Raw genomic sequence first — 57671 nt, forward strand, 5'->3', positions numbered from 1 at the left:
CGAGATCATTCACGGCGAGGTCACGCAGATTCCCGAAGGTCACGTGGTCATTGCCGCCGGCCCCTTGTGCTCGCCGGCGCTGAGCGAAGAGGTCATGAAGCTCGTCGGTGGCAACGCCCTTGCGTTCTTCGATGCCGCGGCGCCGATCGTCGATGCCTCCACGCTCGATATGGACGTGCTGTTCTCGCAGTCGCGCTACGAGGAGCAGGGGAGCGGCGACTATCTCAACGCTCCGCTCAACAAGGAGGAGTACGAGGTCTTTATCGAGGCGCTTACCACGGCCGACCGCGTGGTGCTCAAGGACTTTGAGGGCGGCGATCTGTTCCAGGCCTGCCAGCCTGCCGAGGAAGTTGCGCGCACCGGCAAGGACGCCATTCGCTTTGGCGCCATGAAGCCCGTCGGCCTCACCGATCCGCGAACCGGTCGTCGTCCCTGGGCGGCGATTCAGCTGCGTGCCGAGAATAAGGAGAAGACCGCCTATAACCTGGTGGGCTTCCAGACCAACTTGACCTTTGGCGAGCAGAAGCGCGTCTTCCATATGGTGCCGGGCCTGGAGAACGCTGAGTTCTTCCGCTACGGTGTCATGCACCGCAATACCTTTGTCGACGCCCCGCACGTGCTCGATGGCACCTTTGCCGTGCCCGGTACCGGCGTGCGCCTGGCCGGTCAGATCACCGGCACCGAGGGGTACATGGAAGCCGTGGCGACCGGTCTGCTCGCGGCGCTCAACACCTATGCCGAGGCTATCGGTGTCGCGGGCGTCGAGTTGCCGCGCGTGGGCGCCCTGGGTGCGCTCGTGGGCTATGCGACCGATCCTGCCACCGTGGGCTATCAACCTATGCATGTCAACTTTGGCCTGGTGCCGCCACTCGAGGATGGTAAGCGCCGCAGCAAGCGCGACCGCTACCAGGCCTATGCGGACCGTGCGCTCGAGGCCCTTGATGCCTATCTGGCCACTCGTCCTGATCTGTTTGGAGGCGACCGGTCATAGCCTTTGACCTGTACGACACCGTCGACTCGTTTATCGCCTATATCGCACGTGTCGAGGGGCTTTCTCCCAATACGGTGACGGCCTATGGCTCGAGGCTGGAGCGCTTTGCTGCCTGGTGCGAGCGCGAGGATATCGATGCTTTCGCTGCCGACGTGCGCACCATTCGTCGCTATCTTGCCGAGCTTTCGCGTGAGCAGGTGGCTCCCCGAACGCTTGCGGCGCATCTGTCGGCTATCCGATCGCTCTATCGATGGATGGCTGCCGAGGGGGTCGTGGAGGGCGATGCAGTCTCGGCGATCGCATCGCCCAAGCTGCCGCGTGACCTGCCGGGCGTCCTTACGACCAAGCAGGTCGAGGCGCTGCTCAAGACGCCTGATACCTCAACACCCGCGGGACTGCGCGATGCGGCGATGCTCGAGCTGCTCTATGCCTCGGGCGCCCGTATCTCTGAGCTCGCAGCACTCAATGTGGAGTCCATTGCGTGGTCCGAACGCACGCTGCGCCTGTGGGGCAAGGGGAGCAAAGAACGTATCGTCCCTCTGTATCGTCGTGCGCTCGAGGCGACGCGTCTCTATATTGAGGAGGGGAGGCCGGAGTTGCTCGCTCAGGCAAAGCGTCGTGACCCCGTTACCGGGCCGCATCCGCTGCTTATATCGGCGCGCGGTAATCGCATGAGTGCCGCCATGCTCAGGCGGCGGTTTCATACGCTGGCGACGCTCGCCGGCATGCCTGCCGACATCGCCCCGCATGCGATGCGCCATACCTTTGCGACCGACTTGCTCGAGGGCGGTGCGGACCTGCGCTCGGTTCAAGAGCTGCTGGGCCATGCGAGCCTGTCCACGACGCAGATCTACACGCATCTCACACCCGATCGGCTTAAGCGGGCTGTGGCTCAAGCCCATCCCCGCGGCGAATAGTGGCTGGGACGTCCCGCGCCGCGCTCAGGTGTGTGGTTTTGATTGCGGGTTGGCAGGAAGATGCATTCCTGCTATCATTCATCGGGTTGCTTCACGGCAACAGGTTTTTATCACGCACGCGCGGCTACTTCATACCGTGGTGCCCGGGCTTTGGTAGCACATGTCCGGGTTGGTTTTGGAGGATGACCCCGCGCGGAGGCAAACCACAGGAGGTTTAACATGGCTACCAAGATTAATATCCGCACCCTGCTCGAGGCCGGCTGCCACTTCGGTCACCAGACCCGTCGCTGGAACCCCAAGATGAAGCCGTTCATCTTCGGTGAGCGCAACGGCATCTACATCCTCGACCTCAAGCAGACCATCCTCGACGCCGATCAGGCCTACACCTTCGTCAAGAACGTCGCCAAGGGCGGCAATGTGCTGTTCGTCGGCACCAAGAAGCAGGCTCAGGAGGCCGTCAAGAACGCTGCTGAGCGCGCCAACATGCCTTACATCAACCAGCGTTGGCTCGGCGGTATGCTGACCAACTTCGTCACCATCCGCTCCCGCATCAACCGCATGGAGGAGCTCGAGGCCATGGTCGAGGACGGCCGCATGGCAGTGCTCCCCAAGAAGGAGCAGGCTGTGCTCGGCAAGGAGCTCACCAAGCTCCAGACCAACCTCGGTGGTGCCCGCGACATGAAGGGTCTGCCCCAGGCTCTCTTCGTCATCGACACCAAGCGCGAGGAGAACGCCATCAAGGAGGCTCAGCGCCTGAACATCCCCGTCGTCGCTCTGATCGACACCAACTCCGATCCCGACGAGGTCGAGTACGGCATCCCCTGCAACGATGACGCTATCTCTGCTGTCACCCTTATGTGCGAGCTCATGGCTGACGCCTGCCTCGCTGGCTCCGGCAAGGAGCAGGTCTCCGAGGCCGAGATGGCCGCTGAGCCCAAGGCCGAGTAAATCAGTCTTAGTTAATTCTTTTTCATCTCTTTGAAAGGAACCACAATGGCCCAGATTACCGCCGCTATGGTCAAGCAGCTCCGCGAGATGACCGACTCCCCGATGATGGAGTGCAAGAAGGCTCTCGTCGAGGCTGACGGCGACATGGACGCCGCTGTCGACGTTCTGCGTAAGAACGGTCTTGCCAAGGCTGCCAAGAAGGCTGGCCGTGAGACCAACGAGGGCGCTGTCGCCGCGTTCGTCTCCGAGGATGGCAAGACCGGTGCTCTGCTCGAGCTCTCCTGCGAGACCGACTTCGTTGGCTCCAACGCCAAGTTCACCGGCTTTGCTTCTAAGGTCGCTGAGGTTGTCGCTACCACCGAGCCTGCTGACGTCGACGCTCTGCTCGAGAAGCCGATGGGCGAGGAGACCGTTTCCTCCGAGCTCACCGAGATGATTCACATCATGGGCGAGAACATGAAGATCTCCCGCTTCGCTGCCCGCAAGGCCGAGAACGGCGCGCTCGCTTCTTACATCCACATGGGTGGTAAGATCGGCGTCCTCGTCGAGTTCGCCTTCGAGAAGGCCGAGACCGCTCAGGCTGAGTCCTTCAAGACCTTCGCTCACGACGTTGCCCTTCAGGTTGCCGCCGTCGCCCCGATCTGCGCTACCCGCGATCAGGTTCCGGCCGAGACCGTCGAGCACGAGAAGCAGATCTACATGGCCCAGGCTGCCGAGTCCGGCAAGCCCGAGGCTATCCAGGAGAAGATGGCTGTTGGCCGTCTGGAGAAGTTCTACAAGCAGTCCGTGCTCACCGAGCAGGAGTTCATCAAGGACAGCTCCCTCACCATCAAGAAGTACGCTGAGCAGGTCTCCAAGGAGCTCGGCGACACCATTACCGTCGTTGCCTTTGACCGTCTGGTCCGTGGCGAGTAAATAAGCTCTTGTAGCTGGTAATGAGCAGGCTGTGGGTTTTACTCACAGCCTGCTTTTTCATGGCTCTTATCAGAGCCTTTGATATCATATTGAGAGTCTAATTAAAGGAGGATCGCTTTGTCCGACATCCGATATAAACGAGTGCTTCTTAAGCTTTCCGGCGAAGCGCTGATGGGCGACGGCCAATATGGCATCGACCCCAAGGTTACCGATCATCTTGCCAAGCAGGTCAAGGAGCTGCTCGCCGTTGGCCATGAGGTCGGCGTCGTTGTCGGCGGCGGCAATATTTTCCGCGGCATGGCAGGCGCTGCCGGTGGCATGGAGCGTGCTCAGGCCGACTACATGGGCATGCTCGCGACCGTTATGAACGCGCTCGCCCTGCAGGATGCTTTCGAGCATAACGACGTTCCCTGCCGTGTGATGAGCGCTATCCAGATGAACGAGATCTGCGAGCCCTATATTCGCCGTCGCGCCATCAACCACCTTTCCAAGGGCAACGTCGTTATTTTTGCCGCCGGTTCGGGCAATCCGTACTTTACGACCGACACCGCCGCGGCTCTTCGTGCGTGCGAGATCGGCGCCGAGATTCTGATTAAAGCCACCAAGGTTGACGGCATCTACGACAAGGATCCCGTCAAGTGCGCCGATGCCGTCCGTTTTGACAAGATTACCTATCACGAGGTTCTCGTTCGCGGTCTGCAGGTTATGGATTCCACAGCTACGGCCCTGTGCCAGGATAACCGTATGCCTATTTTGGTCCTCAACATCGATGGCGAGGACACCGTCAAGCGCGCGCTCGCGGGTGAGCCCGTCGGCACGCTCGTCTATCAGGAGGATTAAGCATGGCAGAGAACATCACCGCCCATATGGACAAGTCGCTCGAGTCCCTCAAGCATAACTTCTCCAAGGTCCGTACCGGTCGTGCCAACGCCAACATTCTGTCCGACATCACCGTCGATTATTACGGTGTCCCCACGCCGGTCACGCAGGTTGCCGCCGTCAAGACCCCCGAGGCTCACATGCTGCTCATCGAGCCGTGGGATAAGGCGCTCATCAATGCTATCGTCAAGGCCATCGGCGCTTCCGATCTGGGTATTACCCCCAACTCCGATGGCACCGTCGTTCGTCTTCCGTTCCCGGCTCCCACTGAGGAGCGCCGTCGCGAGCTCGTCAAGGAGTGCCGCGAGTACGCCGAGCAGGCCAAGGTGTCTATCCGTAACATCCGTCGCGACTTCAACAACAAGCTCGAGCGCGATGAGGAGCTCACCGAGGACGACGTACGTCGCGAGCAGGCCAAGGTCCAGAAGCATACCGATGAGTATGTCGCCAAGGTCGAGGAGCTTCTGAAGGAAAAAGAAGCCGAGGTCATGGAGATCTAAGGTGCAATACGACGAGCATAAACTGGTCGAGTACTTTGCCGACGCCCCTGCGGGCGTCGGTTTTTCCGACCTTGACCTCAATAACATTCCGCACCATATCTCGTGCATCATGGACGGCAACGGTCGTTGGGCCACGTCGCGCGGTCTTGCACGCACCGAGGGCCACAAGGCGGGTATCGTCTCGCTGCGCGAGATCATTACCGCCTGCGTGCGCCTGGGTGTCGACGTGCTTTCGGCCTATGCATTTTCGACCGAAAACTGGAATCGACCGCAGCACGAAGTCAACGTTCTGATGCACCTGTTTGCCAAGACGTTTATCGACGAGCTGCCGCTTCTGAAGCGCGAAAATGTGCGCGTAGTCTTTTTGGGTGACATTTCCGCGCTGCCCAAGAAGACTCGCGACGTTTTTGAGCGCGGTCTTGCCGAGTGCGCCGATCACACCGGTATGACGCTGGCGCTTGCCGTCAACTACGGCGCGCGTGCCGAGATTACCCGCGCTGTCCGTCAGATCGCATCCGACGCTGCCGCCGGTAAGATCGATCCTGCCGCAATTGATGACGACATGGTGGCTTCCCACCTCTATACCGCCGGTCTTCCCGATCCCGAACTTGTGATTCGCACCTCTGGTGAGCTGCGCCTTTCGAACTATCTGCTGTGGCAGGTGGCTTATTCCGAATTCTACGTCACCGATACCTATTGGCCCGACTTTGATCGTTGGGGCCTTGTCGACGCCATTTTGGCCTATCAGGGCCGTGACCGTAGGTTTGGTGGACTGAGCAAGACCGAGGAGGCTTAATCGTGTCCGATCGTCCCAAGGCATCTGCTCCCAAGACGCCAGTTTCCGCGGCGCCTGCGCGCAAGGCTGCCACTGCGGGAGCGCCTGCAGCGAAGAGCGGCACCGGTTCGTGGCTGGCGGGCTTTATTACCCGTGCCGCCGCCGGTATCGTCTACGCCGTTGTCTTTATCCTGTGCCTGGTTTTGGGTATCGTGCCCACGGCCATCTTTGTTTCTGTCATGAGCGGTCTGTGCTGCTATGAGTTTTTCCGTATGACAAGGCTCGATGGCAAGATGGCTAACGAACGCATGGGTATCGCTGCCGCCGTACTCTTTCCGCTGTCGGCGTTGGGCGATTCGATGTTGCTGAATGCCCTGCTTTTTGCCTTGATGCTCGCTGTGGGCATTTGGTATGTCTGGTCGCCGCGTACCCGCATCTCTGATGTGGCCGTGACGCTCATGGGTCCCATCTACACTGGCTTTATGCTGTCGGCTATCGTGCTGCTGCGCGATGCCGTGCCCGGTTTTGCCGGCGCCCTGCTTTCAGTGGGCGTTTGCGCGTCCCTTTGGGTCTCCGATTCGTTTGCCTACATCGTGGGCAGCCGTATCGGCAAGCACAAGATGGTTCCCAAGATCTCCCCCAAAAAGAGCTGGGAGGGGTTTGCCGGCGGCATCTTGGGCTCGGTTTTGATTTGGCTCATCCTGTGGGCGACGCACTTCTACAAGCTCAGCCTGCCCTATGCGCTGCTATGCGGCGTGGTCGTGTCCATTCTGGGCGTTATCGGCGACCTTATCGAGTCGCGCATCAAGCGCGGTGTGGGCGTCAAGGATTCCGGCAACCTTATCCCGGGCCACGGCGGAATGCTCGATCGTAGCGATTCGCTTATCTTCGGTTGCATCACCGCACAGCTGTTGCTGATGATCGGAGGCGTGCTGTAATGTCCTTCCAGACGACGTATGGCCCCGATGGACGCCTTCGCGTTGCCATCCTGGGTTGTACGGGCTCTATCGGCACCCAGGCGCTCGATGTGTGCCGCCAGCATGCCGATCGCCTGCAGGTGACGGCGCTGTCCGTTAATTCCAGCACCTCGGAGCTCGTTGCCGCTGCCCGCGAGTTCTCGGTTCCGGCGGTTGCCGTTGCCGATGTCGCTCATGGCGATGACGCCGTGCTGCAGGAGTTGCCCGAGGGCACACAGCTCGGCGTTGGCGCGCAGGCGGTTTGCGAGCTCGCGCGTCGCGACGATGTCGACTGCGTGCTCGTCGCTATTGTGGGCGCCGCCGGTCTCGAGGCGAGCCATGCGGCCTTGACCTCGAATAAGCGCCTTGCCCTTGCCAACAAGGAGTCCCTCGTCGTCGGTGGCGACTTGCTTATGCCGTTGGCGCAACCGGGCCAGCTTATTCCGGTCGACTCTGAGCATTCCGCCATCTACCAGTGCTATCTGGGGGAGAACCCGCGCGAGGCCCACTGCATTTGGCTCACCTGCTCGGGTGGTCCGTTCTTTGGCCGCACGCGCGACGAGCTCGATCGCGTGACGCGTGCCGATGCCCTCGCGCATCCCACGTGGGCCATGGGTGCCAAGATCACCATTGACTCCGCCACCCTCATGAACAAGGGCCTGGAGCGCATTGAGGCCATGCATCTGTTTAACTGCGACCTCGATTTCATTAACGTGGTCGTGCAGCGTCAGTCCAAGATTCACTCTATGGTCGAGTTCGCCGACGGCTCCGTGATGGCGCATCTCGGTGCATCCGACATGCGTATTCCCATCCAGTTCGCGTTCTCGTATCCCGAGCGTTGGGATACTCCGGCGCCTCGTATCGATTTCCGCGAGCTGGGGCAGCTCACGTTTGATGCTGCCGACATGGATACCTTCCGCTGTCTGGCACTGGCCGAGCGTGCCGGCAAGACGGGTGGCACCATGCCGTGCGTGCTCAATGCCGCCAACGAGGTCGCCGTCGATGCCTTCCTGCACGATGGCTGCAGCTTTACCGATATCGATCGCATTGTGGAATCCTGCATGGACGCCCACGATATGCAGGTGGTCGATTCGTTTGAGCAGCTTCGCGACATCGATGCGTGGGCGCGTGAAAAGGCTGCGCAGGTGCTCGCCGCAACCCGTTCCTAACCCATAAGGATTGCTTTTTCGTTTTATGGATACTGTTCTGAGCGTTCTCTCATCGGTCTTTTGGGGCCTGCTGATGCTTTCCGTCCTCGTGTTTTTGCACGAGGGCGGCCACTTTTTGGCGGCGCGTGCCTGCGGCGTCCGTGTGACCGAGTTCTTTTTGGGTCTGCCGTGCCGCTTTGACATCCATTACACGTCGCGTCGCATTGGAACCAAGTTTGGCGTGACCCCGCTGCTGCTGGGTGGCTACGCTGCCATCTGCGGTATGGATCCGACCGATGTTTCGTGCGCCGACCGCGTGCTCGCGGCTATCTATCGTCATGGTCGCGTGACCGTGGCCGACCTTGCTGTCGAGCTCGAGCTTTCCGAGGAGGATGTGCTCGAGGCATGCGCCCTTTTGCTGGGCTGGGGCTCCATCGCGCCCTGGTATGAGGAAGGGGAGAAGCCCTCGCCGAGCTACTATCCCACCAAATATCAGACGTTGCCGCGAGACAAGGCAGGCTATACCACCTTTGATGGTCGCCGTTTCGATCGCGAACATGCGACTGCCGAGGGCGATGTGTGGGAGCTGCCGTGCGGCGAGGCCGAGTTCCTTGCGCAAGAGCGCTCGCACACCTATCTTGGCCAAGGCTTTCTCAAGCGCGCCTTTATGCTGCTCGCGGGCATTATCGTCAATATCTTGACGGGTTTTTTGCTCCTTATGAGCATCTATTCCATTGCGGGTGTCACCGTGCCGATGGATACCAACGTGATCGGTCAGGTTGACGAGGGGTCTATTGCCGCCAAGGCGGGTATCGAGGGCGGTGACGCGATCCTTTCGGTTGACGGTGTCTCATGTTCCACTTGGATGGATGTCTACGATGCCATCGGCAAGGCTGCCGGTAAGGACGATATCGCCATCGAGTACGAGCGTGACGGCAAGCAGCATTCGACCACGGTTGCGCTCAAAGAGGACGAGCGCCTAGGTGTGTATGCCTCTACGCAGGTGGTCCGTTTAGACCCCATCACGTCGGCTCGCCTGTCGTTCTCCTATGTCGTGCAGACAGCGGATGGCGTGATGCGCCTGCTCCAGCCGCAGCATACGATGGAGATTCTCGATCAGTCTTCTTCGATCGTGGGTATTAGCGTTATGTCCTCACAGGCCGCTGCTGCCGGCCCTGCCACGTTCCTTTCCTTTGCCGCCCTCATTTCGTTCTCGCTTGGCTTTATGAACCTGCTGCCCATCCCACCACTCGATGGCGGCAAGCTGGTCATCGAGATCATTCAAAAGATTGCGGGCCGCGAGCTGCCGCTCAAAGTGCAGACAATCGTCAGCTATGTCGGCATCGCGCTCTTTGCACTGCTGTTTGTCTATATGCTTCGTTCCGACATCCTTCGATTTATTCTGTAGGGGAGTGTTTGGATTGTCTTTATCCCATCCTTTGCCTCGCGAGTTGACGCGCCCCGTGCATGTGGGCGGCGTGCAGATCGGTGGTGGCGCTCCGGTCGTGGTTCAGTCTATGACCTGCACCGATACTGCTGATGCCCAGGCAACGCTTGCGCAAGTGTGCGCGTTGGCGCAGGCTGGCTGCGATATCGTGCGCGTGAGCGTGCCTACCGAGGCTGCGCTCGAGGGCTTTCGCACGATTTGTGCCGAGTCTCCGGTGCCAATCGTCGCCGATATCCATTTTAACCATAAGCTTGCCATTGGCGCTGTCGAGGCTGGTGCCTCTAAGCTGCGCATCAACCCCGGCAATATCGGCGATTGGGCTAAGGTCGATGCCGTCATCGATGCCGCGGGTGCCGCGGGCTGCGCGATTCGCATTGGCGTGAACGCGGGCTCGCTTGAGCAAGATATTGCCGAGCGCGACGACCTCACGCAGCCCGAAAAGCTCGTGATGTCGAGCGAACGCTTTGTGCGGCACTTTGAGGACCGTGGGTTTACCAACATCGTGCTATCCGCCAAGGCCCATAGCGTACAGACGACACTTGATACCTATCGCGCCCTGTCGCGCGAGATACCGCATGTTCCGCTCCACCTGGGCGTGACGGAGGCGGGGACCAAGCTTCAGGGCACCATCAAGAGCTCTGTAGGCTTGGGTATCTTGCTTTCCGAAGGCATCGGTGACACCATGCGTGTGTCGCTCACGGCCGATCCGGTTGAGGAGCCGCCGGTCGCCTGGGGAATTCTACAGTCGCTGGGCCTGCGTCGCCGTGGTCCCGAGATTGTCTCGTGCCCCACGTGCGCCCGCTGCCAGGTTAACCTGATTCCCATCGCCGAGGAGGTCACCGAGCGGCTTAAGAACTATTCCGCGCCGCTTTCGATCGCCGTGATGGGATGTGCGGTCAACGGCCCCGGAGAGGCATCTGACGCCGACCTGGGTGTTGCCTGCGGACGTGGTCAGGGTCTGCTCTTTTCGCATGGCCAGATCATTGGTAAAGTAGCTGAGGATCAAATTGTCGACGCGCTTATGGCCGAGGTCGACAAACTTATTGAGGAGAAATAAATGACCCGAGCAATGTATATGTCTAAGCTCTATGCGCCGACGCTCAAAGAGGATCCGGCGGATGCCGAGCTAGCGAGCCACCGTCTGCTGCTTCGCGCTGGCATGATCCGCAAGGAGGCCGCCGGCCTGTATTCCTATCTGCCGCTCGCTTGGCGCTCGATCCGCAAGATCGAGAACATCGTGCGCGACGAGATGGATGCCGCCGGTGCTCAGGAGCTCATGATGCCCATCATGGTCGATGCCGAGCTGTGGCGTGAGTCCGGCCGTATCGATGCCTATGGCAAGGAGCTTGTGCGCTTTGATGACCGCCACGGCCGCGAGTTTGTGCTCGGACCCACGCACGAGGAGACCGTGACTGCCCTGGTGCGCAATGAGTTGCGTTCCTACAAGCAGCTGCCAGTGAACCTCTATCACATCCAGGATAAGTTCCGCGACGAGTTCCGTCCCCGTTTTGGCCTGATGCGCGGTCGCGAGTTCATCATGAAGGACGCCTACAGCTTCTCTGCTACGCAGGAGAGCCTGCAGGGGGAGTACGACAAGATGAAGCAGGCCTATGCCAACATTTGCGAGCGCTGCTACATCAAGGCTCTGCCCGTTGTCGCCGACTCCGGCGAGATCGGTGGCGATACCTCCGTCGAGTACATGGCTTTGGCCGACGCTGGCGAGGCTTCGCTCGTCTACTGCGACGATTGCGGCTTCGCTGCCGACGATGAGGCCGCAAGCACCAAGGTCGTTGTGACCGAGGGTCCTGGCGACGGTACGCTTACCAAGGTCGAGACTCCGGGCATGGGCACCATCGAGGCCGTTGCAAAGTTCTTCGGCTTCCCCGAGAACGGCACGCGCAAGTCTCTGGCACTCCTCGACGCCGAGGGCAAGCCCGTCGTGGCCATTGTTCCGGGCGACCACGAGCTCAACGATTGCAAGGCCGAGCATGTCTTTGGCAAGGGCTATCGCATGATGACTGATGAGGAGCTCCAGACCTACGGTCTGCATAAGGGCTTTATCGGACCGGTTAACCTGCCCGAGGGCATTCGCCTGGTGTGCGACGAGAGCCTGCGCGAGTCCAAGCAGTGGGCCTGCGGTGCCAACGAGGTCGATTATCACTTTACCGGTGCCTGCCCCGAGCGCGACTTTACCGTCGACGAGTGGGCCGACCTGGTAACCGTCGTTGCCGGCGATCCCTGCCCGCACTGCGGCAAGCCGCTCTCTGCTGCTCGCGGCATCGAGGTCTCGCAGGTCTTCCAGCTGGGTACCAAGTATTCCGAGGCCATGGGCGCCACCTTTATGGACGAGGACGGCAAGGAGAAGCCGCTTATCATGGGTTGCTACGGCGTTGGTGTGTCCCGCTCGCTTGCTGCCGTCGTGGAGCAGCACAACGACGAACACGGCATCGTCTGGCCGGTCTCCGTTGCCCCGTACGAGGTCGCGGTGATTCCGCTCGATCCCAAGAAGGAGGAGTGCGCTAACGTTTGCGACCAAATCGTCGAGGGCCTGTGCGCCGAGGGTATCGAGGTTGTCGTCGATGACCGTGACGAGCGTCCTGGCTTTAAGTTTGCCGATAACGACCTCATGGGCTTCCCGTATCAGGTCGTGCTTGGCAAGCGTGGCCTCAAGAATGGTACTGTGGAGCTCAAGGACCGTGCCACGGGCGAGCGTGAGGACGTGGCGATCGACGAGGTCGTCGCCAAGATTGCCGAGCTTGTTAAGGCGGCCCGCCGTTAATCGACGTTTCTGCTATTAGATGTAATTGCGGGGCTGCTCCGTATCTCTCTTAGGATGAGATGCGGAGCAGTCTATTTTGTTGGAATAAACTCGATGGGTAAAGAAAACCCCACAGCCTATATGAGCTGCGGGGTTTTCTTGTGCCTCCGATGCGAAATAAATCGCTCAGATATTACTGATAATCGACGACGTCGATCCAGTTCTTCAGGAACTCATCGTTCACGTTGCGCTTACGAGCGAGCTCGGAAGCGGCGACGATGCTCGTCCACTGACGCACGACCTGCATGGGCATATCGGCGCGGTCGCAGTAGAGCTCCAAGTAGGCCTCAGCCTGGTCCTTGCTGTTGAGGGCGAAGAGCAGGTAGGTGGTGGCAACGTCGGCAGCAGGGGAGCCCTGGGTGGCGTGTGCCCAGTCGCACACATAGAGCTGGCCGTCGTCGCCGACGATGACGTTGGAGGGGTTGAAGTCGCCGTGGCAGACCTTGAACTCCTTGGTCATGCCGTCCAGACGCTCCTGAAGGTTGTAGCGCGTGGTGGCATTGAGCTGATCAAGGCTGTCGATCATGCGGGCGAACTTGTCGCGCTGACGGTTGAGCAGCGGGGAGGTATAGCCGTGGATCTCGATCTGGAGGTCGACGAACATCTCGAGATACTCACCAAAGCGCTGGGGCTCAGCAGTCATCTTCTCGGCAAGGGTGGTGCCCGGAACCTTCTCGGTCACGAGCGCCCAGCCGTTGGCGTTCTCGAGCTGGGAAACCTCGAGAGCCTTGGGGCTGCGGATGCCGCACTCATTGATGCGGGCAAGATTCAAAGCCTCGTTGAACACGTCGGAGACAGGCTTGGTCTCGTTAAAGACCTTGACGATCTTGTCGCCCAGGTCGTAAACGACCTTGTTGCCACGGCGGACGAGCTCGGTCTTGGAATCGGGTAGCAGCATGGTTGCATCCTTTCAACGATGCGATAGAAGCGACGGCGGGGATGTGTGAAACACCCGTGCACCCCCGCCGTTAAAAACCGTGCTAAAACTAGCAGACGGCGTAGTCCTGAGGCTCGCGGCCGTAGTAGGCGTCCAGGTAGAGCTCCTTGATCTCGCTCATGAGCGGGTAGCGCGGGTTTGCGCCGGTGCACTGGTCGTTGAATGCCTGCTCGGTCATCTCGTCGAGGGTGTCGAGGAAGTACTGCTCGTCAACACCGTAGTCGGCGATGGTCTTCTTGACGCCGATGAAGTCCTTGAGCTCCTCGAGCTTCGTGATGAAGTTCTCGAAGACCTCCTTGTCGTCCTTGCCCTCGATGCCGCAGTACTTGGCCATCTCGGCGTAGTTGTGCAGCGCGTTGGGGTAAGGATACTGGGAGAAGGTACCCATCTTGACGGGAGCCTCGGCGGCGTTGTAGCGCATAACGCGGGTCAGGATGACGGCGTTGGCGAGGCCGTGGGGCAGGTGATGGAAGGCGCCGAGCTTGTGAGCCATGGAGTGGTTGAGGCCCAGGAAGGCGTTGGCGAAGGCCATGCCGGCCATGCAAGAGGCGTTGTGCATCTCCTCGCGGGCATGCGGGTCCTTGGCGCCGTTCGTGAAGCTGGAGGGCAGGTTCTCGAAGACGAGCTTAGCAGCGCGCTCGGAGAGGCCCTTGGTGTAGTCGGAAGCCATGATGGAGACGTAGGACTCGATGGCGTGGGTCATGACGTCGATGCCGGAGGCAGCGGTCAGGCCGCGCGGGGCGGTCATGCAGTTGTCGGCGTCGACGATAGCCATGTTGGGGAGCAGCGCGTAGTCGGCGAGCGGCCACTTGATGCCGGTCTCCTTGTCGGTGATGATGGCGAACGGCGTGCACTCGGAGCCGGTACCCGAAGAGGTCGGGACGGCGACGAAGTAGGCCTTCTTGCCCATCTCGGGGAAAGTGAAGATACGCTTGCGGATGTCCATGAAGTCCATGGCCATGTCCTCAAACTTGCACTCGGGGTGCTCGTACATCATCCACATGATCTTGCCGGCGTCCATAGCGGAGCCACCGCCGACGGCGATGATGACGTCCGGCTCAAAGAGAGCCATCTGCTTGGCGCCGCGACGTGCGCACTGCAGCGACGGATCGGGCTCGACGTCGTAGAAGCAGTCGTGGGCGATGCCCATCTCGTCGAGCTTGGCCTCGATGGCGCGGGTGTTGCCATTCTTGAAGAGGAACTGGTCGGTGACGATGAAGGCGCGCTTCTTGCCCATGACGGTACCGAGCTCGTCGAGGGCGACGGGCGTGGAACCCTTCTTGAAGTAGACCTTCTCGGGAGCGCGGAACCACAGCATGTTCTCACGGCGCTCGGCCACAGTCTTAACGTTGATCAAGTGCTTCACCCCAACGTTCTCGGAGACGGAGTTGCCGCCCCAGGAGCCGCAGCCCAGGGTCAGAGACGGCTTCATGCCAAAGTTGTACAGGTCACCGATGCCGCCGTGCGAGGACGGGGTGTTGATGACGATACGGCAGGCCTTCATGACGTGCTCGAACAGGCTGATCTTCTCGGCCTGGGCGGGGTGCACGTACAGAGAGGCGGTGTGGCCCGGGCCACCGGCGAGCACCAGGTGCTCGGCCTTGTCGACGGCCTCCTGGAAGTCCTTGGCGTGATACATGGCCAGGACCGGGGAGAGCTTCTCGTGGGAGAACTCCTCCTTGGCGGGGTCGGTGGAGGTGACCTCGGCGATCAGGATCTTGGTCTTGGCGGGAACCTCGATGCCGGCGAGCTCAGCGATCTTGGCAGCAGCCATGCCGGGGATGCGGTGATCGAGGGCGCCATTCTTGAACATGGCGGCACGCAGTGCCTCCATCTCGGCACCCTGCTTGACGAAGTAGCAGCCGCGCTTCTGGAACTCGGCCTTAACCTGGTCATAGATGGTGTCGATGACGGTCACAGACTGCTCGGAAGCGCAGATCATGCCGTTGTCGAAGGTCTTGGAGTGGATGATGGAGTTGACGGCGAGCAGCACGTCGGCGGTGTCGTCGATGACGACCGGGGTGTTACCGGCGCCAACGCCCAGGGCAGGCTTGCCCGAGGAGTAGGCGGCCTTGACCATGCCCGGGCCACCGGTGGCGAGGATGATGTCGACGTCGCGCATGACCATGTTGGTCAGCTCGATGGAGGGGACATCGACCCAGCCGATGATGCCCTCGGGGGCGCCGGCCTTGACGGCGGCGTCAAGTACGAGCTTGGCGGCGGCGATGGTGCACTTGGCGGCAGCCGGGTGCGGGGAGATGATGATGGCGTTGCGGGTCTTCAGACTGATCAGCGTCTTGAAGATCGCGGTGGAGGTGGGGTTGGTCGTCGGGATGACGGCGCCCACGATGCCGATGGGCTCAGCGATCTTGGTGATGCCGTAGGCCTCGTCGCGCTCCAGAACGCCACAGGTCTTGGTGTTCTTGTAAGCGTTGTAGATGTACTCTGCGGCGTAGTGGTTCTTGATGACCTTGTCCTCAAGAACGCCGCGGCCGGTCTCCTCGATGGCCATCTTCGCCAACGGGATACGAGCCTTGTTGGCGGCCATGGCGGCCTCATAGAAGATCTTGTCGACCTGCTCCTGCGTGTACGTAGCAAAAAGCGCCTGGGCCTCTCGCATCTGAGCGAGCTTAGCCTCAAGCGCCTCTACGTTGTCCACAATTGCGGGAGTAGTGTTTTCCGGTGACTTTTTCACCATTTGTGTCTCCTTGCGATCGGAGATTTACCCTACGTCTTGCATGATAGCAAGAAATAATTCGGTAAACGGTAAGATTCCCGTAAAAGGCACACTAAAACGCTTCAATAAAATGAAGCGTTTTAACTAAAACTATCTGATAGTGCATCGCCCCGCTCATTGGGGACAGACTTACATGAGTGGTTTCACTCATTTGGGACAGACATCGATTTGCGATTTTGTCGTTTTGGGCCTGTTTTTGTTGCTGATTGGATATAAATAGGTCAAAGGCTCAGCATTTCGCGTTCCTTCTCTCCTTTTAGGTGTTGCCTGTACGGCTTTGAAAGGAGAGACCATGCCCCGATGCGCCCGCGAAATTTCGCTCACCGGCTATTACCACGTCTTTGACCGCGGTAACTCCAAACAGATCATTTTTGAAGATGATTCCGACCGCTATCGTTTCCTATCGGACATATCGGACAGGTTTGCGTGCCATGACGTGGCGGTGTTGGCCTGGTGTCTTATGGACAACCACTTCCATTTGATGGTTGATGACCCATATGACAACCTTTCAAAGGCAATGCAGTGCGCGCTGACGGCGTATGCCAAGTATTTCAATGGGAAAACGGGAAGAACGGGCCATCTGTTTGACAATCGCTATTCGCGGGTCGCGGTTGAGTCGGACACGCAGGCAGTGCAGCTGCTCGACTATATTCATCTCAATCCCGTGAAGGGTGCGCTTGACTCGCTCGAGGCGTACCGCTGGTCAAGCTATAAGGCGTATCAGCTGGGCTATGATCCCTTTGACATCTGTGATGCGGCCCCTATGCTTGATGTTGTCGGAGGCTCCCGTCGCTATTGCGAGCATCTCAAGAAAGTTGCCGGGCGCATCTGGTCAGTGGAGGTTCTTCCGCGCCGGCGGATCCCCGATGAGGAGGCCCTTTTCGTTGCACGCGAAGTCCTGACGAGCATAGATCCTGCGTTGCTCAAGGCCCTGCCACGCCCCGAACGCGATGCCTGCCTGCTGAGGCTCAGGCGGGCACATCTCACGGTCAAGCAAATTGCCCGTATCACCGGTATCGGCGCCACAAGCGTGACCAAGGCTACTGCAGGCTGGAAGGATGCAGCGTGAGATAGGGGCCGGAGCCGATCGGGACGCCGCATGCGTGCGTCATGTCTGTCCCCAATGCGTGAAAACACTCATGTAAGTCTGTCCCCAATGAGTGCATTTTCACTCTGGTTTTGCATTCCTGGATAGATAGAAAAGAAACCGCCTTCTCAAAAGAAAGCGGTTTCTTATAGTTCTATATGAACGCGAGGTCTTTGACCCGGAGAGTCCGAGGTACTTGTTGGTAAGACCTTATTTAGGAGCGCGCAACCTTGCCAGACTTGAGGCAGGTGGAGCAAACGTTCATCTTGCGACGGTGACCATCGACGACGACGTAGACGCGCTGGATGTTGGGGCGGAACTTACGGTTGGTGACGCGGTGAGAGTGGCTGATGGAGCGACCGGCAACGGGGTGCTTACCGCAAACTTCGCAAACTTTGGACATAACTGACCCTCCTTGGGCGACAAACGAACATGTCGCGTTAACAAACAAGCTTGAACTATAGCACAGAAGTCGCTCCCTGTGCGCAATCTACACAGAGATATTCCTCTTTTGGCGATAGTGCCCACGCTACGGCCCTGGACGTAGATCCGATTTGCGTGCAGCAGAGGGGATTATGCCAGCTCGTGCGTGTGTTTTCAAGCTCGTCCCACAAATATATATAGGTTTATGGAGCATTGGGCTCCGTTTACGGATTGTTCTGTATTTATGCTCGCAATTAAGCTCGAGGTTGGCTACACTATCCCTTGACCATTAAAGGGGTACGAGATACCCACATGGAATTACATAGCTGCCAAAGAGCAGCCCTTCCTGTGGGTGTCTGGTCCGCTTTAAGCGGTCGGGCATCTATTTTTTTGACTGTGTCAGCAGTCAAGACATGTGAGGAAGGAGATCGATGGGCACGACTTCCCCCAAGGCGGTCATCATGGACGAGACCGCCGTCAATCGAGCGATGACCCGCATCGCGCACGAGATTCTCGAGCGCAACGAGGGCTGTGAAGACCTCGCTCTGGTCGGCATCGTCACGCGCGGCGACCTTCTGGCAAAGAAGCTCGCCGAGGAGATCAAGGAGATCGAGGGCGTCGACGTTCCGCTCGGCAGCCTGGACATCAGCTTCTACCGCGATGACTATGCGACCAATTTCGCTCCCGCGATCCACGCTACCAACATTCCCTTCAGCGTCGACGGCAAGCGCGTCGTGCTGGTGGACGACATCCTGTATACGGGCCGTACTATCCGCGCCGCTCTGGATGCCGTCATGGACCTGGGCCGTCCGAGCCGCATCGAGCTGGCAGTTCTCGTTGACCGCGGTCACCGTGAGCTCCCCATCTCGCCGGACTTTGTCGGCAAGAACGTTCCCTCGTCGCATGAGGAGAACGTGCACCTATATATGAAGGAAGTCGACGGCCACACCGCCGTCGAGATTAACGACGTCGCGCCGGGTTCCCACGTGGGCTCCGCGCCGCTGGGAGGTGAGTAGTACCGTGGCGTTCAACCATAAGCACCTGATCGACATTACCGAGTACTCCGAAGAGGACATCAAGCTCATCCTCGAGACCGCCAAGGCGTTCTCTGAGGTCAACGAGCGTGCGATCAAGAAGGTCCCCACGCTCAAGGGCAAGACCATCGTCAACATGTTCAACGAGCCCTCGACGCGCACCCGCAGCTCCTTCGAGCTCGCCGAGAAGCGCCTTTCGGCCGACAGCCTCAACTTTGGCGGCTCCTCGACCTCCACGGTCAAGGGCGAGAGCCTCGTCGACACCGTCGAGACCCTCAACGCCTACAAGATTGATTGCATCGTCGTTCGCGATAAGCACGCCGGTGCTCCCTACATCGTCACGCAGAACTCGCCCGCGAGCGTCATCTGCGCCGGCGACGGCAAGCACAACCACCCCACGCAGGCCCTGCTCGACCTGTACACCATCTGGGAGCACAAGGGTGACTTCCACGGTCTGAAGGTCGCCGTCGTCGGCGATATCGCGCACTCCCGCGTGTGCGGCTCGCTGATCCCCGCACTTAAGATCATGGGCTGCGAGACCTACGCCGTCGCCCCCGGCACGCTGCTGCCGCCGGCGCCCGAGGTCCTGGGCTGCGACCACGTGACGAGCGACCTCGATTCCGTCCTGCCCGAGCTGGACGTCGTCTACATGTTGCGCGTGCAGCAGGAGCGCCTCGAGGGCGCACCGTTCCCCACGATTCGTGAGTACCACAAGCTCTTCGGTCTGACCAAGGACCGCGAGAAGCTCATGAAGCCCGATGCGATTATCTGCCACCCGGGCCCCATCAACCGCGGCGTTGAGTTCGACTCCTATATGGCCGACCACCCGCAACGCTCCGTCATCCTGGAGCAGGTCTACGCCGGTATCTGCGTGCGTATGGCTATCCTGTATCTGCTGCTTGGAGGTGCCGATAATGGCCTTGCTTCTTAAGAATGCCCACGTCGTCGATCCGTCCGTCGAGCTTGACGGTGTCGTCGACGTCCTGATCGACGGTGACAAGATCGCCGAGGTCGGCGAGAACCTCGCCGCCGAGGGAGCCGAGGTCCGCGACCTTTCCGGCAAGTATCTCGTCCCCGGCCTGGTGGATATGCACGTGCATCTGCGCGAGCCTGGCTACGAGGTCAAAGAGGACATCGAGAGCGGCACCCGCGCTGCTGCCAAGGGCGGCTTCACCGGCGTGTGCGCCATGCCCAACACCGACCCCGTTACCGATAACGGAACCGTCGTTGAGTTCGTCAAGTCCCGCGCTGCCGAGGTCGGCCACTGCCGCGTCTATCCTTCTGGTGCTATGACTCGCGGCCTTAAGGGCGAGGCTATGTCCGAGATGGGCGATATGGTCGCCCACGGCGCCGTCGCCTTCACCGATGACGGTCGCGGCGTGCAGGGTGCGGGCATGCTCCGTCGCTGCATGGACTACGGCAAGATGTTCGGCAAGGTCTTTATGAGCCACTGCCAGGACGAGGATCTGGTCGGCCACGGCCAGATCAACGAGGGCAAGGTCTCGACCCGTCTGGCCCTCGAGGGTTGGCCGGCCGCCGGCGAGGAGCTTCAGATTGCCCGCGACATCGAGATTGCCAAGCTGACCGGTGCCAAGCTGCACATCCAGCACATCTCCACCGCTCATGGCCTGGAGCTCGTGCGTGCCGGTAAGGCTGCCGGTGTCCAGGTGACCTGCGAGGCCACCCCGCACCACATGTTCCTGACCGAGAACGACCTGGACGAGACCTACAACACCTCGCTCAAGGTCAATCCGCCGCTGCGCACCGACGAGGATGCCGAGGCCATCCGTCAGGGTGTCATCGACGGTACCGTCGACGCTATCGTTACCGACCACGCTCCCCACACCCCGTGGGAGAAGGCCCGCGAGTTCGAGCTCGCGCCCTTTGGAATGATTGGCCTCGAGACTTCGCTGTCGCTCGTGCTCACTGAGCTGGTCAACACGGGCAAGATGAGCGTGAGCCGCATGGTCGAGCTCATGGCCATCAAGCCGCGTGAGATTCTGGGCCTCGATCAGGTTCAGGTCAAGGCGGGCTCTGTCGCCGACCTGACCGTGTTCGACCCCTCCGCAACCTGGACGGTTGGCGAGGACGGTTACGAGTCGCGCGCCGAGAACTCCGGTTTTGCCGGCCGCACGCTCACCGGTCGTGCCACCGATGTATTTGTCGGTGGCAAGCAGACGCTCGCCGACGGCTGCATCTGCTAGCATAGCCTTATCGCTTTTGTGCGCGGCGCCCTTGCGGTGCCGCGCTTTCTGTTCGTTTAGACCATGCAACCGCATGGGGGATTGGAGCGTCTATGCCCACACCTTCCACTGCACGCATGCACGACTTCGAGGTCGTCTCGAACCGGGAGATCGCCGACGGCATCTTCTCGCTCGTCATCTCGGCCCCCAAGCTTGCAAGTGCGCTCAAGCCCGGTCAGTTTGTGAACATCGCCGTCCCCGGCGATGCGTCTTCTCTGCTTCGTGTGCCCTTGAGTTTCTACCGCGCCGACGCCGAGGCCGGCACCGTCGAGCTGTGGTACGCCGTCGTGGGCGACGATACCCGCCGTTTGTCCCAGATGGGCCCTGGCTCCACCTCTAACCTGTTGGGCCCCGGTGGCCGTGGCTGGATGGTACCCGAGGGCACCAGGAAGGCACTGCTCGTCGCCGGTGGCATCGGCGTTCCGCCTGTGCTGTGTCTTGCCGGCATGCTTGCCGAGCAGGGTGTTGATGTGGACGTGTGCCTGGGCTTCGGCACCGCTTCCAAAGTCGTGGGTGTCGATGAGTTCCGCGCGCTGGGCGCCACGGTTAACGTGTGCACCGACGACGGTTCGCTCGGCACGCACGGTTTTTGCACCGATCCGGCAGCCGAGCTGCTTGGAGAGGGCGGCTACGACTACGTCGCCAGCTGCGGCCCCGCCGTCATGATGAAGAAGGTCGCCGCCGCTGCCGCCGAGGCCGGTGTGTACTGCGAGGTGTCGCTCGAGCGCATGATGAGCTGTGGCTTTGGCGCCTGCAACACCTGCAATGTCGAGACGGTCGACGGTATGAAGGGTGCTTGTATGTGCGGCCCCGTGTTCGATGCTTCCAAGGTGGTGGTCTTCTAGTGGGTACCGTGAACATGGCCGTCGATTTCGGCGGCGTCAAGATGCAGAACCCCATTAACACCGCAGCCGGTACCTTTGGCTACGGTTGGCAGTTCCAGAACTTCTTTGATGTTTCCCAGCTGGGCGCCATTACCACCAAGGGCTGTGCCGCCGAGCCTTGGCCGGGCAACCCTGCGCCCCGCATGGCCGAGATTCCTGGCGGTATGATCAACTCCGTGGGCCTGCAGAACCCCGGTGTCGCCGCCTTTGCCCGTGAGTCCGGCCCGTGGCTCGAGCAGCTGTCCAAGGACGGTTGCCAGGTCATTTGCCAGGTTGCCGGGCATTCCGTTGATGAGTTTGTGCGCGCGCTCGAGATGTATGTCGAGCTATGCCCCTGGGCTGCCGGCTACGAGATCAACGTGAGCTGCCCCAACATCGCCGCCGGCGGTGCCGCCATGGGCTCTACGCCCGAGGGCGCCTCTTCCGTCATGGCCGCCTGCCGTAAGGTGACCGATAAGCCGCTGTTCGTCAAGATGGCTCCGGTTAACGTCGCCGAGATTGCCAAGGCTCTCGAGGCCGCGGGAGCCGACGGCCTTTCGGTCATTAACTCCATCCAAGGCATGGCCATCGATGTTCATACCCGCAAGTCCCGCGTGGCCAAGCCCAAGGGCGGCCTTTCTGGCCCGCTTTGCCACCACATCGCCGTGCGCATGGTCTGGGAGGTTGCCCAGGCCGTCGATATCCCCATCAACGGTGTCGGCGGTGTCATGACTGGCGAGGATGCGGCTGAGTTTATCCTGGCCGGCGCCACCTGCGTGTCGGTCGGCATGGCCAACTTCGTCGATCCGTGTGCTTCGCTTAAGATCGCGCATGAGCTCGAGGCCTGGGCCGAGTCCCAGGGCGTAAAGGACATCAACGAGCTGGTGGGTGCTTTCGAATGCTAGAGAATGATGCCCGCGACCGTGTTATCGTCGCCCTCGACTGCGACCGTGAGCGCGCGCTCGAGCTCGCCCACGAGCTTTCGGGCCATGCCGCCTGGCTCAAGGTCGGCATGACGCTCTATTACGCTGAGGGTCCCCAGATCGTCAAGACCTTTAAGGACCTTGGCTTTAAGGTCTTCCTCGACCTTAAGTTCCATGACATTCCGCATCAGGTGCGCGGCGCTGCCCGCTCGGCCTCGCTTGCCGGTGCCGACCTGCTTTCGGTCCACGGCCTGGGCTCGGGTGCTATGCTCGCTGCCTGCCGCGAGGGTGCCGAGGAGGCGCGTGAGGACCGCGCCAAACTCGTCGCCATCACCGTGCTCACGAGCATGAATCAGGATGCCTTGAGCGAGATCGGCGTCGAGTCGCCCGTGGCCGAGGAGGCCGCCCGCTTGGCAAAGCTTGCTCAGGCCAACGGCATCGATGGCATCGTGTGCTCACCGATGGAGGCTCACGACATGCGTGAGCTGCTGGGTCCTGATGCCCTGATCGTGACTCCGGGTGTGCGTCCGGTGGGTGCCGCCCTTGGCGACCAGTCCCGCGTGGCGACGCCTTCCCAGGCTATCGAGCGTGGCGCAAGCCACATTGTGGTGGGCCGTCCCATCACCGGTGCCGACGATCCGGTTGCCGCCTTTGACGCCATCGTCGCCGAGCTGGTCGAAAACGTCGCGTAAAAGATTCCCCTAAGTCACCACTTTTGGGTCTCATTAGCACAAAATAGCCCCTGTGCCTGCGTAAACTTTCCCATCCTTTGTGTGGAATCGCAGGTCAGGGGCTTAACTTTGGGCGCAGTATATTGCACTTTTTGCGGGTATCGTCTAACCTATGGAGCCGCGATTAGGCATTTTGTACGTTCTACGTGCTAAAATGCCAATTATTGAATCAGATATAACCCAACTATTTGGAGGTACGAATGGCACTCCCTCAGCTTACCGACGAGCAGCGCAAGCAGGCTCTTGAGAAGGCTGCTGCCGCACGTCACGCCCGCGCTGAACTTCGCGAGCAGATCAAGAAGGGCGAGAAGTCCCTCGAGTCCGTGCTCAACTCCGATGACCCCATCGCTTCCCGCATGAAGGTTTCCACCCTCATCGAGTCTCTCCCCGGTTATGGCAAGGCCAAGGCCGCCAAGATCATGGAGGAGCTCGGTATCTCCGCTACTCGTCGCGTCCAGGGCCTCGGCGTCCGTCAGCGCGAGCAGCTCCTCGAGCAGCTGACCAAATAAGTGAGCGCTCAGGATTCCAAGCTCTTTGTGATTTCTGGACCGTCAGGCGCAGGCAAGGGTACGCTCGTCACTCGTGTGCGCGAGCGCCGCTCGAACCTGGGTCTGACGGTTTCGGCTACCACGCGAGCACCACGCAAAGGTGAGGTCGACGGCGTCAACTACTTTTTTCTGACGCGCGAGGAGTTCGACCGCCGCGTGGCAAACGGTGAGTTTGTTGAGTGGGCCGAGGTCCACGGTAACTGCTACGGCACGTTGGTGAGCGAGGTCACATCCAAGCTCGCCTCGGGCGCGTCTCTGATTTTGGAGATCGATGTCCAGGGCGCCCTGCAGGTGAAGGAGCGTTTCCCCGAGGCCGTGTTGATCTTTATCAAGCCGCCTTCGCTTGAGGTGCTCCGCGAGCGTCTAGTCGGTCGCGGTACCGAGACGCCCGAGACGATTGAGCTGCGTATGGCAAACGCCGCCGATGAGCTTGCCCTTGCCGACCGCTACGACGACGTCGTGGTGAATGACGATCTCGACCGCGCGACCGATGAGCTCGTTCGCGTTCTCGATATGCATGAAAGGATCTGAGGTCCGTGTCCGTTGTAAAGCCTTGCATTGACGATCTTCTGGAGAAGACCGATCACAACCGCTTCCTGCTCGCTTCGCTTGCCTCCAAGCGCGCCTGCGACATCAATAGCATGCTGCGTGGCCAGCACAACCGCGTGCTTGCCGTCCAGGATGTCGATGACATCACCATCGGGCTTTCCGGTGCCGATACCATCTCGATGGCTATGGACGAGATTGTCGACGGCGACATCTCTTACGACGAGGCCCGTTACGAGAAGGCGCTCGGCCATAAGGTTGCTGAAGCCTAAATGGCAGCTCGCGTTTGCCTGGTCCACTATCACGAGGTTGGACTGAAGGGCAAGAACCGCGCACATTTTGAGCATATCCTCATGGATAACATCAAGGCGGCCTTGGCCGCCTTTTCCGTGAACGCCGTGTCTCGAATTTCCGGTTATATCCTCGTGACCTTTAACGAGCATCAGGCCGACGAGGCGGCGCGTGTCATTCGCACCGTCCCCGGCGTTGCCCGTGTGTCTATGGCGTATCACACCAACCGCGACCCGCAGGAGTACTGCGCCGCCGCCGTGAAGGCACTGCGCGAGTTTGGTTCCTTCGATTCGTTTAAGGTGCACGCCAAGCGCTCCAATACCGACTATGAGCTCACCTCGATCGATATTAATCGTCAGGTGGGCGAGGTACTGTGTGAGGCCTTCCCCGATAAAAAGGTTCAAATGCACGACCCCGATGTGATGGTGCACGTACTGGTGGTCCAGGGTAGCGTTTATGTGTACGCGCGCTCCGAGCGCGGCGTGGGCGGTCTGCCGGTGGGTTCTGCCGGCAAGGTCGTGACGCTGCTGTCGTCGGGTATCGATTCTCCGGTGGCGACCTGGATGCTCGCGCGTCGCGGCGCGGTGTGCGTGCCGGTGCATTTCTCCGGTCGTCCGCAGACGCCTGATACGAGCGAGTATTTGGTGCAGGACATCATCCGTGCGCTTGAGCCGGGTGTCCAGATCGGCCGCCTGTACGTGGTGCCGTTTGGCGACTGCCAGCGTGAGATTTCGGTCACCTGCCCCAGCAACCTGCGTGTGATCATGTATCGTCGCATTATGTATTCGGTTGCCGAGCGCATTGCGCGCATCGAGGGCGCCAAGGCCATCGTTACGGGCGAATCGCTTGGGCAGGTTGCCTCCCAAACGCTTGAGAACATCATGGCCGTCAACGAGGCCGTGAAGATCCCCGTGTTCCGTCCTCTCATCGGTTCGGACAAGCAGGAGATCATCGCGCGTGCTGAGGAGATCGGTACGTTCGATATCTCGACTGAGGCCGCTCCCGACTGCTGCACGCTGTTTATGCCGCGCCGACCCGAGACGCACGCTAAACTCGATGCCGTGCATGAGGCCTGGGAGTTGTTCGATCATGAGGAGATGATCGAGCGCCTGCTCAAGCAGACCGAGTACATCGACTTCGAGAGCAACACGTATAAGGCCCCTAAGACCTTAAAACGCAAACATTCGGAGCTTGCTCCGCGTGAGATTTACCAAGATTACGAGTAAATTTGTGCATAGACCGACGATGCGCCTGCATCGTCGGTCTTTTGCTATCTGGGCATTTTGCGGCTAAGCGTTCATTTGCTGACGTGTGCCTGAATAAATGGACAGATTTGTGCAAGGTTTTGGTCGGTTTTTGGTTTGACCGCAAAAACCGGTTTTGGGGCGTGGCTGTTGTGGAGCTCCTTTCCTGACACGATGGTGTTGGGAGGTTTTGCTATGGCGCAGCGCGAACAACACGAACGAGTCAAAAAGATGGACCGCTGGGCGGGCAAACTGCTCGGTCATAAGGCAGTGGTGATGGCGATACTGGTCGTCATTGCGATGGCGAGTGGGCTGGCGATGGCGAACCTTGGCGGCGGTGCCGGCGGTGTGTCGTTTGAGCGCACTGATGGTTCGGGCACGTTAGTGGAGCCGGGATCCGGCGATGCTTCGAGCGGAAAGACATCCGAAGGCTCTTCGCCTAAGGCGTCTGCCGCGGCAGAGGTTTATGTCGATGTTGATGGCGCCGTGGTGTCACCCGGTGTATATCGCCTCAAAGACGGGGCGCGGGTGGCTCAGGCGATTGATGCCGCCGGCGGACTGGCGCCCGAAGCAGACGTTACGGGGCTTAATCGTGCATCCAAGGTCACTGATGGACAAAAAATTCACGTTCCAACGGTAGGGGAGCAGCAGGCGTCCATTGCGGAAGCCGGTGTTGATGGTGGGACTTCCGCATCGTCGGGCGTTAGTGGCGCAACAGGCCTAGTAAACATCAATACGGCAAGCGCAGAAGAGCTGCAGACGCTTTCGGGCATCGGCCCCTCCATGGCCCAGTCGATTATCGATGAGCGGACAAAGAACGGTGCTTTCGCCTCGGTTGACGATCTGATGCGTGTGTCGGGAATCGGCGAGAAGAAGCTTGCCAAAATCAAAGATTGCATCTGCGTATGAGCGCGACCGAGCGCGAGCACGTGATGCCTCCGCGACCCCTGATTCCGTGGACGATGGCCCTGTGTGCCGGCATGTGCGTGAGCTGCGCCTTGGTGCTCAGCATAGCCGCTGATGCGCTGCTGAGGGAGCGGGCGACGGCGGTCGGGCCGCTATGGGCCATTCCCGTTGCGGCAGCGGTTTTCGTTGTGCTGGCTCACTCTTGTGCGCGGCTTGCCCCTTTGAAGCGGTGGCTGTATGCCGCGTCCGCCGGTCTCGTGGCGGGAGCGGTCGTCTCGGCGTGGTGGGCTGTGGGTGTGCTCAGCGCCTCGAAGGCGCTCGACGGTCGAGCGGCAAGCGGCCTCGAGTTTGTCGTGCAGGGTGATCCATCCATAAACGACGACGTGTATTCCTATACCTGCGAGGCACGCGCGGACGGTAAGAACTTGGCAACGGTTCGCCTATCGTGTGATCGTGAGCTCAAGGTCGGGGCGCACGTGCGTGTTATCGGTCGCGTTTCGCGTTTTGAGAACGAGGCATATGGACGATCGCGCGTGCTCCGAGGCGAGGTGCGTAAGGTTAAAGCCGTTCGGATTGTGTCGGTCGATGAGGGTTCTCCGGGGCCGCTGCTTCGGCTGCGAAATGGGCTGCTTGCGTCCATCGCGCCTGCGACCGACCCGGCGCGTGCGCTCATAGCCGGTGTCGTCTGCGGTCGTTCGGCCGAGCTGCGCGCCCAGCCGGCGGGCGACTGGTTTTCTGTGACGGGAACGGCACATCTTATCGCCGTCTCGGGCAGCCATTTGGCTATCGTGGGGTTTGTAATCGAGGGCGTATTGCAAAAGACTCGGTGCTCACGTGGTCTTCAGCGGGCGATATTGGCGATAACGCTTGTGGGCTACGCTGCATTTACGGGCGCGTCTCCCTCGGCCGCGCGCGCGTGCTGCATGGTGTTCGTGACGCTTGTCGTAAACGACGCGGGGCGTCGTCGGCACGGTGCATCGGCACTCTTCGTAACCATGTCCATCTTTGTTCTACTGCGGCCGACGGTGCTGTTCGAGATGGGCTTTCAGCTTTCATGTGCCAGCGTCTTTGCCATCCTGTGCTTTTGCCCCTATGCGACCTACGCTTTGGGTGAGCTGGGTGTGCCATCGGGCATTGCCAGCATGCTTTCCGTCACGCTGTGCTCGCAGTTGGCGACGCTCCCCATTACCATTCCTGCCTTCGGTACGTTCTCGCTCATTGCTCCGCTGGCAAATGCGGTCATCGGTCCGGTGGTGAGCGTACTGCTTGCTGTGTCGATCGTGCTGGTTCCCTTTTCGCTCGTGGCACCGTTGCGGACTTGGGTGCTCGCTGTGCCCATGATTGCCGCCCGTTGCGCGCTATTCTTCGAGCAGCTGTTTGCCGCCGTGCCGGGTGCATCTGTGAGTGTGCCGCCCGATAGCATGTGGATTTACCTAGCGCCGTGTTTGCTGGCGGCTCTGCTGGTCAGGTGGCCGCGTCCCCGTGCACGTCCTATGGCGGTGGGGCTTGCATGTCTGGTGCTCTTGGCTGCGATTCCGTACGTCTACTGGGATCGATTCGCTCCGCCTTCGGTGACGGTGTTCGATGTGGGCCAGGCCGATGCGATTCTTATCCGCCAGGGCGGCGCAGTAGCGCTCGTCGACTGCGGGCTCGACGAGCGCGTGGTGGCGGCTTTGGTTCGCAATAACGTGCACCATATCGATGCCGTCTTTGTGACGCATTGGGATGAGGATCACTGGGGTGGTCTTCCCGATGTGCTCGAACAGTTTTCGGTTGGAACGATTGCCGTTGCGGCGGATGCGCTGGAGGATGCTCCTGCCGAGGTATTGAACCGACCTGGCGTGGAGTATCGGCAGGTGCGCCGTGGGGATACGGTCGATATCGGCTCATTTTGCGCCCGCGTGATGTGGCCATTCGAGTCCGTGGATGGCGAGGGAAATGAGGATTCGCTTGTCCTGCTGCTCTCTTATGTTCAGAAAGGCAAGGGCCTGCGTCTGCTCCTCACCGGTGATGCCGAGCTCGACCAAGAACGGGAATTCGTGCAGGAGGTGGGGGATATCGATGTCCTTAAACTTGGGCATCACGGCTCTAAGGTTTCAGTCGACGGTGAGTTACTGGACGTCCTGAAGCCCGAGCTTTCCCTCGCGAGCGCGGGCGAGGGGAATCGATACGGCCATCCGTCCGATGCCTGCATCGATGCCGTTAAGGAAGCGGGCGGCGTGTTCGCGTGCACTATCGAACACGGCGACATTACCGTCACGCCGACTGCGAATGGCTTTGCGATGCGATGCCAGCGATCGTGACGACCGTCGTTGGCGTGTGGTGGGCCCCTGGGCTAGAATGGCACGGAGCGAATACGAAGGCCTGCGGGAGGGGAGCGCAATGTCCGAAACCGGTCTGCTGCCGGCATATCTGATCGTCGGTACCGACGGCGTCAAGCGCGATCACGCCGTCTCGCGTATGAAAGCTCGCTTGGAAAAGTCGGGTATGGTTGAGTTCAACCTCGATGAACGCGACATGACCAAAGACCCCGATATCGAGTCGATCATTGGCTCGCTCAATACCTTTCCCATGGGCAGCGAGTTTCGCCTGGTAATCCTTGACGGCTGCTCCAAGCTTGCCAAGGCGGTTTCCGAGCCGCTCGTCGAGTATCTGGCGAGTCCAAGTCCCACAACGGTCTGCCTTATTATCGCCGATTCGCTCGCCAAGAATACGCGCCTGTACAAGGCGATCGCCAAGATTGACAAGAAGGCCGTCATCGATTGCTCGGGCACCAAGCGCTGGGAGCTCCCACGCCGCGTGCAGCAGATGGCGACGCAACACGGCAAGTCCATCTCGGCGGCGGCCGCCGAGGAGCTCGTCTCGCGCTCGGGCGAGAACACCCGCATGCTCGATAACGACTTGGCTAAGCTTGCCCAGATGGTCGAGGCGCCCCAGATTGAGTTTGCCGACGTTGAGCGCTGGATTGTACGTACGGCCGAGGTTCAACCCTGGGACTTTCTCAATGCGGTCTCGGCCCGTGACATGCGACGCTCGCTCGAGCTCTTCAATCTACTGCCCGCCAAGAGCTACGTGTGGACTTACACATTGCTGTGCGGCCGCATCCGCGAGCTTATCGTTGCCAAGGCGCTCGATGCGCGCGGACAGGGTCGTGAGCTGGCCGCAACACTTAAGCTCCAGTCCTGGCAGGTCAAGAATCACCTGACCTGGGCACGTCGCTTTTCGATGGCAGAGCTCGTTGCCGCGCTCGAGAGCGCGGTCGATGTGGAGCTCGCGCTGAAGGGTTCGGCCGATTCTCAGACCGCGCTTTTGCTCTGGATTACGAACATCTTGAGAAAATCGTGATGATACCTGCCTATTTGACAAATTCATTCTATCCCTTTGAGGGGGAGCGTGCTATAGTAGGCGCTTGCATGACCTCACCGTGTCTCAGAGGTGTCATACATTTTTTGCAAGGAACTCGAAAGGAACTCCAGAAGTGGCAAACATCAAGTCTCAGAAGAAGCGTATCCGCACCAATGAGGCAGCTCGCATGCGTAACAAGGCTGTCAAGTCCGAGCTCAAGACGCTGACCAAGCACGTCCAGTCCGCCGTCGCCGAGGGCGACGTCGAGAAGGCCCAGGCTGCCCTCAAGACCGTCACCAAGCGTCTCGACATGGCTGCCGCCAAGCATGTTATCCACAAGAACCAGGCTTCCAACCGCAAGTCCGGTCTTGCCAAGCTCGTGAACAGCATCAACGCCTAAGTTGTAAATTTCACACCACACAGATTACGCGCATAAATGGAGCCTGTTTTATGGAACAGGCTCCATTTTTTGTACCGCTCGGGTAAGATAGTCCGCATGAATACTTCAATTGACATTTCCCACATCCGCAACTTCTCAATCGTTGCGCACATCGACCATGGCAAGTCCACGATCAGCGATCGCATCCTCGAGCTCACCCATACCGTCGACGAACGCGACATGGAGTCGCAGCTGCTCGACACCATGGATATCGAGCGCGAGCGCGGCATCACGATCAAGTCCAATGCCGTTCGCGTGTCCTATGACGCCGACGATGGCGAGACGTATCAGTTCAATCTGATCGATACGCCGGGCCACGTTGACTTTACCTATGAGGTCTCGCGCTCGCTGGCAGCCTGTGAGGGCGCGGTGCTCGTTGTCGACGCCACGCAGGGCGTCGAGGCGCAGACTGTCTCCAACGCGACGCTCGCCATGAACGCCAATCTGGACATTGTGCCGGCCATCAACAAGATCGACCTGCCCTCTGCCCATCCCGATGAGGTTAAGACCGAGATCGAGGATGACCTGGCGATTCCCGCCGATGATGCCGTGTGTGTCTCGGGCAAGACCGGCGAGGGCATCCATGATCTGCTGGAGTCCATTGTCTTTTTGATCTCTCCGCCCAAGGGCGATGCGAACGCGCCGCTCAAGGCACTCATTCTGGATTCGTACTTCGACGAGTATCGTGGCGTCGTCGCCACGGTGCGCGTCTTTGACGGCTCCATCAAAAAGGGCGATACCCTGCGCATGATGCAGGCAGAGGGCGACTTTTTGGTCGACGGCGTGGGTGTCAAGCGTCCTGCCGAGACCCCGGTTGACGCGCTGACGGTTGGCGAGGTCGGCTATGTGGTCACGGGCCTGAAGGACCCCGAGGCCGTTCGCGTGGGCGACACCCTTACCTGGGCGTCGAACCCCTGCCCCGAGCCGCTTCCGGGTTACCGCGAGGCCAAGCCCATGGTCTATACGGGCCTGTTCCCAATCGATAACAAGGACTACGAGAACCTGCGTGACGCGCTCGATAAGCTGCACGTTAACGACCCATCGTTGGTGTGGGAGCCCGAGACCTCGGTGGCGCTCGGCTTTGGCTTCCGCGTGGGCTTCTTGGGCCTGCTACACATGGAAGTCGTCAAGGAACGCCTGGAGCGCGAATTCAACCTGGACCTCATTGCCACGAGCCCCTCGGTCGACTATCACGTCTACAAGACCGACGGCGAGATGATCGATGTCCGCAGTCCGCAGGACCTTCCCGAGGCCACCCGCATCGATCGTATTGAGGAACCCTACCTCAAGGCAAAGATCATCTGCCCGCCTGAGTACACGGGTGCCGTCATGCAGCTCGCCATCGAGCACCGCGGCGTCACGACCGACATGATCCACCTGACGAGCAAATCGGTCGAGATGCGCTTTGATATGCCGCTCGCCGAGCTCATCTTGGACTTCTTCGATCAGCTCAAGAGCCGCACCAAGGGTTACGCCTCGCTCGACTATGAGTTCAACGAATATCGCCCCTCTGAGCTCGTCAAGCTCGACATCCTGCTTTCGGGCGACGAGGTGGACGCGCTTTCGTTTATCGTCCATAAGGACAAGGCATATGGCCTGGCCCGTGGCCTGTGCGACAAGCTCAAGGAGATCATCCCGCGTCAGCTGTTCGAGGTGCCCATCCAGGGTGCTATCGGCAACAAGATCATCGCCCGTTCCACCGTCAAGGCCCGTCGCAAGGACGTTCTTGCTAAGTGCTACGGCGGCGATATCTCGCGTAAGCGCAAGCTGCTCGAGAAGCAGAAAGAGGGCAAGAAGCGTATGAAGGCCATCGGATCGGTCGAGGTCCCGCAGGAGGCCTTTATGGCGATCCTCAAGGTGGACGAGTAGGTCTATGGCTCTTTCCGAATATAGTCTGCGGCTGCTGGGCGCCTATGCCGAGCAGCCGTTCCTTATGGCTCCCATGGCGGGCGTGACCGACCCTGCCTATCGCATCATGTGTCGCCGCCGCGGTGCCAACCTTGCCTACAGCGAGATGGTGAGCGTGGCAGGCCTTGCCTATGCCAGTAATAAGACGTGGCGCCTGGTGCTACCGGCCGACGAGGAGCAGCAGATTTGCGTGCAGCTCTTTGGCTCCAAGCCCGATCAGTTTGCGAGCGCCGTCGCCGCCGTCGAGGAGCGCGTTGGCGATCGCCTGTCGCTCATCGATATCAATATGGCATGTCCCGCCCGCAAGGTCGTTACCAAGGGCGAGGGCTCGGCGCTCATGCGCACGCCCGACCTGGCCGAGAAGATCGTCGAGGCCACGGTTGGCGCGGCGCACGTGCCCGTGACCGTCAAGATTCGCAAGGGCTTTTATGCCGAGGACCGCAATGCCGCGACATTTGCCCAGATGCTTGAGAGTGCAGGGGCTGCCGCAGTCGCCGTGCATGGTCGTTGCGCCACGCAGCTCTACACGGGCCAGGCCGATTGGTCGGTCGTCGATGAGGTCGCAGATGCCGTTGAGATTCCCGTGATCGGTTCGGGTGATGTGTTCACCGCCGAGGATGCCGCGGTGCATCTGCGAAACTCGGGTGCCAGCGCGGTGTTTATCGCGCGCGGCATCTACGGGAACCCGTGGGTGTTTGGCGATGCTCGCGCTCTTGCGCTCGATGGCACACCGGTGCCGGCGCGCAGCTCTGTCGAGCGCCTGGACGCCCTGCGTGAGCACCTAACGCTGACGCATGAGCTCCTGCCGCTCATGTCGCGTGCCCGTACGTACGCAAGCTGGTACTTAAAAGGCATGCCCCATGCCGCCGCTTGGCGTGCCCATGTGGTGCGCTGCTCCACGTATGAGGAGTTTATGGCGCTGGTCGATGAGATCGAGCATGATGTGGTGGCCTGCGAGGCTGCCCTTGCCGCCGGCGAATCGGTGCCCCCTCATCCGCTGGAGGCTTAAGGGTGGCCGTTACCGCGCTGTACGTGCACGTGCCGTTCTGTGCCCAAAAGTGCCGCTACTGCGACTTCGACTCGCGCAGCTTTGCTTCGTGTGATTTGGATGCCGCGCTCGATTCCTATTTTGAGCAGTTGTTCGCGCGTCTCGATGCTTTTGGCAAGGCTGGGGCCCTCGACCAGATCCGCACCGTCTATGTTGGCGGCGGCACGCCGTCGCTGGCGGGGGAGCGCCTGGTGGAGCTGGCGCGGCGTATTCGTGCGTGGTGCGCCCCCGTTGAGTTTACCTGCGAGGCCAATCCCGAGTCGCTGACCGCCGAGCTTGCTACTGCGCTTGCCAAGGTTGGCGTCACACGCGTTTCTCTGGGCGTGCAAACGCTCGATAACACCGAACTTACCGCCATCGGCCGCATTCACGATGCCGATCGGGCGCTCGCCGCCATCGCGACGGTCAAGGACGCTGGGCTTGACGTGTCGTGCGACCTTATGTGCGGACTTCCCGGGCAGACCGCAGCGAGTTGGAAGCGTACGCTCGAGGGCGTGCTGGCGGCGGTTCCGCATCATGTGTCGGTTTACCCGCTCACGCTCGAGGTGGGGACGCCCCTCTATCGCATGGCGTGCCGTGACGAGTCGCTCGAGCCCGACGAGGATTTTCAGGCCGCCTGCATGGACGTGGCGCGCGAGCTCCTGAGTGTCGCCGGCTATCACCCGTATGAGGTGGCGAGCTACGCGCTCGACGGCCATGAATGCGCCCATAACATTGCCTACTGGACCGGACGGGGCTACCTGGGCCTGGGCCGTTCTGCCGCCGGTATGCTTGATACTGGGGATTTCGACCGTCTTGCAGGTTTGTTCCCCGGCGTGTCTGCTCGAGGCGACGCGTACCGTGTGCGTTTGGTTCAGCGCGACGATGACGCGACGTCGTTTGAGGCCGAATACCTGTCGCAGCGAGAGGCTGCGGCCGAAGACCTGATGCTCGCTTGTCGCATGACGCGCGGTATTGCGTCCGACCTGTTGGTTCGCGCGGCTCGTGTCATCCCGGCCGATGAGCTGACAGCCGCTTGTGATCGCGCGCTCGAATTGGGTCTTGCCACTTGGGCGCCCGAGACGCTCGGGGTCCATGAGGGACCCTTTACTTCGGCAGATGTCGTCGCGGGCCATGTTCGAGCTCGTTTAGCACCGACACACTTGGGCTGGCTCGATGGAAATGTTCTGTTCGAGCTGTTTTGGGATCTAGCTTAGGCCGCTCGGGTAGAATTACCGGAATATATACGCTGCTGTGAGCAGGAGGTTGCCGCGCATGGCGACGATGAACGAAAAAGATTACTACGAGATTCTAGGTGTCTCCAAGGACGCCACCTCGCGTGATATTCAAAAGGCCTTCCAGCAAAAGGCCCGTAAGCTCCATCCGGACGTCAACAAAGAGCCGGATGCCGAGGAAAAGTTTAAAGAGGTTTCCGAGGCCTACGCCGTGCTTTCGGATGAGCAAAAACGTGCGCGCTACGATGCCATGCGTTCTGGCAATCCCTTTGCCGGTGCCCCTACGGCTTCGCCCTATGGTGGCGGCTATGCCGGCAACACGGGCTATGGCAATCCCTTTGAGGGCGGCTTTCCTTTTGGCGGTGCCTGGGGCCAGCAGCGTCGCGGCCAGGCTGCCTACAATCCCGAGAACGGCGCCAACGTGGTCGTCGATATCAAACTGGACGCCAAGGAGGCCAAGGACGGTGCCCGCAAGACCGTCCGCTATACGCGCTTCGATACCTGTGGTCACTGCGGCGGCTCGGGTTCTGTCTCCTCCGAGCATGCCCATACCTGCCCGAGCTGCGGTGGCCGCGGGCACATCGACGTCGACTTGTCCTTCCTGTTTGGTGCGGGCACGTTCCAGTCGGTCTGCCCCGAGTGCGGCGGTTCCGGTAAGGTCGTGGCCGACCCCTGCCCCGATTGCGGTGGCAGCGGTCGTACTCGCGTAACCTCCGAGCAGACGATTGAGTTTCCTGCCGGCACGCACGATGGCGACGAGGTCCGCATTAGCGGCATGGGTCACGCCGGCACTAACGGTGCCGCTGGCGGTGATCTAGTCGGCCGTGCCCATGTCGAGTCCGAGCGCTTGGAAGGCAAAGCTCGTACCGGTTTTTACCTGATGGGCATCGTGGCGCCGTTTTTGGTACTCTCGGCCATCTCGGGCGTGTTCTCGGCCTTTGCCGTGATGTGCTTTATTCCGTTTACCATGGGCCTGTTCATGGTGCTTTCGGACGGCGTGCTTCATCGCAGCCTGCTGTGGTGGAAGCGCGGTGCGATGCAGTTTGCCAACGGTTTTGCCAATGGCTTCATGTTCGCGCTCGTGTCGGTTTGGTTCGCGAGCTGCTCGCAACGGGCCATGCTTTCGCCTTACGGAATGCAATAACATCAAACCCTCTGTTTGCGGTTGGCCCAGCTTGGGTATAGGACGCACTGTGACAATAATGAAAGTCGGAAGGATTCGGTCGTGTCGGAAAATAGGGATTACTACGAGGTACTTGGCGTCGACAAGGATGCCGACGCGCGGACGATCAAGCGCGCGTTTCTAAAGAAGGCCCGTACCGTACACCCGGACGTTTCGGACGACCCCGAGGCCGAGGCCAAGTTCAAGGAGCTCAACGAGGCCTATTCCGTTCTTTCCGATGAGCAGAAGCGTGCTAACTACGACCGTTACGGCACTGCCGACGGCCCTGGTGGTTCGGGCTACGTCGATATCAACGATATCTTTGGTGGTATGGGCATGGACGACTTGTTCTCGTCGTTTTTTGGCGGCGGTGCCGGCGGTGGCGCCCGCAGCCGTCGCGAGCGTCGTCGCGGTCGTGACATGGCCATCTCGCTTTCGGTGACGCTCGAGGAGGCGGCGCTCGGCTGCAAAAAGACAATCAGCTATGACCGCCTTGCTCCTTGCGAGGACTGCAATGGCACCGGTAGGGCAGAGGGCGCACAGGAAAAGCAGTGCGGCCGCTGCCACGGCACGGGCTATGTCACGACGGTTCAGCGATCGTTTTTGGGCCAGGTTCAGTCTTCCTCGCCTTGCCCCGACTGCCATGGCGAGGGCACGGTTATCGACCATCCCTGCGAGACCTGCGATGGTCAGGGCCGCACGCCTTCGCACGAAAAGATCGACATCGATATTCCCGCCGGCGTTTCGACCGGTCGCCAGCTGCGTGTGAGCGGCTTTGGCGAGGCCGGCCTTCGCGGCGAGCCTTCGGGCGACCTGATTGTCAACGTGCGCGTCGCCGACCATGAGCGCTTTAAGCGCAACGGTGATGACCTGTACCTGGTGAGCGATATCTCGATTGCGCAGGCTGCGCTCGGCTGCGAGATCGAGGTCGAGGGCATTATGCCCGACGAGGTCGTTAAGGTGACGGTTCCCGCCGGCGCCCAGTACGGCGACACCGTGAGCGCCAATAATTACGGCATGCCGCGCATTGGCGGTGGCGGTTCGCGTGGCCGCCTGTTCGTGCAACTGCGCGTGGTCGTTCCCACCAATCTTTCCAATAAGCAACGCGAGCTGCTCCGTGCTTTTGCCGATGAGATGGGCGATGACGTCGCTTCCGGTAAGAAGTCGGTGACCGACCGTATCAAGAGTGCCCTCGACGATATCCTCGATTAAGGAGCCCGCGTGCTCGCACCCCATATTTCCGTCGTCAACCTCGGCTGCCGTGTCAACCGGGTTGAGTCTGACCGTATCACTGCCGATCTTATGCGCCTGGGCTTTGCTATGGTGGAGCCCCACGATGCCGATCTGATCGTCATTAACACCTGTGCCGTTACGGGCGAGGCCGAGGCCAAGACCCGTAAGGCCGTCCGTCATGCGCTGGCCCATCCAAACGAGCCCTATGTGATCGTGACCGGATGCGTGGTCAATTTGCATCCCGAGGAGCTGTTGGAGCTTTCGGATCGCGTGATCGCCGAGCCGTCCAAGATCGATGTCGCCGAACGTGTCTGCGAGGTGCTGGGCGTTGAGTCCGATAGCGTTCCCGCCTGCAGCGATGGCGAGGTGGTCGATGCGCTCGGTCGCTCTCGCCTGGGCGTGAAGATCCAGGACGGCTGCAACCATCGCTGCACCTATTGCATTGTGTGGAAGGCGCGCGGCCCCGAGCGCTCCGTGCCCGTCGAGTCCGTTCTCGAACAGGTGCGCGAAGCCCAGGAGGCCGGCGTGCCCGAGGTGGTGCTGACCGGTGTGAACCTGGGTGCCTACGATGGCAAGAGCGCGACCGACGAGCATGTCGAAATCGACGAGCTGCTCGAGGCCATCATGGAGCGCACGACTATTGCGCATGTGCGCATTTCCTCGGTCGAACCCATGGATATCTCTGAGCGCCTGCTTAAGGTTATGGCGCGCTATCCGCAGCGTATTGCCCCGTTTTTGCACCTGCCCGTACAGTCCGGCTGTACGGCGACGCTGCATCGCATGGGTCGTCCCTATAGTGCCGAGGCCTTTGAGGACATGGTGCGCATGATTCGCGCCATCCTGCCGCAGGCGTCTCTTTCGTGCGACGTCATCGTCGGTTTTCCTGGTGAGACGGACGAGGAGTTCGAGGAGTCGCTGGCGCTGTGCCGCCGCGTGGGGTTCTCGCGTATGCACGTGTTCCGCTACAGTAAGCGTCCCGGTACCCTTGCTGCCGACATGCCCGACCAGGTGCCGCCCGAGGTTATGGCCGAGCGCAGCCGCCGTATGCGAGACGCGGCGCAGGAGCTCGCTATTGCCGATGCTCGTCGTCGCGTGGGCACTGTCGAGCGTGCCGTGCTCGAGTATGGTGACAACCTGACGCTCGGTTCGTTCCATCATGCCCGTCTTGACGATACCTGTGGACTTACAGCCCCGTGCCTGCTCGATGTTGCTATCATCGGAGTCGATGATTCCGGCTTGGTCCATGCGCGCAGGGAGGTCCATGGAAGCCTCGAAGATTAGACTTACCGTTCCCGAGGGAGTTGATCCCTCGCGTGTTTTGGGCGCCGGCGACGGCGTCCTTCGTGCGCTCGAGAGCTTGGTTCGCGCTCACGTGGTCGCCCGTGGCGATAGCATCTCCGTGAGCGGCGACCCGGACGAGGTCGAGCTCGTGGCTTGCTTTTTCGAACATGCTTTTCGCGAGGCGGCGGCCGGTCGTACCCTGTCTGCCGACGATGTCTCGCGTTGCCTGGCCGTCTTGCGCGACGGCGAGCATGAGGCCACATCGCTTCGCGATGACGTGCTGCTTTCATACCGCGGTCGTGTCATTCGTCCCAAGACGCTTGGGCAAAAGCGCTATGTGGATGCCATTCGCTCGCATACCATCACCTTTGGCTTGGGTCCTGCCGGTACCGGTAAGACCTATCTGGCCATGGCGCTCGCCGTTGCCGCGCTCAAGCACCATGAGGTGGGCCGTTTGATCTTGACGCGTCCGGTTGTCGAAGCAGGGGAGAACCTGGGCTTTTTGCCCGGCACCCTCGAGGAAAAGATCGATCCTTACATGCGCCCGCTCTACGATGCCCTTTTTGACATGATGGATCGTGAGCGCACCGATGAGCTTATGGAGCGCGGCGTGATCGAGATCGCCCCGCTCGCCTACATGCGCGGTCGTACGCTGAGCGATGCTTTCGTGGTGCTCGACGAGGCGCAAAATACCACGCCCGAGCAGATGAAGATGTTCCTGACACGCCTTGGATTCAACTCCAAGTTCGTGATTACCGGCGACCTCAGCCAGCGCGACCTGGTGGGTCGTCGTGGTGGCTTGGCGGATGTCGAGAAGATTTTGGGCCGTGTCGACGATGTGGCGTTTGCACACCTGGAGCGCGCCGATGTGGTGCGCCATGCCCTGGTGGGTCGTATCGTCGAGGCATACGATGCTTATGATGACGTGCGTGAGCAGCGCTCGCGCGACCGAAAGGAGTCCCGTTGAGTGTATTGATCAGCAACGATGCCGAGCTCGATACGCTGCTCGACGCGCAGGAAGTGGAGCACATCTGCGAGGTTGTGCTTGCCGCCGAGGGCGTTGAACGTGAAGTCGAGATTTCCCTTTCGTATGTCGACGAGGACGAGATGCACGAGCTCAACCACGAGTGGCGTGGCATCGACCGCACCACCGATGTGCTCTCGTTTGAATGCGACTCGGCCTTTGACGAGGATATTCCCGCCGACGAGACGCTCGAGCTCGGCGATATCATCTTGGCCCCGCAGGTCATTGCCCGTCAGGCCCCCGGCTTTGGCAATAGCCCTGCCGACGAGTGCCGCCTGATGCTCGTACACGGCATGCTGCACCTGCTGGGGTATGACCATATCGAGGACGACGAGGCCGAGGTCATGGAGGCCCGCGAGGACGCCATCCTGCGCGATCTGGCGCTCGAGCGCGGCGAGGACCCCAAGCTAGTCCACGTCGGCCCCATCACCAACCACGCCCACGACTAGGAGCCGTCTATGATTCCCGGATCGAACAAGGACCATCCGTCCTTCTTAAAGTCCTTTTCCTACGCCATGGAGGGCTTCGTCACCGCCGTCAAGACCGAGCGCAACATTAAGGTCATGCTCGTGGCGGGCGTGTGCACTGTCATTGCCGGCTGCATTGTGGGGCTCGACGTTGCCGAGTGGGCTACGATTATCATCTGCTGTGGCCTGGTGATTCACGGCGAGCTGTGCAACACCGCTATGGAGGCCATCGTCGACCTAGCGACCCAGGAGCTCCATCCGCTGGCCAAGCGTGCGAAGGACATCGCCGCCGCCTCTGTATACGTTCTTTCCATCACCGCCGCGATTGTGGGCGTGCTGGTATTTGCCCACGCGCTCGGCTTTATTTAGAAAGGGATTCCCATGTCCGACAATATGCAGCCTACCGATGAGATTTTGGACGACGAGTCCCTGGACGAGGCTGAAGGTGCCGATTCGTTTGACGAGGCCGAGGAGTTCGACCCGTTTGAGGGCATGAGCGATGAGGAGCTCGACGCCCTGTGCGACGAGGGCGACAGCCTCGCGGGCTTTGGTGACGTGGAGCCCGGTTTCCGCAGCGGCTTTGTGGCCCTGGTCGGACGCCCCAACGCCGGCAAGTCCACGCTGCTTAATGCCTGCTATGGCAAAAAGGTCGCCATCACCTCGCCGGTGGCACAGACGACCCGCCGTCGCATGCGCGCCGTCGTCAACCGTCCCGGCTACCAGCTGGTCTTTGTCGATACCCCGGGTATTCATAAGCCCAAGGACGGTCTGGGATCCGAGCTCAACAAGAGTGCGTTGTTCGAGCTGAACGATGTCGATGTTGTCGCGTTTTTGATTGATGCCACTAAACCGATTGGCAGGGGAGACGCCTGGGTTGCCGAGCGTGTCAAGAATGCCCGTTCCAAGAAGGTCCTGGTGCTCACCAAGGCCGATGAAGCCGACCCCGCACAGGTCATGGAGCAGCTTAAGGCCGCCCACGAGCTTATGGAATATGACGACGAGATCGTGACGTCGTCGGTCAAGAACTTTAACGTCGATGCCTTCATCGAGACCGTTGCGCACTTTTTGCCCGAGGGTCCGCGTTGGTTCCCCGAGGACATGGGTACCGACGCTTCCGATGAGACGCTCGTTGCCGAGTTTGTGCGCGAGAAGGTTTTGCGCCGCACCCGCGATGAGATCCCGCACTCCGTGGGCGTGATTTGCGATGCGCTTGAGCAGACCAAGAAGGTGCTGCGCGTGCACGCCACAATTTACGTCGAGCGCGAGGGCCAAAAGGGCATCATCATCGGCAAGGGCGGCGAGATGATCAAACATATCGGCATCGACGCCCGTCGCGACCTTGAGCGCATCTTTGGCACCCAGGTCTTTTTGGAGCTGGACGTGAAGGTCAAGGCCGGCTGGCGTGACGACGAGGCCCAGATTCGCCGCTTTGGCTATAACGCCGAGGATTAGGGACACGCGGCGCGAATGGCAGGTTCTCGTACATATCGTACGAAGGTGCTCGTCCTCGATAAGACCAAGCTCAAAGAGACGGACCTGATCCTGACGATGCTTGACGAGCGGGGTCGGCAGGTTCGTGCCGTGGCAAAGGGCGCGCGCAAACCCGGTGGACGCCTGGCTGCGCGCTGCGAGCTGTTCTGTACCGTCGATATGTTGCTCGCGCATGGACGCTCGCTCGACGTTGTTTCTCAGGCCGAGCTTTTGGAAGCGCCGGTTGGCGCCGCGCCCGATTACGAGACGACCTGCGCCGCAAGCGCGATTGCCGAGGTCGCGCGCGTGTGCTCATTCGAGGACGCCGAGGACCCGTTCACCTTTGCCATCACGCAGCGAGCGCTTGCCCTGGTGGGCAGCGGGCTCGACGCGGCGCATATGGATCTACTTGTGGCGGCATATGTCTTTAAGCTGCTGTCGCACGTTGGCTACCGACCCGATTTCTCGGCATGCGTCTCGTGCGGCGATCCCATGCTCTCGTATTTCTCGGCCCAAGCCGGCGGGCTTCTGTGCGGGTCATGCGCGTCGAGCATTCCGGGTGCCGAGCTGGTGTCGACCGGCGAGGTCGCATGGCTGCGCGCTCTGATGTCCATGACGTTCGATGAGCTCATGGCCGAGCGAATCGATCCGCATACGGCTGCTTTTTTGCTGGGGCTTTCGCATGTTTGGGCCGCCACGCACACCGATCAGCGGCTCCGTGCGATGGAATTCATGTTGGGTCGGTGATGATACGCAGGCGCGCGCCGCTTGTGGTAACATACCGACCTGTTGGTACCTCGACCTTGGATGTTCGCTCCACCGGCGGCTTCCCAGTTCGAGGCGAATAGAGTCGCCCACGGGCGACGCGAAACGAAAGGTGAAACAATGACTGTTTCCAAAGAGCGCAAGGCGGAGCTGACCGCCCAGTTCGGTAACTCCCCGGTCGATACCGGTAACCCCAAGGTTCAGGTCGCCATCCTGTCCGAGCGCATCAAGGAGCTGACCGAGCACATGAAGTCCCACCAGAAGGACTTCCACACCCGTCGTGGCCTGCTCATGCTCGTTGGCCGTCGTCGTCGTCTTCTCTCCTACATCAAGAAGAACGACATCGTCGAGTACCGTGAGCTCATCAAGGCTCTGGGCATCCGCGACAACATCCAGTAAGGATTTGTACATGCTAAGAGCGTCCTGCGCAGCGGGGCGCTCTTTTTGTGTAAGGGCGTGAACAATCACGCTCTGAAGCGTGACGGGGGCAGGGGGCCCGCGTCACATGAGAAGCCCGCAGGCAAGGGGCCTGTGGGGTAAAGGAGAACAATGACACTCGTATCCAAGACCTTTGAGCTGTACGGCAAGACCTACACCTTTGAGTCCGGCGAGCTTGCCAAGCAGGCCACCGGCGCTTGTCTGGTCAAGCAGGGTGACACCACGATGCTCGACACCGTGGTCGTCTCCAAGGAGCGTAAGAATTACGACTTCTTCCCGCTGACCGTCGACTTCAACGAGAAGATGTACGCTGCCGGCCGCATCCCGGGTGGCTACCTCAAGCGCGAGGGCCGTCCCAGCGAGAAGGCCACGCTCACGGCTCGTATGATCGACCGCCCGATCCGCCCGAGCTTCCCGGACGGCTTCCGCAACGAGGTACACATCGTCGCCACCTCGCTCGTCGCCGACCAGGTCAACCCCTTCGACGTCATCAACGTCATGGGCGCTTCGCTGGCCATGACGCTCGGCGGCGTGCCCTTCGAGGGCCCGCTTGCCTGCGTGCGCATTGGCCGTAACGTGGAGACCGGTGAGTTTATCGTCAACCCCACCTATGAGGAGCGCGAGAACTCCGACCTGGACCTGGAGTTGGGTGGCTCTGCCGACTTCATCTCGATGGTCGAGGCCGGCGCCGAGGAGATCTCCGAGGACGACATGCTCGCCGCTATGAAGTTTGGTCAGGAGGCCCTCGCTGCCTTCTGCCAGGCCCAAGACGAGTTCGTTGCCGAGTGGGAGCAGGTCAACGGCGCTATCGTCAAGAAGGAGTACCCGCTCGACCAGCCCGTCGAGGAGGTCCAGGAGCGCATCTTCGCCCACTACGACGAGATGGCCGCTGCCCTGCGCGACGCCGACAAGCTTTCCCGCATCGGTAAGGTCGAGGCTCTGAAGGAGTCCATCCGCGCCGAGTTCACCGACGAGGAGCAGGCCGCCTGGGAGCGCGAGATCCCCGTGGCGCTCAAGAAGCTCGAGAAGAAGGCCATGCGCACCATGGTCGTCGAGACCGGCGAGCGCGTCGACGGCCGTGCCGCCGACGAGATCCGTCCCATCATGGTGAAGGACAACTACCTGCCGCTCGTTCACGGCTCCGGCCTGTTCCAGCGTGGTCAGACCCAGGTGCTCTCCGTCCTGTCGCTCGGTATGCTCAACGAGGGCCAGCGTCTGGATACCATCGAGCCCACCGAGGGCAAGCGCTATATGCACCACTACAACTTCCCGCCGTTCTGTACCGGCGAGACTGGCCGCATGGGCAGCCCCAAGCGCCGCGAGATCGGCCACGGCAACCTGGCCGAGCGCGCTCTGCTTCCGGTGCTCCCCGACGAGAACGAGTTTCCCTACGCCATCCGCGTCGTCTCCGAGGTCATGGAGTCCAACGGCTCCTCTTCGATGGCTTCGACCTGCGGTTCCACGCTCGCCCTTATGGACGGCGGCGTGCCCATTAAGCGCCCGGTCTCCGGTATCGCCATGGGCCTGATCCAGGAGGAGGGCAAGACCGTGGTCCTGTCCGACATCCAGGGTCTCGAGGACTTCCTGGGCGACATGGACTTTAAGGTCACCGGCACCACCGAGGGCATCACCGCCCTGCAGATGGACAACAAGGCCACCGGTCTTACCTTCGACATCCTGGCCCGCGCCCTGCAGCAGGCCAAGGAGGGTCGCGCCTTCATCCTGCAGAAGATGCTCGATGTGATCCCCGAGCCGCGTCACACCACGCGCAGCACCGCTCCGCGCATCGTCTCCATCCAGGTTCCGACCGATAAGATCCGCGACGTCATCGGTTCCGGCGGCAAGGTCATCCGCGGTATCCAGGACGAGACCGGCGCTTCGGTCGACATCCAGGAGGACGGCACCGTCTTTGTCGGCGGCACCGGCGAGTCCGTCGATCAAGCCGTCGAGCGCATCAAGCTCATCATCAAGGTTCCCGAGCCGGGTGAGGAGTACACCGGTCGCGTTGTCTCCATCCAGCCCTTCGGCGCCTTCGTGAACCTGCTGCCCGGTAAGGACGGCCTGCTGCACATCTCCCGCGTCGCCAAGGGCCGCGTGGAGAAGGTCGAGGATGTCCTCAACGTGGGCGACGAGGTCAAGGTCGTCGTCATCGAGGTTGACGATCGCGGCAAGATCTCGCTCGATCGTCTCGACAAGCCCGAGGCCCCGGCTCGCGCCGAGGGTGCCTCCGAGGGTGACGGCGAGCACTTCCAGCGTCGTGAGCGTCCGCGTCGCGAGCGCTCCGAGCGCAGCGACCGCCCGCGCCGTCCCGGCGACAACGGAGGCCGCAAGCCCCGCCGTCACCACGACGCCGAGTAACAGTCGCACATAAGCAGCTCAACAAGGGCGACTCTGGACAGGGGTCGCCCTTTTGCTTGCGCCCGGGAGGGCCGCATATGAAGTTTCCTGCTCTACAGTCCTGCGCAAGACGGAAAGCACATTAAGTGCTTTCCTTTGCGTGCGGAACTCGCGATAAACTTCATATGCGGCCCTCCCGGGCGCAAGCAAAAGGGCTGGTTAGTGCAGCTCGCTATTTAGTTAGACAGTCTATTCAGTAGTCAGATTTCGGATCTGTAGATAGACGCAGCTGCACTTCCCCAGATAAAACAACCAAAATTAACCAGCCCATTGTTGGTAGGTTCCCCGCGAGGGCGGGCACGGATGAAGTTTATCGCGAGTTCCGCACGAACAGGAGGCCACTTAATGTGGCCTCCGTCGTGAGCAGGACTGTAGAGCAGGAAACTTCATCCGTGCCCGCCCTCGCGGGGAACCGGCGGGATAGACGGGTTCAGATGGGGCTTTGATGCATGGGTGGTCTGTTGTTGTGCAAATGGGTATCATACTGTGGTTATTGCATCGACTCCGTGATGCATGTTTGTACGTTCCCGACGGTCGGTTTGCCAGAAGCGCCCCGCCGGTTGTTCCAGACCCGTTTCGAAGAAAGGAAACAACACTCACCTATGGCAGCTAAAAAATCATCTCCCTTGAAGATCATCCCGCTCGGCGGCTTAGATGGTATCGGCAAGAACATGACGGTCTTCGAGTGCGGCGACGACATGGTGCTCGTCGACGCTGGCCTCATGTTCCCCGACGATTCGCAGCCCGGTATCGACCTGGTGCTCCCGGATTACACCTACGTTCTGGAGAACGAGGAAAAGCTCCGCGGCATCATCGTCACTCACGGCCACGAGGACCACACCGGTTCGCTTCCGTATCTACTGCAGGACCTCAACAACAAGGTGCCCATCTTCTCGAGCAAGCTGACGCTCGGCTTTATCGAGGGCAAGCTCTCCGAGTTCCGCATTCGTGCACCCAAGTTCCGTGAGGTCAAGGGCGGCAGCCACGTCAATTTGGGTGGCATCTCGCTCGACTTCTTTTCGATGACGCACTCCATCCCGGGCGCTCTGGGCGTGTTCATCCGCACCAACCAGGGCACCGTTATGCACACCGGCGACTTTAAGCTCGACCAGACGCCCATCGACGGCGTCACGCCCGACTATGCCGCTATCAGCCGCTTTGCCAAGCAGGGCATCGACCTGCTGCTGTCCGACTCCACCAACGCCACGGTCCCCGGCTTTACTAAGTCCGAGGCCGAGGTTGGCCCCAATCTGTTGCATGCCATCAAGAATGCTCCGGGCCGCGTGTTCGTCGCGTCGTTCTCGAGCCACATCCATCGTCTGCAGCAGATCTGCGACGCCGCCCGCAAGTGCGGCCGCAAGGTCGTCGTGACCGGTCGTTCCATGCTCACCAACACCCGCGTGGCGCGCGAACTGGGCTATCTCAACATCGATGATGCCGATATCATCGATGCCTTCGACATTGACAACCTGCCCGATGACAAGATCGTCGTCATGTGCACCGGTTCGCAGGGCGAGCCGCTGTCGGCCCTGTCCCGCATGGCCAACGGCGAGCACAAGACGCTCTCCATCCACGAGGGCGATACCGTCATCCTCTCGGCAACGCCGGTCCCCGGTAACGAGAAGGCCGTTCAGCAGGTCGTTAACAGCCTCGCCAAGCTTGGTTGCGACGTGTGGGATAAGAACCGCGCCCTCGTTCACGTTTCGGGTCACGGCAGCCAGGAGGAGCTCAAGCTCTTGATGGCCATGGCCAAGCCTACGTACTTTATGCCGGTCCACGGCGAGGCCGTGCATCTGCGCGCCCATGCTCAACTTGCACGCAAGATGGGCCTCAAGGAAGATCATATCTTTATCCTCGACAACGGTGACACGCTCGAGATGCGTGGCGGTATCGTCAAGCGCGGTACGCCCGTCGAGTCTGGCGTCGTCTACGTCGACGGACTGCGTATCGGCGATACCGACCCCATCGTTCTGCGCGATCGTCAGAAGCTTGCCAACGACGGTATGGTCACGGCTGTCGCCATCGTTTCGCTCAAGCACAAGAAGATCGAGGCCATCGAGTTCTCGGGCCGCGGCGTCTCCTTTGCCATTGACGACCAGTTCTCCGAGGACGCCTCGGCGTCCATCATGAAGACGATCGAGAAGGGCAAGTTCAGCTTTACGAGCAGCGGTTCCGATGCCATTCGCAAGGCCGTGCGCGACTCGCTCTCTAACTTTATCTGGAGCCGTACGCGCACTCGACCGATGATCATCCCGGTCGTCATGGAGGTTTAGTTTGGCGCGCGGATCTGCACAAAACGCCAAAGGCAATAAAGCCAACAACCAACCGGCATCTGCTAAGGGTGCCGGTTCCCATCTTCGTGCCAATAAGGGCCACGAGACCGAGTTCGACGATTTTGAGCCCCTGGTCGAGCCTTCGGCCAATCGCGATATCGCTGGTGTGGTCATCGCCGTTTTGGCGATCGCGTCCTTCATTGCCGTGATCTCTCCGGCAACAGCGCCCGTGACGGCTGCGGTTGCCGGTTTCTACCACCTGGGCTTTGGTCTGGGCGCCTACGTGCTGCCGATCGTCATCTTGCTGTTTGCCGCCACGCTCTTTTTGGGTGAGGACTCGCCGCTCAACGTGCGCTCTGTTGCGGGCGGCGCCTTGGTCTTTATCGCCGTCGTCTCCATTCTTTCGCTGATGGTGCCGGGCACGAGCGATTCGTGCGACCTTATGTTTACGCCGCAGAACCTTTCCGTGTCGGGCGGCTACATTGGCGCCTTTATCGCAAGTGCCTTGCAAAACGCCTTGGGTAAACCTATCGCCATGGTTGTCTTGCTGGGGCTTGTCGTCGTTGGTTTGGTCATTATCGGCTTTTCGGTGGGTGGCGTTTTGCGCTCCGCACGCGATCGCGCTGCCGATTTTGCCGAGCGTCGACGTGCCGATGTCAATGCGAGCCCGTGGGGCGATGAAGAGGCCCTGTCTGTTCCCGGCGTCGCTCGTCCGCACCTGAGCATTTTGCGCCAGAAGGGGACTGACGCCGCGGTGACCACGGTCATGGGTGGCGATGTCGACCCGGTTTTGGATGACGACGAGGACGATGACCCGTTTGTCGACGTATCCGAGTCGGTTGAAGCCGAGCGGGCCAAGACCACGCTGCTGCCGCGCCGTCATGCCAAGAAGGGCAAGACTGCGCCTAAGCTCAATACGAGTGAGCCCGACCCGTCTTGGTCCGATAGCGAGATTGAGCTCACCGAGGGCGATGACGAGGACGACGAGGCTCCGATTGAGACCGCAAAGACAACTTTGCTGCCGCGTCGCCATGCAAAGCGCGGCCAGGTCACCGGACAGCTTTCGATGGAGGACGATCCGGACAAGGTTGACGAGTCCGAGCCGCCGTTTTCCGTGAATCCCGTCTCGGCCGCCCCCCAGATCCCCGACTTCCTGAAGCACCCCAAGGTCGCTGACGCCTCAACCTCTACGGCCTCTGCCGCTCCTGCTGCGGCTGACAATGGGGGAGCGAGCGACACCGCAACTGACGCCGAGGGCGAAGAAGAGGACGGCCTCAAGCTTCCGCCGCTCGAAATCCTGCATGCCAACCCGCAGTCGGCTTCCGCTGCGTCTTCGGACAAGGAGCTGGAGCAGACCGCTGAGTCGCTGCAATCCACCTTGCTTGAGTTTGGCCGCAGTGCCCGCGTGGTCGGCTGGATCGCCGGCCCCACGGTGACGACCTTTAAGCTGCAGCCCGGTGAGGGCGAGCGTGTGAGCAAAATCTCGAGCCTCGAGGACGATATCGCGCTTTCGCTCGCTGCCCAGTCGGTGCGTATCTTTGCCCCGATCCCCGGCACCTCGCTCGTGGGCATCGAGATTCCCAACCGCAAGCGCCAGAACGTCAATCTGGGCGACGTGCTGCCCTATGTGAAGGGCGGTCCGCTCGAGCTCGCTATCGGCCGTGACGCCGAGGGCACGCCGGTCGTCGCCGACCTCGCAAAGATGCCTCACCTTTTGATCGCCGGTACGACTGGTTCTGGTAAGTCGGTGATGATCAACTCCATCATCACGACCTTGCTCATGCGCGCCCTTCCCGAGGACGTTCGCCTGATTATGGTCGACCCCAAGCGCGTCGAGCTTGCGGGCTATAACGGTCTGCCGCATCTCTATGTGCCCGTGGTGACCGAGCCTAAGCAGGCCGCGAGCGCTCTGCAATGGGCTGTGTCCGAGATGGAGCGTCGCCTGAAGGTTTTCGAGCGTCTCAACGTGCGTAAGATCTCGACCTACAATGAAAAGCAGGCCGCCGGCGAGTTTGAGCATTACGACAACCCGCCGCAAAAGATGCCCTACCTGGTCATCATCATCGACGAGCTTTCGGACCTGATGATGGTCGCCGGTAAGGATGTCGAGGCCTCGATCGTGCGTATTGCACAGCTGGGCCGTGCCGCCGGTATTCATCTTATCGTGGCCACGCAGCGCCCCAGCTCCAACGTGGTGACGGGCCTCATCAAGGCCAACATCACCAACCGCATCGCCTTTAACGTCGCCACGGGCATCGACTCGCGCGTCATCATCGACCAGATGGGCGCCGAGAAGCTCACCGGTTTGGGCGACATGCTGTTCTCCAAGGTCGACTGGGGCAAGCCCCGCCGTATCCAGGGCTGCTTTGTCTCGGACGACGAAATCAACGAGATTGTCGAGTTCGTCAAGTCGCAGAGCGAGCCCGACTACCACGAGGAGATTCTGTCCGCCGTGGCGCCCGCTTCCATGTCCATGGCTGGTGGCGGCGGCATTGTCCGCACCGGAGTCGCCGAGCCGCAAGACGATGATCCGCTCATTTGGGAAGCCGCCCATATTGTGGTGGAATCGCAGCTGGGCTCCACATCTGGCCTGCAACGCCGCCTGAAGGTTGGCTATGCGCGTGCCGGGCGTATTATGGACATGCTGGAAGAAAAGGGTGTCGTCGGCCCGCCCGACGGTTCCAAGCCGCGCGAGGTCCTGTTGGACGAGGAGGGGCTTGCCGCGCTGGAATCTGTCGACGCCGAGATGGCACGTGAAGATCGTGAGTTTGGAGGATTCTGATGGCTGCACGCTTTGGTGACATGCTGCTCGAGCAGCGTCGCCGAATGGGCCTTTCCATTCAGCAGGTCGCCAACACCATCAAAATCAGGCCGCAGATCATCGAGTTTTTCGAGACCGGTAACTTTGCTTCGATGCCGCCGCGCGGCTATGCGCAGGGCATGATTTCGAGCTATGCTCGTTTTTTGGGCCTCAATCCGCGCGAGGTCGTCAATGCCTACTTTGACGAACTGATGGCATACGAACGCGAAACGTCGCAGCAGGGCGGTCGTTTCCAGGACGCCGCCGGCTACGTCAATTCGCGTTCCTCTGTCGATAACGGGCGCTTCCTGATGGTTCAGGGCGGTCGTTCGACTCGCTATGGACAGCGTCCTCAGCAGGCCGGTTATATTACCGAGACGGGTTCGGGCGAGGAGATTCGCTCGCAGCGTGACCGGTTCCGCAGTACGCCGATGCCCGAGGACCGTGCACTTCCCGCTGCCCGCGGCGTGGCGCGTGACCCTCGTGCCGGCTACGGCGACGGCGGCTATTCCGATCGCGGTCACAGTGGTATCTCCACCGGACGCTCTCGCAGTGGCCATGCGGACGCCGATACCACGCAGGTGACGCCGCGTCTTCGCTCTCAACCACAGCCGTATGGCCAGCGCTCTTCGGCTCCGCGTGCGGGCCAGCGTGGCTATCAAGGCCGCGGTGAACTTGCGCCCCGCTCGGGTCAGCGCAGCCTTCAGGGCCAGGGTGGCTATTGCGGCCGTTCCGATAGCAATCGTGGCCGTATGCCTCAGGGAGGCGGCCGCAGCAGTTCCAGTCGTGGACGCGGCGGTTCCCGTGCTCCTCAAAACAACGGGCTCGATCCGCGTATCGTCTACGCCGGTATCGGTGCCGTGGCGTTGCTGCTGATCGTGCTCATCGTGGTACTTCTGCGCGGCTGCGCATCTTCGACGCCCGAGACCACGCCCGAGACGCCCGCTGTTACCAAGACGACGACCAAGAAGTCTTCTAAGAAGACCGAAACGGTCGACGAGGACGAAGACACCGATGAGGCGACGGATGAGTCGACCGGTTCGGACGCCACCAAGACGACGGCTAAAAAGGAAGAGAACGAGGCAACGAAGGTCAAGGTCTCCGTTGCCAAGGGAAAGACCGCGTGGATTGAGGTCAAGGTCGACGGAAAGTCGGTCTATGGCGCCCAGGCGACTGGCCCCTTTGAGCAGGAGTACACGCCCGAGTCCTCGATCGAGATCACCACGTCCAAGCCTTCCGATGTCACCGTTACCAAGAATGGCGAAAAGGTCCGTTACGATACCAAGACTTCGGGCGTGGCGCGTGTGACGATCACCGTTCCCAAGAAGGAGACGACCGATTCCGAGAATGGTGAAAGTTCTGATGGTGCCGACACCACCGACGGTACCGATACCACCGACGGCACCGATGCCCAGTCCACGGATGGCGCCGATGCCGCAACTGACGGTCAGACGCCCACCGATTCTACCGACTATTCGTACGATAGCTATTAAGCCGCTCGTACGCGAAAGGAAACATCATGGCTAAAGATTCCAGCTTCGACGTCGTGTCCGAGGTCAATATGCAAGAGGTCGACAACGCCTTCCAGCAGACCACGCGCGAGATTTCCCAGCGCTATGACCTGAAGGATTCCGGCGCCACGATTGAGCTTTCGAAGGGCGACAAGCTCTTTACGATCAACGCCCCGGCCGACTTTGTCTCCAAGCAGATCATCGATGTCCTGAGCTCCAAGCTCATCAAGCGCGGTATCGACCTCAAGGCTGTTTCGTGGGATGCTCCGCAGGCGGCATCGGGCGGCACCGTGCGCGTGCTCGGCCATATCGTCGAGGGTATCGACCAGGCGACCGCCAAGAAGATCAACAAGGACATCAAGGACCAAAAGCTCAAGGTCAAGGTGACCATCGAAGCTGACAAGCTGCGTGTTTCCTCTGCTTCGAAGGACGCGTTGCAGACCGTGATTCAGTTCCTGCGCGACCAGGACTACGGCCAGCCGCTGCAGTTCACCAACTACCGCTAATATCATTCGAAAGGACCGCTCTCCAACATGGATACACCGTTGGGCTCCGTGCTCTACATCACCCTCGGGTGCGCCAAGAACGAGGTCGATACCGACCGCATGCGTTCTCTTTTGACCGCCGCAGGCTACGAGGAGGCATTCGACCCGCAGGAGGCCGATATCGCCATCGTCAATACGTGCTCGTTCCTCGCCTCCGCAACGTCCGAGAGCATCGAGATCACGCTCGAGCTCGCCAACGAGGTGCAGGACGGCGTTCGTTCTTGCCCCATCGTCATGTGCGGCTGTGTGCCGTCGCGCTATGGCGACGACCTGCCTGACGAGCTGCCCGAGGTCGCTGCCTTTGTGAAGGCCGACGAGGAAGACGGCATCGTGGCAGTCATCGATGGCGTGCTGGGTGTCGAGCGTGAGATCGCGGCCTATATCCCTCAGGTCAAGCGTACCGTCGAGGGTGCCGTTGCCTACGTCAAGATTTCCGATGGCTGCAATCGTTTTTGCAGCTTCTGCATGATCCCCTATATTCGCGGTCGTTATCACTCGCGCAATGCCGAGAGCATTATTTCTGAGGTGCGCGACCTGGTTGCCGGTGGCGTGCGCGAGATCGTGCTGATCGGCCAGGACACGGGCATCTGGGGCACCGACTTTGCGGATGAGGACGTCGCCGAGGGCTCGCCGCGCAATCTGGCGCAGCTGCTGCGTGCCGTCGCCGAGGCCGTGCGCCCGCAGAACGTCTGGGTCCGCGTGCTCTACCTGCAGCCCGAGGGCATGACCGATGAGCTCATCGAGACGATTCGCGATACGCCCGAGGTGCTTCCCTATATCGATATCCCCGTGCAGCACTGCGACGCGCGCATTCTCAAGGCTATGCGCCGTTCTGGTTCGCGCCAGGAGCTCGAGGACCTGTTCCGCGATCTGCGTGAGCGTATCCCCGGCATCGTGATCCGTTCCACGGCCATGGTCGGCTTCCCGACCGAGACCGACGACGAGTTCCGCGACCTTATCGACTTTATGGACACCGTCGGCTTTGACTACACGAGCGTCTTTGCCTACTCGCAGGAGGAGGGCAGCCTGGCCGCTAAGATGGAGGGTCAGGTCGACGAAGAGGTCAAGCTCGAGCGCGCCCAGGAGGCCATGGACCTGGCTGAGTCGCTCGGTTTTGCCGCCACCGCCGCACATGTGGGCGAGCGCGCCCAGGTGATCGTCGACGGTATCGAAGAAACCGAGGACGGCGCCGAGCTGATCGGCCATGCCTGGTTCCAGGCGCCCGATTCCGATGGCGCGGTGCATCTGGACGCCAGCGAGGCGTCCGTGGGTGATATTCTGACCGTCGAGTTTACCGATAGCTTCTGCTATGAGCTTATCGGACATGTTGTGGAGTAGGAGAGCGTCGTGGCAAACGAGAGCAATAAGGAACTGACGAGTGTTTGGACGCCCGCCAACATCGTGACGTGCGTTCGCATCGTCTTTATCCCGGTGTTCATGATCGTGTCGGCGCTGTCTCACACGAGCGTTGCCGGTACGGACTGGAGCACCTTCGACGGCCCGCTCGCCGCCGCCGCCTTTATTCTGTACGTTATCCTGTCGTGCACCGATAAGGTCGACGGCTATCTGGCGCGCTCGCGCAACGAGATCACCGACTTCGGTAAGTTCTTGGACCCCATCGCCGACAAGCTACTCGTGTTCTCGGCCCTGCTGCTGTTCCTCGATTTTGGCGCGGTGACCGTGTGGTCCGTGTTCATTATCTTGTTCCGCGAGCTGTTGGTGAGCGCCCTTCGCATGGTCGCGAGTGCGGCCGGTGTGGTCATTGCCGCCGATAAGCTCGGCAAGTACAAGACGGCGACCACGATGGTCTCCATCTGCGGCTACCTGTGCGTCTTTGCGATGACCGGCCTCCAGTTGGGGCCTGCGGAGCTGTTGCTCGGTGTCTATGGCGTTTCACGCTTCCTGTACGCTGTTGCCGTTGTCCTGACCGTTATCTCGGGCGCCCAGTACTTCTGGAACTGCCGCAAGATCGTCTTTTCGGTTTAGGTCCTGGTGGGTATGGCGGACTCTTTTGAGCAGATTTCCGCACATAACGAGGAGCTGGCGCGCGATATTGTCGAGCGCGCGAGCGCTCGGGGCGTGACGGTTTCTACGGCTGAGTCGCTGACGGCGGGTATGATCGCCTCGACGATTGCCGATATCCCGGGCGCCTCGGCGGTGCTGCGCGGCGGTGCGGTGACCTATTGCGATGAGATCAAGCATCGTGTTCTGGGTGTTGAGCAGGAGACGCTCGATCGGTTTAGCGCCGTGTCGCACCAGACGGCGCGCGAGATGGCCGCGGGCTCGCTGGACCTCTATCAGAGCGATGTGGCCGTGAGCGCAACGGGCTACGCTGGGCCCGGTGGTGGCACCGAGCAAGACCCCGCCGGCATGTTCTATATTGGCTGGGCGTATCGCGTGGCTGATGGGGAAGTGCCGATCGTGGACTCTGTGCGTTGCCACTATGAGGGCGACCGTTCGTGTGTTCGTGCCCATGCGGTCACGGAGGCATTGGGACGCATTGCCCTTGTGCTCAACTCTATGGAATAGGCGTGTTTTAAGGGGCCTTAGGGCCCCTTAATTGTGGAGATGGGGACCTCTGACGAATTTAGCTTTTATGCTGGTCATAGGTGTATTATCTCCTTCCTTGTTTTTATTTGGCCCTATGTGGTCAAGCATTTGGACAGTGTTTGGTCGGCGTTTGGTTGGGTTTTGGAAAGACTGCCTGCATATGATTGGTCTGAACGGTTGACCACGAACAGCCGTTCGTTTATTATCGATGCAGGTTGTTAAGAGGAGGGCTATTCATGGCCAAGAATTCAGGTCCCGTACGTACCGTCCATGCACCCACGACGGGCAAAGAGCGCGAAGAGATGATCGCCACCACCAAGGCCGAGATCGAGAAGAAGTTCGGTCAAGGTTCCATCATGAGGTATGGTGACGGCGGCCCCGAGCTCGAGGTCGAGGCCATCCCCACGGGTGCTCTGGCGCTCGATGCCGCTCTGGGTATCGGCGGTGTGCCGCGCGGCCGTATCGTCGAGATTTACGGTCCCGAGTCCTCCGGTAAGACGACGCTTTCGCTCGAGATCTTGGCCGAGGCCCAGGCAATGGGTGGCGTCGTGGCGTTTATCGATGCCGAGCACGCGCTCGATCCCACGTATGCCGCGCGCATTGGCGTGGATATCGACGAGGTATTGATTTCCCAGCCCGATACGGGTGAGCAGGCGCTCGAGATTGTTGACATGCTCGTGCGTTCCGGCGCCATCGATGCCATCGTCGTCGACTCCGTCGCCGCGCTGACCCCGCGTGCCGAGATCGAGGGAGAGATCGGCGATACCACGGTCGGTTTGCAAGCTCGCCTGATGAGTCAGGCGCTCCGCAAGCTCGCCGGCTCGCTGTCCAAGTCCAATACGACATGCATCTTCATCAACCAGCTGCGAGAGAAGATCGGCGTCATGTTCGGCAACCCCGAGACCACGACGGGCGGCCGTGCCCTTAAGTTCTTCTCTTCGGTGCGTATCGACATTCGCCGCATCGACAGCATTAAGCTTAAGGATGAGGTTATCGGTAACCGCGTGCGCGCCAAGGTCGTTAAGAACAAGGTGGCCGCTCCGTTCCGTTCTGCTGAGTTCGACATCATGTACGGTACGGGCATCTCTAAGGAGGGCTCGATTCTGGACATGGCTGTCGAGTGCGGCATCTGCAAGAAGATGGGCTCCTGGTTCGCCTATGGCGAGGACAAGCTCGGCAACGGTCGCGAGGCCGCCAAGGCGTTCCTGCGCGAACACCCCGATTGCGCCGACGAGATTGAGCATAAGGTTCGCCTTGCCTGCGGGCTTGAGTTTGATGACGATGCTCCGTCCGAGGTCGAGCTGACCGATCAGCCTGCGCCTGAGGAGTTTGACGAGCTTTACGCCATCGATGGTTCCGCCATGCTCGATGATGACGACGAGTAGCGGTTACGCTCATGTCGTATACGGTGACCGAGGCCACGGTCGTCTTTCCCGATAAGAAGGCGGCCTCCTCGTTCTCGAGCGGCTATGCGTCAAAAAAGCCTTGCGCACATATCGATTGTGAGCTTGAGGGCGGTTTTGAGCGGTCCATTTGGATCCCCGTGCGGGTCGCGCGGCTGTATGTCAAAAATCGCCCCGATCTTCCCTGTGATTGGGATAACTTTCGTGAAGCGGTGCAGCTCATCGAGCGTAAATGTGCACTTACCATGGTGACCGAGATGCTATCGCGACGCGACCATGCGACGGGTGAGGTCTGTGACAAGTTGGCACGCTACGGCTTTCGCCAGCCCGCGATCGATTTCGCCGTCGAGCGCGCCACCGAGTATCGCTTTTTAGACGAGAACCGCTTTTGCTCGTACTTTATCGAGGAACGCAAGCGGCGCGGTTGGGGACAGCGTAAAATCGAGACCGAGCTCAAGCGCCGTCATGTCGTGCTCGATGACATTCCCGGTTATCCGGAGGATTATTTTGCCGTCGAAGACGATTTGGCGCGTGCGTCAGCCCTGCTCGCCAAGCGGCGTGTTCCAGAGACGCGCGGATTCGAAAAACTGGTTCGGTTTTTGATGGGCAAGGGCTTCTCGTATCACATCGCCGCCGATGCCGTTAAGGCACGTCTCGATGCCGAACGTGAGGAATGTGCGGTTTAGGCGTATGCGTTTTGTGGCCCTGCCGTTCACCGCGTTTTAGCCGCCGTGCTGGGGCCATTTATTTGACAGTTGTTGTGGTTCAACGTACGATAAACACTGTCATTTGCTTTGTGATATGTGCTCATCTGTGATGAGTTTGTTTATATGTTTATCTGTATCCGACCCGCATAAGCTGCGCCCATATTACTCAAATGTCGCGAGCCGTTCGTAAGGACGGTTCGCTTTGTTGTGTAACGAATCCATAAAAAGGAGTGAGCATGCCTATCATCGCAGCGCTCGTTGGCATCGTTTTGGGTGCCATCGCCGCCATTGCCTACATGCGCACCGCCAAGCAGGGTAGTCTTCACGAGGCCGACGAAAAAATCCAGTCGGCACACGCACAGGCTGAGTCCCTGATCGGTGATGCCAAGCGTCAGGCCGAGACCCTCAAAAAAGAGGCTCTGCTCGAGGCTAAAGAGGAGATCATCAAGAACAAGCAGGCCGCCGAGGCCGAGGACAAGCAGCGTAAGAACGAGATTCGTACGCTCGAGAACCGCGTGATGCAGCGCGAGGAATCCCTCGATCGCCGCAACGACGCTCTCGACAAGCGCGAGCATCAGCTGTCCAGCCAGGCCGGTCAGGTCGAGAAGCGCTCCCGTGAGCTCGAGGAGCTCTGCGCAAAGCAGACCTCCGAGCTCGAGCGTATCGCCGACCTTACCCGCGAGGACGCCCACAAGGAGCTCCTCGATAAGGTTCGCGGCGAGGTCACCCACGAGGCCGCCACGATCATTCGCGAGTCCGAGCAGCAGGTTCGCGCCGAGTGCCACAAGACCGCCCAGGAGATTCTGTCTCTGGCGATTCAGCGCTGCGCTGCCGATCACACTGCCGAGGTCACCGTTACCTCCGTGCACATTCCCTCTGATGAC

At 60.5% G+C, this 57671-nt stretch carries 53 protein-coding genes (2 of these 53 running past the window's edge); 50 read left to right on the forward strand and 3 right to left on the reverse strand.

What is annotated here, in order from left to right; genetic code table 11:
• The 12 genes from trmFO to DXD24_RS06140 all read left to right on the forward strand — a co-directional run.
• Window positions 1-991 carry the 3' portion of a methylenetetrahydrofolate--tRNA-(uracil(54)-C(5))-methyltransferase (FADH(2)-oxidizing) TrmFO gene (gene trmFO, locus DXD24_RS06085; protein ID WP_117564262.1) on the forward strand. The gene continues 347 nt to the left of window position 1, outside the view, so 991 of the gene's 1338 nt are visible here — the last part of the coding sequence; its start codon lies off the left edge, out of view; its stop codon occupies window positions 989-991.
• 8 nt (window positions 992-999) lie between these two features.
• On the forward strand, window positions 1000-1908 hold the full coding sequence (locus tag DXD24_RS06090; protein ID WP_370446246.1) for a tyrosine recombinase XerC: 909 nt from the start codon (window positions 1000-1002) through the stop codon (window positions 1906-1908).
• A 219-nt stretch (window positions 1909-2127) separates the two neighbouring features.
• Window positions 2128-2856 (forward strand): 30S ribosomal protein S2, encoded by a 729-nt coding sequence (rpsB, locus tag DXD24_RS06095; RefSeq protein WP_006236109.1) that lies wholly within the window; start codon window positions 2128-2130, stop codon window positions 2854-2856.
• A 45-nt stretch (window positions 2857-2901) separates the two neighbouring features.
• Window positions 2902-3771 (forward strand): translation elongation factor Ts, encoded by an 870-nt coding sequence (tsf, locus tag DXD24_RS06100; RefSeq protein WP_022094736.1) that lies wholly within the window; start codon window positions 2902-2904, stop codon window positions 3769-3771.
• Between the two features lie 117 nt (window positions 3772-3888).
• The gene (pyrH, locus tag DXD24_RS06105; RefSeq protein WP_040359955.1) at window positions 3889-4611 is read left to right on the forward strand and encodes a UMP kinase; all 723 of its coding nucleotides are present in this window, start codon (window positions 3889-3891) and stop codon (window positions 4609-4611) included.
• Between the two features lie 2 nt (window positions 4612-4613).
• Window positions 4614-5150 (forward strand): ribosome recycling factor, encoded by a 537-nt coding sequence (gene frr / locus DXD24_RS06110; protein ID WP_006236112.1) that lies wholly within the window; start codon window positions 4614-4616, stop codon window positions 5148-5150.
• 1 nt (window position 5151) lies between these two features.
• Complete coding sequence (locus DXD24_RS06115; protein ID WP_117637242.1) at window positions 5152-5946, forward strand: isoprenyl transferase; 795 nt, start codon at window positions 5152-5154, stop codon at window positions 5944-5946.
• Between the two features lie 2 nt (window positions 5947-5948).
• A complete protein-coding gene (locus tag DXD24_RS06120) occupies window positions 5949-6863 on the forward strand; it encodes a phosphatidate cytidylyltransferase (RefSeq protein WP_233502344.1) in 915 nt (304 codons plus the stop codon).
• On the forward strand, window positions 6863-8050 hold the full coding sequence (gene dxr / locus DXD24_RS06125; RefSeq protein ID WP_117564265.1) for a 1-deoxy-D-xylulose-5-phosphate reductoisomerase: 1188 nt from the start codon (window positions 6863-6865) through the stop codon (window positions 8048-8050). The genes DXD24_RS06120 and dxr overlap by 1 nt, the downstream gene beginning before the upstream one ends.
• A 25-nt stretch (window positions 8051-8075) precedes the next feature.
• Complete coding sequence (locus DXD24_RS06130) at window positions 8076-9437, forward strand: RIP metalloprotease (protein ID WP_117564266.1); 1362 nt, start codon at window positions 8076-8078, stop codon at window positions 9435-9437.
• 13 nt (window positions 9438-9450) lie between these two features.
• Complete coding sequence (gene ispG / locus DXD24_RS06135) at window positions 9451-10533, forward strand: flavodoxin-dependent (E)-4-hydroxy-3-methylbut-2-enyl-diphosphate synthase (protein WP_117564267.1); 1083 nt, start codon at window positions 9451-9453, stop codon at window positions 10531-10533.
• Window positions 10534-12255 carry a proline--tRNA ligase gene (locus DXD24_RS06140; RefSeq protein ID WP_233502345.1) on the forward strand — a complete coding sequence of 574 codons (1722 nt, stop codon included), beginning with the start codon at window positions 10534-10536 and terminating at the stop codon, window positions 12253-12255. It begins immediately after the preceding gene.
• A 172-nt stretch (window positions 12256-12427) separates the two neighbouring features.
• Here DXD24_RS06140 and DXD24_RS06145 read toward each other — a convergent pair whose 3' ends face one another.
• Both DXD24_RS06145 and adhE read right to left on the reverse strand, forming a co-directional pair.
• The gene (locus DXD24_RS06145; protein ID WP_006236119.1) at window positions 12428-13192 is read right to left on the reverse strand and encodes an aminoglycoside phosphotransferase family protein; all 765 of its coding nucleotides are present in this window, start codon (window positions 13190-13192) and stop codon (window positions 12428-12430) included.
• A gap of 88 nt (window positions 13193-13280) precedes the next feature.
• Entirely contained in the window at window positions 13281-15929 is a 2649-nt protein-coding gene (gene adhE / locus DXD24_RS06150) for a bifunctional acetaldehyde-CoA/alcohol dehydrogenase (RefSeq protein WP_055250041.1), read from the reverse strand.
• A gap of 331 nt (window positions 15930-16260) precedes the next feature.
• Between adhE and DXD24_RS06155 the strand changes: the two genes are divergently transcribed.
• Window positions 16261-17037: a transposase gene (locus tag DXD24_RS06155; protein WP_117564268.1), complete on the forward strand. Its 777-nt coding sequence runs from the start codon at window positions 16261-16263 to the stop codon at window positions 17035-17037.
• Window positions 17038-17269: 232 nt separating this feature from the next.
• Here the strand turns inward: DXD24_RS06155 and rpmB are convergent, their stop codons facing one another.
• On the reverse strand, window positions 17270-17458 hold the full coding sequence (gene rpmB, locus DXD24_RS06160; RefSeq protein WP_022094725.1) for a 50S ribosomal protein L28: 189 nt from the start codon (window positions 17456-17458) through the stop codon (window positions 17270-17272).
• A gap of 451 nt (window positions 17459-17909) precedes the next feature.
• On the opposite strand from rpmB, the gene pyrR reads away from it, so the two are divergent.
• From pyrR to rny, 37 genes are all read left to right on the forward strand, one after another.
• Complete coding sequence (gene pyrR, locus DXD24_RS06165) at window positions 17910-18494, forward strand: bifunctional pyr operon transcriptional regulator/uracil phosphoribosyltransferase PyrR (protein ID WP_006236123.1); 585 nt, start codon at window positions 17910-17912, stop codon at window positions 18492-18494.
• 4 nt (window positions 18495-18498) lie between these two features.
• A complete protein-coding gene (locus DXD24_RS06170) occupies window positions 18499-19443 on the forward strand; it encodes an aspartate carbamoyltransferase catalytic subunit (RefSeq protein WP_035138537.1) in 945 nt (314 codons plus the stop codon).
• A complete protein-coding gene (locus tag DXD24_RS06175; protein WP_117564269.1) occupies window positions 19427-20716 on the forward strand; it encodes a dihydroorotase in 1290 nt (429 codons plus the stop codon). The genes DXD24_RS06170 and DXD24_RS06175 overlap by 17 nt, the downstream gene beginning before the upstream one ends.
• A gap of 116 nt (window positions 20717-20832) precedes the next feature.
• Window positions 20833-21600 carry a dihydroorotate dehydrogenase electron transfer subunit gene (locus DXD24_RS06180; RefSeq protein WP_117564270.1) on the forward strand — a complete coding sequence of 256 codons (768 nt, stop codon included), beginning with the start codon at window positions 20833-20835 and terminating at the stop codon, window positions 21598-21600.
• A gap of 14 nt (window positions 21601-21614) precedes the next feature.
• Window positions 21615-22523 carry a dihydroorotate dehydrogenase gene (locus DXD24_RS06185; protein ID WP_006236128.1) on the forward strand — a complete coding sequence of 303 codons (909 nt, stop codon included), beginning with the start codon at window positions 21615-21617 and terminating at the stop codon, window positions 22521-22523.
• A complete protein-coding gene (pyrF, locus tag DXD24_RS06190) occupies window positions 22517-23233 on the forward strand; it encodes an orotidine-5'-phosphate decarboxylase (RefSeq protein WP_117564271.1) in 717 nt (238 codons plus the stop codon). The genes DXD24_RS06185 and pyrF overlap by 7 nt, the downstream gene beginning before the upstream one ends.
• Before the next feature lie 239 nt (window positions 23234-23472).
• Window positions 23473-23781 (forward strand): integration host factor, actinobacterial type, encoded by a 309-nt coding sequence (gene mihF, locus DXD24_RS06195; RefSeq protein ID WP_006236130.1) that lies wholly within the window; start codon window positions 23473-23475, stop codon window positions 23779-23781.
• Window positions 23782-24351, forward strand: coding sequence for a guanylate kinase (gene gmk / locus DXD24_RS06200; RefSeq protein WP_006236131.1), 570 nt, complete (start codon window positions 23782-23784; stop codon window positions 24349-24351).
• 5 nt (window positions 24352-24356) lie between these two features.
• On the forward strand, window positions 24357-24638 hold the full coding sequence (locus DXD24_RS06205) for a DNA-directed RNA polymerase subunit omega (RefSeq protein WP_035138532.1): 282 nt from the start codon (window positions 24357-24359) through the stop codon (window positions 24636-24638).
• Window positions 24639-25883 (forward strand): tRNA uracil 4-sulfurtransferase ThiI, encoded by a 1245-nt coding sequence (thiI, locus tag DXD24_RS06210; RefSeq protein ID WP_117564272.1) that lies wholly within the window; start codon window positions 24639-24641, stop codon window positions 25881-25883.
• Window positions 25884-26096: 213 nt separating this feature from the next.
• Window positions 26097-26810, forward strand: coding sequence for a ComEA family DNA-binding protein (locus DXD24_RS06215; protein ID WP_117564273.1), 714 nt, complete (start codon window positions 26097-26099; stop codon window positions 26808-26810).
• The gene (locus tag DXD24_RS06220; protein WP_117564274.1) at window positions 26807-29110 is read left to right on the forward strand and encodes a DNA internalization-related competence protein ComEC/Rec2; all 2304 of its coding nucleotides are present in this window, start codon (window positions 26807-26809) and stop codon (window positions 29108-29110) included. Before DXD24_RS06215 ends, DXD24_RS06220 begins: the two co-directional genes overlap by 4 nt.
• Before the next feature lie 79 nt (window positions 29111-29189).
• Entirely contained in the window at window positions 29190-30152 is a 963-nt protein-coding gene (holA, locus tag DXD24_RS06225) for a DNA polymerase III subunit delta (RefSeq protein ID WP_117564275.1), read from the forward strand.
• A gap of 133 nt (window positions 30153-30285) precedes the next feature.
• A complete protein-coding gene (gene rpsT, locus DXD24_RS06230; protein ID WP_117564276.1) occupies window positions 30286-30552 on the forward strand; it encodes a 30S ribosomal protein S20 in 267 nt (88 codons plus the stop codon).
• 96 nt (window positions 30553-30648) lie between these two features.
• Window positions 30649-32460 carry a translation elongation factor 4 gene (gene lepA, locus DXD24_RS06235; RefSeq protein ID WP_089573391.1) on the forward strand — a complete coding sequence of 604 codons (1812 nt, stop codon included), beginning with the start codon at window positions 30649-30651 and terminating at the stop codon, window positions 32458-32460.
• A gap of 4 nt (window positions 32461-32464) precedes the next feature.
• Window positions 32465-33508, forward strand: coding sequence for a tRNA dihydrouridine synthase DusB (gene dusB / locus DXD24_RS06240; RefSeq protein WP_117564277.1), 1044 nt, complete (start codon window positions 32465-32467; stop codon window positions 33506-33508).
• A 2-nt stretch (window positions 33509-33510) separates the two neighbouring features.
• On the forward strand, window positions 33511-34743 hold the full coding sequence (gene hemW / locus DXD24_RS06245) for a radical SAM family heme chaperone HemW (RefSeq protein WP_117564278.1): 1233 nt from the start codon (window positions 33511-33513) through the stop codon (window positions 34741-34743).
• Window positions 34744-34801: 58 nt separating this feature from the next.
• A complete protein-coding gene (locus DXD24_RS06250; RefSeq protein WP_187362361.1) occupies window positions 34802-35905 on the forward strand; it encodes a DnaJ domain-containing protein in 1104 nt (367 codons plus the stop codon).
• 81 nt (window positions 35906-35986) lie between these two features.
• On the forward strand, window positions 35987-37135 hold the full coding sequence (gene dnaJ / locus DXD24_RS06255; RefSeq protein WP_117564279.1) for a molecular chaperone DnaJ: 1149 nt from the start codon (window positions 35987-35989) through the stop codon (window positions 37133-37135).
• Between the two features lie 9 nt (window positions 37136-37144).
• Window positions 37145-38437, forward strand: a complete 1293-nt coding sequence (locus DXD24_RS06260; protein ID WP_117646388.1) for a MiaB/RimO family radical SAM methylthiotransferase — start codon at window positions 37145-37147, stop codon at window positions 38435-38437.
• A complete protein-coding gene (locus tag DXD24_RS06265; RefSeq protein ID WP_117564281.1) occupies window positions 38418-39404 on the forward strand; it encodes a PhoH family protein in 987 nt (328 codons plus the stop codon). Before DXD24_RS06260 ends, DXD24_RS06265 begins: the two co-directional genes overlap by 20 nt.
• Complete coding sequence (gene ybeY, locus DXD24_RS06270; RefSeq protein WP_117564282.1) at window positions 39401-39910, forward strand: rRNA maturation RNase YbeY; 510 nt, start codon at window positions 39401-39403, stop codon at window positions 39908-39910. Before DXD24_RS06265 ends, ybeY begins: the two co-directional genes overlap by 4 nt.
• A 9-nt stretch (window positions 39911-39919) precedes the next feature.
• Window positions 39920-40297, forward strand: coding sequence for a diacylglycerol kinase family protein (locus DXD24_RS06275; protein WP_117564283.1), 378 nt, complete (start codon window positions 39920-39922; stop codon window positions 40295-40297).
• 12 nt (window positions 40298-40309) lie between these two features.
• On the forward strand, window positions 40310-41380 hold the full coding sequence (gene era / locus DXD24_RS06280) for a GTPase Era (protein WP_199407898.1): 1071 nt from the start codon (window positions 40310-40312) through the stop codon (window positions 41378-41380).
• Between the two features lie 15 nt (window positions 41381-41395).
• A complete protein-coding gene (gene recO / locus DXD24_RS06285) occupies window positions 41396-42145 on the forward strand; it encodes a DNA repair protein RecO (RefSeq protein ID WP_117564284.1) in 750 nt (249 codons plus the stop codon).
• A 138-nt stretch (window positions 42146-42283) separates the two neighbouring features.
• Window positions 42284-42562 (forward strand): 30S ribosomal protein S15, encoded by a 279-nt coding sequence (rpsO, locus tag DXD24_RS06290; RefSeq protein ID WP_006235963.1) that lies wholly within the window; start codon window positions 42284-42286, stop codon window positions 42560-42562.
• Between the two features lie 150 nt (window positions 42563-42712).
• Entirely contained in the window at window positions 42713-44959 is a 2247-nt protein-coding gene (locus DXD24_RS06295; RefSeq protein ID WP_022094703.1) for a polyribonucleotide nucleotidyltransferase, read from the forward strand.
• 641 nt (window positions 44960-45600) lie between these two features.
• Window positions 45601-47271: a ribonuclease J gene (locus DXD24_RS06300; protein WP_117564285.1), complete on the forward strand. Its 1671-nt coding sequence runs from the start codon at window positions 45601-45603 to the stop codon at window positions 47269-47271.
• A gap of 1 nt (window position 47272) precedes the next feature.
• The gene (locus DXD24_RS06305) at window positions 47273-50053 is read left to right on the forward strand and encodes a DNA translocase FtsK (RefSeq protein WP_233502346.1); all 2781 of its coding nucleotides are present in this window, start codon (window positions 47273-47275) and stop codon (window positions 50051-50053) included.
• The gene (locus tag DXD24_RS06310) at window positions 50053-51564 is read left to right on the forward strand and encodes a RodZ family helix-turn-helix domain-containing protein (RefSeq protein WP_117646389.1); all 1512 of its coding nucleotides are present in this window, start codon (window positions 50053-50055) and stop codon (window positions 51562-51564) included. The genes DXD24_RS06305 and DXD24_RS06310 overlap by 1 nt, the downstream gene beginning before the upstream one ends.
• 26 nt (window positions 51565-51590) lie before the next feature.
• Window positions 51591-52088: a YajQ family cyclic di-GMP-binding protein gene (locus DXD24_RS06315; RefSeq protein WP_022094699.1), complete on the forward strand. Its 498-nt coding sequence runs from the start codon at window positions 51591-51593 to the stop codon at window positions 52086-52088.
• A 27-nt stretch (window positions 52089-52115) separates the two neighbouring features.
• Window positions 52116-53465 (forward strand): 30S ribosomal protein S12 methylthiotransferase RimO, encoded by a 1350-nt coding sequence (gene rimO, locus DXD24_RS06320; protein WP_117564287.1) that lies wholly within the window; start codon window positions 52116-52118, stop codon window positions 53463-53465.
• 99 nt (window positions 53466-53564) lie between these two features.
• Complete coding sequence (pgsA, locus tag DXD24_RS06325) at window positions 53565-54113, forward strand: CDP-diacylglycerol--glycerol-3-phosphate 3-phosphatidyltransferase (RefSeq protein ID WP_233502347.1); 549 nt, start codon at window positions 53565-53567, stop codon at window positions 54111-54113.
• Between the two features lie 12 nt (window positions 54114-54125).
• Window positions 54126-54656, forward strand: coding sequence for a CinA family protein (locus DXD24_RS06330; RefSeq protein WP_117564288.1), 531 nt, complete (start codon window positions 54126-54128; stop codon window positions 54654-54656).
• Window positions 54657-54913: 257 nt separating this feature from the next.
• Complete coding sequence (gene recA / locus DXD24_RS06335; RefSeq protein ID WP_099431786.1) at window positions 54914-56062, forward strand: recombinase RecA; 1149 nt, start codon at window positions 54914-54916, stop codon at window positions 56060-56062.
• An 11-nt stretch (window positions 56063-56073) separates the two neighbouring features.
• Window positions 56074-56766: a regulatory protein RecX gene (locus DXD24_RS06340; RefSeq protein WP_117564289.1), complete on the forward strand. Its 693-nt coding sequence runs from the start codon at window positions 56074-56076 to the stop codon at window positions 56764-56766.
• Between the two features lie 257 nt (window positions 56767-57023).
• On the forward strand, window positions 57024-57671 hold the beginning of the coding sequence (rny, locus tag DXD24_RS06345; RefSeq protein ID WP_089573375.1) for a ribonuclease Y. 903 nt of this gene lie beyond the right edge of the window; the window shows 648 of its 1551 coding nt (coding positions 1-648); the start codon lies at window positions 57024-57026; its stop codon lies beyond the right edge, outside the window.

It is taken from the genome of Collinsella sp. TF12-2AT (assembly GCF_003436735.1).
Taxonomy (GTDB): domain Bacteria; phylum Actinomycetota; class Coriobacteriia; order Coriobacteriales; family Coriobacteriaceae; genus Collinsella.

What these genes read in the sequence shown, in the direction of transcription:
- DXD24_RS06180 (WP_117564270.1), top strand. Translation starts at nt 20,833, where the DNA reads ATGCACGACTTCGAGGTCGTCTCGAACCGGGAGATCGCCGACGGCATC.
- DXD24_RS06300 (WP_117564285.1), top strand. Translation starts at nt 45,601, where the DNA reads ATGGCAGCTAAAAAATCATCTCCCTTGAAGATCATCCCGCTCGGCGGC.
- pgsA (WP_233502347.1), top strand. Translation starts at nt 53,565, where the DNA reads ATGATCGTGTCGGCGCTGTCTCACACGAGCGTTGCCGGTACGGACTGG.
- holA (WP_117564275.1), top strand. Translation starts at nt 29,190, where the DNA reads ATGTCCGAAACCGGTCTGCTGCCGGCATATCTGATCGTCGGTACCGAC.
- thiI (WP_117564272.1), top strand. Translation starts at nt 24,639, where the DNA reads ATGGCAGCTCGCGTTTGCCTGGTCCACTATCACGAGGTTGGACTGAAG.
- rpsB (WP_006236109.1), top strand. Translation starts at nt 2,128, where the DNA reads ATGGCTACCAAGATTAATATCCGCACCCTGCTCGAGGCCGGCTGCCAC.
- DXD24_RS06140 (WP_233502345.1), top strand. Translation starts at nt 10,534, where the DNA reads ATGACCCGAGCAATGTATATGTCTAAGCTCTATGCGCCGACGCTCAAA.
- pyrF (WP_117564271.1), top strand. Translation starts at nt 22,517, where the DNA reads ATGCTAGAGAATGATGCCCGCGACCGTGTTATCGTCGCCCTCGACTGC.
- adhE (WP_055250041.1), bottom strand. Translation starts at nt 15,929, where the DNA reads ATGGTGAAAAAGTCACCGGAAAACACTACTCCCGCAATTGTGGACAAC.
- rpsO (WP_006235963.1), top strand. Translation starts at nt 42,284, where the DNA reads ATGACTGTTTCCAAAGAGCGCAAGGCGGAGCTGACCGCCCAGTTCGGT.
- DXD24_RS06215 (WP_117564273.1), top strand. Translation starts at nt 26,097, where the DNA reads ATGGCGCAGCGCGAACAACACGAACGAGTCAAAAAGATGGACCGCTGG.
- era (WP_199407898.1), top strand. Translation starts at nt 40,310, where the DNA reads ATGTCCGACAATATGCAGCCTACCGATGAGATTTTGGACGACGAGTCC.
- lepA (WP_089573391.1), top strand. Translation starts at nt 30,649, where the DNA reads ATGAATACTTCAATTGACATTTCCCACATCCGCAACTTCTCAATCGTT.
- DXD24_RS06275 (WP_117564283.1), top strand. Translation starts at nt 39,920, where the DNA reads ATGATTCCCGGATCGAACAAGGACCATCCGTCCTTCTTAAAGTCCTTT.
- dxr (WP_117564265.1), top strand. Translation starts at nt 6,863, where the DNA reads ATGTCCTTCCAGACGACGTATGGCCCCGATGGACGCCTTCGCGTTGCC.
- mihF (WP_006236130.1), top strand. Translation starts at nt 23,473, where the DNA reads ATGGCACTCCCTCAGCTTACCGACGAGCAGCGCAAGCAGGCTCTTGAG.
- DXD24_RS06330 (WP_117564288.1), top strand. Translation starts at nt 54,126, where the DNA reads ATGGCGGACTCTTTTGAGCAGATTTCCGCACATAACGAGGAGCTGGCG.
- DXD24_RS06340 (WP_117564289.1), top strand. Translation starts at nt 56,074, where the DNA reads ATGTCGTATACGGTGACCGAGGCCACGGTCGTCTTTCCCGATAAGAAG.
- dusB (WP_117564277.1), top strand. Translation starts at nt 32,465, where the DNA reads ATGGCTCTTTCCGAATATAGTCTGCGGCTGCTGGGCGCCTATGCCGAG.
- DXD24_RS06315 (WP_022094699.1), top strand. Translation starts at nt 51,591, where the DNA reads ATGGCTAAAGATTCCAGCTTCGACGTCGTGTCCGAGGTCAATATGCAA.
- DXD24_RS06155 (WP_117564268.1), top strand. Translation starts at nt 16,261, where the DNA reads ATGCCCCGATGCGCCCGCGAAATTTCGCTCACCGGCTATTACCACGTC.
- DXD24_RS06130 (WP_117564266.1), top strand. Translation starts at nt 8,076, where the DNA reads ATGGATACTGTTCTGAGCGTTCTCTCATCGGTCTTTTGGGGCCTGCTG.
- frr (WP_006236112.1), top strand. Translation starts at nt 4,614, where the DNA reads ATGGCAGAGAACATCACCGCCCATATGGACAAGTCGCTCGAGTCCCTC.
- recO (WP_117564284.1), top strand. Translation starts at nt 41,396, where the DNA reads ATGGCAGGTTCTCGTACATATCGTACGAAGGTGCTCGTCCTCGATAAG.
- DXD24_RS06295 (WP_022094703.1), top strand. Translation starts at nt 42,713, where the DNA reads ATGACACTCGTATCCAAGACCTTTGAGCTGTACGGCAAGACCTACACC.
- DXD24_RS06250 (WP_187362361.1), top strand. Translation starts at nt 34,802, where the DNA reads ATGGCGACGATGAACGAAAAAGATTACTACGAGATTCTAGGTGTCTCC.
- rpmB (WP_022094725.1), bottom strand. Translation starts at nt 17,458, where the DNA reads ATGTCCAAAGTTTGCGAAGTTTGCGGTAAGCACCCCGTTGCCGGTCGC.
- tsf (WP_022094736.1), top strand. Translation starts at nt 2,902, where the DNA reads ATGGCCCAGATTACCGCCGCTATGGTCAAGCAGCTCCGCGAGATGACC.
- pyrR (WP_006236123.1), top strand. Translation starts at nt 17,910, where the DNA reads ATGGGCACGACTTCCCCCAAGGCGGTCATCATGGACGAGACCGCCGTC.
- rimO (WP_117564287.1), top strand. Translation starts at nt 52,116, where the DNA reads ATGGATACACCGTTGGGCTCCGTGCTCTACATCACCCTCGGGTGCGCC.
- DXD24_RS06185 (WP_006236128.1), top strand. Translation starts at nt 21,615, where the DNA reads ATGGCCGTCGATTTCGGCGGCGTCAAGATGCAGAACCCCATTAACACC.
- DXD24_RS06220 (WP_117564274.1), top strand. Translation starts at nt 26,807, where the DNA reads ATGAGCGCGACCGAGCGCGAGCACGTGATGCCTCCGCGACCCCTGATT.
- recA (WP_099431786.1), top strand. Translation starts at nt 54,914, where the DNA reads ATGGCCAAGAATTCAGGTCCCGTACGTACCGTCCATGCACCCACGACG.
- DXD24_RS06175 (WP_117564269.1), top strand. Translation starts at nt 19,427, where the DNA reads ATGGCCTTGCTTCTTAAGAATGCCCACGTCGTCGATCCGTCCGTCGAG.
- DXD24_RS06265 (WP_117564281.1), top strand. Translation starts at nt 38,418, where the DNA reads ATGGAAGCCTCGAAGATTAGACTTACCGTTCCCGAGGGAGTTGATCCC.
- DXD24_RS06145 (WP_006236119.1), bottom strand. Translation starts at nt 13,192, where the DNA reads ATGCTGCTACCCGATTCCAAGACCGAGCTCGTCCGCCGTGGCAACAAG.
- DXD24_RS06310 (WP_117646389.1), top strand. Translation starts at nt 50,053, where the DNA reads ATGGCTGCACGCTTTGGTGACATGCTGCTCGAGCAGCGTCGCCGAATG.